Source organism: Methanocalculus alkaliphilus (genome assembly GCF_024170505.1).
Classification (GTDB): domain Archaea; phylum Halobacteriota; class Methanomicrobia; order Methanomicrobiales; family Methanocorpusculaceae; genus Methanocalculus; species Methanocalculus alkaliphilus.
On sequence record NZ_JALJYG010000001.1, the window covers coordinates 1 to 54,792 of the forward strand.

Below are 54,792 nucleotides of genomic sequence, written 5' to 3' on the forward strand. Positions count from 1 at the left end.
GATATCGCAATCGGGCTGACCCGCGACTTAAACGACTACACCAAAGCGGCCATTATGCCGATGCGGGGACACTACAACGTCACCGGATCCGGTGAGGTGCTCGGCTGGCAGTTCGGGTTCCCGTTCTGTGTCGATCTCTCCCGTGGTGTCGCCCGGTACAACCCCGGCGAGACCAGCTCAAACGATCTGCTGGTCCGCGATGAAGTCGATGCAGCATTCATCCTCGGGTCCGACCCCGGTGCACACTTCCCGATCAGCTCGGTGAAGAAGATCGCACAGCTCCCATCGGTCGCCATCGACCCCCATCTCACCCCGACGACCGCGGTCTGCAAACTGCATGTCCCGGTCGCCTTCGTCGGTGTCGAGGTCGGCGGCTGCTGTTACCGGATGGATAACGTCCCAATCGAGTCACGCAAGGTCGTTGACCCGCCGGAAGGGATGCTCACCGACCAGGAGTTCCTCACGATGGTCCTTGGTGAAGTCAGGAAATGCAAGGGAGTGTAGAACCAATGGCAGAATATCTCATCAAAAATGGTTTTGTCTTCGACCCGGTCCTGGGGATCAACGGAGATAAGAAGGACATCGCCATCAAAGACGGAAAGATTGTCGAGAGTGTCGGGGCATCTGCAAAGGTGATCGATGCTGCCGGCAAGACCGTGATGGCCGGGGGTGTGGATATCCACGCCCATGTCGCCGGGCCAAAGGTCAATGTCGGCCGGTGGTACCGCCCTGAAGACAAGAAACAGGCACCCTATGAACCGGGCCGTGGTGTCCGGAGGATGTCGGGCGGGTTCTCTATCCCGACCGTCTTCAAGACCGGCTACGAGTATGCAAACATGGGATACACCACCGTCATGGAGGCGGCGATGCCCCCGTTCTTTGCACGGCATGTCCATGAAGAGATGCGGGACACCCCGATCCTTGACCAGGGTGCCTACCCGGTCTTTGGGAACAACTGGTTCGTCCTTGAGTATCTCAAGAACGGCGAACTCGAGAATACCGCGGCATATATCGCCTGGCTTCTCAGGATGACGAAGGGATACGCGGTAAAATGCGTCAATCCCGGCGGCACGGAAGCATGGGGATGGGGCCTGAACTGTACAACCATTCATGACCCGGTGCCCTACTTCGATATCACCCCGGCGGAGATCGTCAAAGGGCTGATCGAGGCGAACGAGGCGCTGAAGCTGCCGCACAGTATGCATGTGCACAGCAACAACCTCGGCAACCCCGGCAACTACGAGACGACCCTTGATACCCTGAAGCTTGCTGAAGGGATCTCACCGAAGGGCGACTTTGGCCGTGACCAGGTGCTCCACCACACGCATATCCAGTTCCATTCGTATGGCGGAACGACCTGGGGCGACTTTGAGTCCCGTGCCGACAAGATCGCCGAGTATGTCAATGCGAACAAGAACATCACCTGTGACATCGGGTTTGTGACCCTCGACGAGACGACGACGATGACGGCTGACGGGCCGTTTGAGCACCATCTCTGCGAGTTAAACCACCTGAAATGGGCGAATGTGGATGTCGAGCTTGAGACCGGCTCCGGTGTTGTTCCGTATGTGTACAGCCCTGAGATCTTCGTCTGCGGTATCCAGTGGGCGATCGGTCTTGAGATCGCGCTCCTTGCCAATGATCCGATGCGGTTCCACATGACGACCGACCACCCCAACGCAGGTCCGTTCACCCGGTATCCCCGCGTGATGAAGTGGCTGATGAGCGCAAAGGCCCGTGACGAGATGTTTGCCGGGATGAAGAACGAAGGCAAGGTCCGTGACCGGACAGGTCTTGGCGCCATCGACCGCGAACTCTCGCTCTACGAGATCGCGATGATGACCCGTGCAGGAACGGCAAAGGCACTCGGCCTGTCACACCTGTATGGGTCACTGACACCGGGTCTCTGCGGCGATGTGGCTGTCTATGACTACAACCCCGAGACTGCAGATGATCCCGAACTGATCGAGAAGGCATTCGGGTCAGCAGCATACCTCTTCAAGCAGGGTGAGCTGATCATCAACGAAGGCGAGATCATCAGCAACGGCAACAAGCGGACCCTCTGGGTGGATGTGAAGACGAACGAGAACGCACAGGTCCAGCGTGATATCGCCCTGAAGTTCAACAAGTTCTACACGATCAACCAGAACAACTACGAGGTGGCCTCACACCACTATGTGCCAAACCCGTACGTCATTGAGATTGATGCAACTGTCTGAGGTGAGTGAAAAATGGAAACTGTAACACTAACCATCAAAGAGCAGCCACCACTGTTCCTTGAGGCAGAGGTCTTCAATCCCGACTCCCTTGCTTCAAAGACAGCCCAGGAGATCGCAGCCCTTCCCCTTCCAATGGGGAAGACCACCCCCGTCGTCGGTGACTACTTTACCGTCTCCGGAAAAGGAGGAGCCACCGCGGCAGAGACGAAGGTCGTTGTCAATGGGGACCTCAGAAAAGTAAAGTACATCGGCGCCCACATGAGTGCCGGTGAAGTGGTCATCAATGGCGACACCGATATGTATGTCGGTGCATGGATGACCGGTGGGAAGATCACCGCAAAAGGCAATATCGGAGACTTTGCAGCAACCGCCATGAAGGGCGGGGAGCTGATCGTCGAAGGGAATGCCGGCAACTACCTCGGCACCTCGTACCGTGGAGACTGGAGAGGAATGCAGGGCGGCAGAATCCATGTGAAGGGCAATGTCGGTTCAGATGCCGGAACCTTCATGATGGCTGGCGAGATCGTCATCGATGGCAACGTCGATGTCCATGTCATGACCCATGCCGATGGTGGCAGGACCGTCATCAAAGGCAATGCCAAGAGCCGCCTCGGCGGGCAGATGGTTCAGGGAGAGATCTATCTCTTCGGCTCCGTCGATGTCATGATGCCTGGCTTTAACTATGTCGGCGATGTCGAGCTTGAGGTTGAGGGTGTAAAAGCGACGTTTGCGGAGTACATTGGTGACACCGGCGAACGCCACCCCAAGTCCAAGGGTAAGCTCATCTACGGCAAGCTCTACCAGAAGAAGTAATTCACTTCTTCTCAGCTTTTTTTCGATATTCTGTAATTTAAAACCTGTATTTTCGACATTCACCCATCAAATAGGAGGAGTTCTCCCTCAACCAGCCTCTCAGGGTTGTATCAGGAAGAGTGCCAGTACGTCTCCCTGCCTAATCTGATGAATAGTGACTCTGAAGAGTATATGGAATCCAGGAGTACCTACCCACAGCTGCAGTCGTGGGCTTCCTGCCTGTTCGATCGTGAAAGGGATGAAGGATCTGAAAAGACGTTGCACAGGTTTTTTTTTTAAAAAAAAGGAAAATTGGTTGATTTATTCCTTGAATACGTTGTCAAAGATCTGGTCTGAGCCGGTGTCATCGAGACGCTTCCGCTCAACCTTCTCTTCTGCATATGCAAGGATCGGGGGTTCCATGTTGATACCGGGGGTGAAGCCGAACATCTTCTCGAGTTCAACCTGCTGGGCGTGCATGAAGAGCGCATTTGGAATATCCATTGCACAGAGTTCTTCGCACTGACCACAGTTGATACAGGAGTCAGAGATGTGGGCAAACCGGATCATGTGGAACATGAAGCTTGGCGGAACCTGACCTGGTTTGACGAGGTGGGGTTTCTTGGTGCTGCACTCGACACAGTAGCAGATCGGACAGTTCTCGATGCATGCGTAGCATTTGATACACCGGGAGGTCTCCTTCATGATCGTCTCAAGTCGTGCGCGACCCTCACCGAGTGCTTCAAAGTCATGCTTGCGCCACTTGTCACCAAGTTTGAGCATCGCATTTTCGACCTTTGCGCGGATTGCAATACCCTTTGGATCGGCTGCAGAGGTCTCAAGTACACCAGCTTTTGCTGCTTGATTGACGAGGTTTGCACCCTTTTCAGAGCAGACCTCAACGAAGGTTGCCTTGCCGGCCTTATCGCCGATGACACCCCAGTTTCCACAGGCGAGATCTGTCTGGCGGGGAACTTTCATCTTACACCGGCGGCAGTTGTCCCTCCGGCCATAGCCCTCTTCCTCAAGTTCGTCGATGGAGATGCCCTTGTGAGCGCCATCCTTTGTGATGACGATGAACTGACCCTTGTCGATCTCCTCTTTCACAACATCGGCGGGGTCAAGTTCGAACTTCTCCCGGATCATCTTTGTTGCGGCAACCGGGCTGACGGTTCCACCACAGTTGAGACCGATCATGACGATGTTGTCGAGGTTGATCTGATTTCTCTTGGCAAGCTCGTAGAATGCCATCGCATCGCAGCCCTTCACCGGTACGGCGAGCTTCATCTTCGATGCACCGTTGAGGTACTTCTTGATCATCTTTGGGATGAGGAGCGTACCGCAGTGGAGCGAGCCGGCGGATGCTGCGATCTCGGCGGGGTCGGTGATGACCTCAAGGGTTGCATCATAGACATCGGCTCCCTTCCTCACGGCAAGGACACCATCAACCATCTTGCTCTCAAGAGCATATTTCAGGAGTGTTGAGACGGCGCCTCCACACTCACCCTTCTCTGCGAGCTCGGACTCTTTGGACCATGCATATATCATATCGCCTTTTGCAACCATCGTAATCAGGCCTCCTTGATCTTCTCAACGGCAACAGCACAGGCCTTGAACTCCGGAATCTTCGATATTGGATCGAGGGCGTCGTTTGTCAGGACATTGGCTGCACATTCGGCAAAGTGGAACGGCATGAACATCACGCCTTTCATGATATCCTTTGTCACACGGGCAGGCACATTGATCTGGCCACGCCGGGTCTTTGCGATGATCATCTCGTTGTCGGCGATACCAAGTGCTTTGGCATCATCGACATTGATCTCGATCCACCCGGTGGGCTGTTCGCTGTCAAGTGATGCGGAGCGCCGGGTCATACCACCGGTGTGCCAGTGGAATAAGCTCCGGCCGGTCGTCAGGATGAACGGATACTCGGCGTCAGGAACCTCTGCCGGCGGCTTGAACGTGATCGCCGTCATCAGACCCTTACCGTCGGGCATGACCGGGGCAAATGCCGTGGTATGCAGGATCGGGGTGCCCGGGTGGTCGGCTGCAGGGCAGGGCCACTGAAGCGCTTCGGGTTTGTTGAGACGCTCATAGGACATACCGGCATAGGACGGGGTCAGGCTGGTGATCTCGTTGAAGATATCTTCAGCAGACTGCCAGGCGAACTGCTCGGCATAGCCCATCTTTGCGGCAACCTCGGCGATGATCTGCCAGTCGAGTTTTGCCTGGCCGGGGGCTTCCTGGGCCTTTCTGAGACGCTGGACACGACGCTCGGTCGAGACCTGGACACCATCCTTCTCGGCAAAGCAGGTGGCGGGGAGGACGACGTCAGCCATCTCGGCGGTCTCGGTCATGAAGATATCCTGGACGACGAGGAACTCAAGCTTCTCAAGCGCATCCTTCACATGGGAGAGGTTGGCATCAGAGAGCATCGGGTTCTCGCCCATGATGTACATGCCCTTGAGTTCACCAGGCTTCTCATTGAGCGTCTTGAGCATGATGGTGACCTCATAGCCGTTCTCGGGTTTGCAGATACCGTCCGAAAAGCCCCAGGCATCGGAGAACTTCTTGTGGGCAGCTTCATCGATGACCTTCTGGTAGCCGGTGAAGACGACGGGGAGACAGCCCATGTCACAGGCACCCTGGACATTGTTCTGACCACGGAGCGGGTTCACACCGGTGCCGGGACGGCCGATGTTGCCGGTCAGCATGGCAAGGTTGGCAACGGATTTGACGTTGTCAACACCGGTGGTGTGCTGTGTGATACCCATTGAGAAGAGAACCGAGGAGGCGCCGCTTGTGGCATACCATTCGGCAGCCTGCTTCAGCTGGGCGGCGGGGATGCCGGAGATGGTCTCGACGTTCTCAAGCGAGTATTCGGGCTTCATGACTTCGCCTTTCAGGGCGTCATACTCGACACACCGCTTCTCGATGAACTCTTTGTCTTCCCAGCCGTTCTTGATGATCTCCTGCATCATCGCGTTGAAGATGGCGACATCGGTCCCGCTCCTGAACTGCATGTACAGGTCGGCCTGCTTGCCGGTCGGGGTGAGACGGGGATCGGCATAGATCAGTTTGGCGCCGTTCTTCTGGGCACGGGCGACACTCCGGCCGATGAGCGGGTGCTGCTCAAAGGTGTTGCTCCCGATGATGAAGATGCACTTCGATTCGGCGATGTCGGCGATCGAGTTGGTCATTGCACCGGAGCCAAACGTCGTTGCAAGGCCGGCAACGGAGGAGGAGTGGCAGAGACGGGCACAGTGGTCGATGTGCGTCGTCTTCAGGGCACCACGGGCGAACTTCATGATCGCGTAGTTGTCCTCGTTGCTGACACGGGCAGAGGCAAGGACGCCAACCTCGCTCGGCTGGTATGATTTCAGCTTGCTGGCGATGAGCTCGTATGCCTCGTCCCAGCTGGCTTCAACGAACTTCCCGTCCTTCTTGATGAGCGGGGTGGTCAGCCGGTCTTCACTGTTAATGAACTCGTGCGCATAGACGCCCTTTGGACAGAGCTTCCCCTCGTTGACGGGGGAGCGCTGGTACGGGGCGACGCCCACGACCTTGCCGTCGTTGACGACCAGGTTCATGCTGCAGCCTGTCCCGCAGTACGGGCAGGTGGTTTGTACATATTTCATTGCCATGGTTAAACCTCGGACACTGTTAGGTTGATAATCCAGAGTATTTATACATAGCCATTTTTCTCGATTTTATGATGAATAACAGTGGAATCGCCCACCACATACCCGGTGGCAGAGGAAGAAACTATCAGGATATGCCAGAAGAATAAAGAGTACGTGATCTGATGATTCTCATTCACATCTTCGGTACATCCAATACCGGCAAGACCACGCTGACAAGGCAGCTCTGTGAACGCCTCGCCGCCACCGGGCATGTCGAGACGATCAAGCATCTCGGCCACCACCCCTTCACCCTTGAAGAGGGAAGGGATACAACCCTCCACTATCAGGCAGGGGCAACAGGGAGTTCTGGTATTGATAATGAAAAGAGTGTCACCATCCGGAGAGGAGGGGATCTCATCGCCGCAATCAACGCCGCGGCAGAACGGGGAGCTGATTACTGCATCATCGAGGGCTATAAGAACACCCCGATACCGGGAGTCGCACTTGGCGACCATCAGGGTGCGACGGAGATCCTGAGGGATCCGACTGTTGATGAGATACTGGACAGTCTTGATCGTTTTCCATGCTGGACGACACCACAAGCCGTCCTCAACTCATTATATAAGAAAGCCGGAGCCGGAAGGTCTGGGGGTGTACTGATACTGCATGAAGCCACAGAGGAGAGGCTGAAGGAGGCCGCAACTGCGGCAGGGAGCTCTCCAGGTATCCTCGCTGCCTCCGGAGAGGTGCTCGTCCGGGGTTGTGTCTTCGGTGATCTGAACACCACAGGATGTCTTGCCGTCATTGGAACCGCTCCTGTTGCCGTAGCTTCTGCCCTGAGCAGGGGTGCAGAAGCATATAACCGGGAAGAGGTAGAGTGATAGAACATGGAGATTCAGAGAGATACCGGCATGCATACCCGCGGGGGTGTCATCACCCAGCGGGACAGCGACTTCTGCACCGTCAGGATCAGAATTCCGGCAGGCATCGTCACCCCGGAGCAGCTCATCGGGATAGCGAAGATAACCGAGGAGTTTGGAACCGGAACAGCCCATCTGACGGTTCGTCAGACGATGGAGATCCCGCATGTGAAGATCGCTGATCTTGAGGCACTGGGAAGGGCACTTGAGGCGAACAATACCCCCGTCGGATCCGAGCGGGAGGAGATCGTCAATATCACCGCATGCCCGGGAACAGACCGGTGCCGACTCGCCAATGTCGACTCGATAACGCTTGCCCGCAGGATTGACAAGGATTTCTTTGGTAAGAATATGCCAATCCGTGTTCGCATCGGCGTCTCATCCTGTCCAAACAGCTGTGTTTCAGAGAGACTCTGTGAAGTTGGCGTGACCGGCGTCACCCGTCCAATCCGTAATCCCGGCCTCTGTACCGGGTGTGGTACCTGCGTCAACTTCTGTAAGGAGGGGGCTCTCTTCGTCCGTGGAGGTGAGATTGTCCTTGATATGAAGAAGTGCATCGATTGTGGCAACTGCATCCATATCTGCCCGTACTCGACCATCAGAGGAGGACCTGACGCCTATCTTATTACCGTCGGAGGGAAGCGCGGCCGACACCCGACACTTGGACGACCTCTCATCACCGTGGCAGGGGAGGATGAATGTATGATGGTGGTCGAGAAAGTGGTGACATGGATCTACAGGAAGGCATGGGACGGGCGCTTACTCGGAGATCAGCTGGACGAGATAGGTTTTGATGAGCTAAAGAAGGATATTTTCAAGGCAATTCCGCCAGAGAGCATCATATCAGGGCCTGAAATCCCCTAAAAGATCAAAGCGCAGAGGATCGTGATAAGGAAACCGCCATTCGAGAGAGAATACGTAATACTTTTAAGTCTAGAACGTAATACTTTTTTTTTAAGAAAAACCGAACCACGTCTCTATATTTGAATATTACCCAATAAATCGCTTTTATTTAAAAACCCAGAATAAAAGAAAACCAAGGGTTAAAAGACAACACTTATATCCTGCCATAAGGAATTATTTGATTGTCCCAGAGGGGACGTGCCAATCACAATCAGCACCCGTTTCAGTGACTTCTTTCAGTATTCAGTACTCAATGACCGGAATGAATCGAATCAAACGGTATTTGGAGGAAAAATTTATGACAAAATATTCAGACACAATCGACCTGTATGATGATGCAGGCAAACTGCTGAAGAGCAATGTCGCCCTTGACAAGGTCAGCCCCCTGACAAACCCGGCGATCCTCAAGCTCATCAACCTGACCAAGAGAACTGTTGCCGTCAACCTTGGAGGAATTCAGGAAGCCCTGAAGACCGGAAAGATCGGCAAGCACCAGCAGATTCTTGGACGTGAACTCGATCTCGACATTCTTGGAAACTCTGACGCCATTGCAGCCAAGATCCAGGATATGGTCCAGGTCACTGAAGGCGATGACACCCTCATCAACAAGTACGGAGGCGGCAAGCTCCTCCTCGTTCAGGCACCAACTGCACGGCTGAATGCAGCATCCACCTACGATGCCGCAATCACCGGTGTTGCAGCAGCTGCCACCTACGCCATCATGGACCAGTTCGATATCGGCATGTTTGACGCAAACACCGTCAAGGCAGCTGTCTGGGGTACCTACCCGCAGACCATGGACATGGCAGGCGCAGGCGTCGCATCCATCCTTTCGATCCCACAGAACAACGAAGGTCTCGGCTATGCACTCCGGAACATCCCGGCAAACCACGCCGTCATGATGACCGGAAGGAACGCAATGCAGGGAGCAGCCCTCGCATCCACCTTCGAACAGGCAGGAGAGTTCGAGATGGGAGCCGCAATCGGCCCATTCGAGCGGGCACAGATGCTCCTCTACGCCTACCAGGGACTGAACGCAAACAACCTCGTCTATGACCTCGTCAAGCAGAACGGCCAGAGCGGAACCGTCGGTACCGTCGTCCAGTCGCTCGTTGAGCGTGCAATCGAAGACAAGGTCATTGTACCAGGAAAGAAGGGCGGATACTTCCAGTTCTACGACACGAAGGACCCGATGCTCTGGAACGCATATGCAGCAGCAGGTACCCTTGCAGCAACCATGGTCAACTGTGGTGCAGGCCGGTTTGCACAGGCCGTCTCATCGACGCTCCTGTACTTCAACGACCTGCTTGAGCACGAGACCGGTCTCCCAGGCTGTGACTTCGGTCGTGTGATGGGTGTTGCCGTCGGTTTCTCCTTCTTCAGCCACTCGATCTACGGTGGTGGAGGACCAGGTATCTTCAACGGAAACCACGTCGTTACAAGGCACGCCGCAGGTGTCGGTATCCCCTGTATCGTCGCAGCATGCGCTCTGGATGCAGGAACCCAGATGTTCTCCCCAGAGTCGACCTCCAAGATCTACGGAGACACCTTCGGTCAGATCGAAGAGTTCGCAAAGCCGATCAACGCGATCGCAAAGGCTGTATAATCCAGTCCGAGACCAGATTGCAATGGCAGAAACCAGCTATCCACAAATCCGGATCGTCCCCGCACGTTTCCTCACCCCCGATACCGCAGAGGCTCTCCTAAACGAGATCCTCTCAAAAACCGGCATCCGGCGGATCGTTCTAAACGGTCCCCGGGTTCCGGAGATCGTTCCATACGGGCCTGCCCGAGGGACACCAAACGTAGTGCCCCAGCGCAGGGAGATCGTGGTGGAGGGTGAGACGATTAAGCTCCAGGTACAGGTCGGAACGGTCCTCATCGAGCTTGAGGATGCCGCACCGATACCGGAGATCAGGAAGGCATGCGAGACGGTTCTTACCAACTTCCCATTCACTCTCCAGGAGGGCAGATTCATGCGCTCCAGCATGACCATGACCGATTATGCAAAGTACGGCGTCGTTGAGGACGACCGGATACTCGGTATGGTTGATCCGAAGAGCAAGACACGACCGGTCATCCTGCAGGGAAACAGATAACATGCCAATCGGACGTGTAACACAGATCGTCGACTGCCGCCAGTCAATGGGAATGGGCAAGGGGGGATCCCTCGCACAGCGCGGGACAATCTCCGAATGCCGGTATCCCGATGTCATCGTGGTAGCGATGTCTCCCGGACGGAGGCATGTGACAAAGCCGATCTGCGATATCACGTCAGCACTCAGGCAGCAGGGGGTCGAATACAGCGTAAGTACCCTGGTGTTAAACGCGGGCAGCGGCATTCCCGCAGATGCAGGAAACGCTGGCGGAGCAGCCATTGGTGCGAATTTCGGACTGAACCTGCGTGAGATCGAACAGATCGAACGGCACAGGGTCGCCGTTCTCCACCATGGTAATGTCCGGTCGCATGTCGTTGCAAAGGTCAGAAGCATCCTGGAAGCATGCGACATCAAAGCTGTCGTCGTCTCACAGGCGCCGATTGATTATGAGGATCTCGCACGGGAAGGTGTGAAGACCGCCTATGTCATGCCACCTGAAGAAGCGATACGGACCAAAGGCACCGTTGTCGCAATCGTATCAGGGGTCACACGGGGCCAGACACCAACACGGGAGAAGCTGGCGGATGTCATCCGCGAAGTACTACGAACAATGAAGGAACAACCTTCAATGAGGTGAATTATTCATGGCATACAAACCACAGTATGGACCGGGAACCTCAAAGGTCGCCGAGAACAGGCGCAACCAGATGAACCCGGAAGTAAAACTTGAAAAGATTCGCGATGTAACAGACGAGGACGTTGTCCTCATCATGGGACACCGTGCACCAGGTCAGGCATACCCGACCGCACACCCGCCACTCGCAGAGCAGGGAGAGCCGGACTGCCCGATCAGGAAGATCGTCGCCCCAACCGAGGGTGCAAAGGCAGGAGACCGCGTCCGGTATATCCAGTTCGCAGACTCGATGCTCAACGCACCGTCCCAGCCATACCAGAGGACCTACGTCGAGATGTACCGCTACCGTGGTATCGACCCGGGTACACTCTCAGGCCGTCAGATCGTTGAGTGCCGTGAGCGTGACCTTGAGCAGATTGCAAAGGATCTCATCAACACAAACCTCTTCGACCCCGCACGGACAGGTATCCGTGGAGCAACAGTTCACGGACACTCACTCCGTCTTGCAGAAGACGGCATGATGTTTGACATGCTCCAGCGCTGTGTCCTTGAGGCAGATGGTCTTGTAAAGTACGTCAAAGACCAGATCGGTGTCCCGCTCGACAAGAAGGTCGCAGTCGGCAAGCCGATGGACGAGAAGTGGCTCGGTGAGAACACGACAATCTTCCATGTCCTCGGTGGCAACCCCTACCGTAATGATGCAGAGTACATTGAATACATCCAGCGTATCCACAGCCTGAGAACCAAGTACGGATACATGCCAAAGGAGTGATAAAAGATGGCAAAGATTGAGAGAGCACAGAAACTCTTCCTGAAGGCACTGAAGGAGAAGTTCCCGGGACAGGATGTAGAATCACAGAAGACCAAGTTCTATGCATTTGACGGTGTGAACCAGTCTCCCCGTAAGAAGGAGTTTATGGCGGCAAACGAGAAGATCGTCAAAGAGCGTGGAATGGATATGTATGACCCGGAGCGGTGCCACCTTGGTGGTGTCCCGATGGGCCAGCGCCAGCTGATGACCTACGAGGTCTCAGGAACCGGCACCTTCGTCGAGGGTGACGATCTCCACTTCGTCAACAACGCTGCAATGCAGCAGTTCTGGGATGACATCCGGAGAACCGTTATCGTCAACATGGACCTTGCCCACCAGACACTCCAGAAGCGTCTCGGCAAGGAAGTTACCCCTGAGACGATCAACGAGTACCTCCACGTCGTCAACCACGCAATGCCCGGCGCAGCCGTCGTTCAGGAGCACATGGTCGAGACCCACCCTGCACTCACCGATGACTGTTACGTCAAGGTCTTCACCGGAGACTCCGAGCTTGCAGACGACATCGAGCCACAGTTCCTCCTCAATGTTGAGAAGCTCTTCCCCAAGAAGCAGGCTGAGGCACTGATGAACGCAGTCGGCAAATCCATGTGGCAGTGTGTCCACATCCCGACAACCGTCTCCCGCACCTGCGACGGTGGAACGACCTCCCGGTGGTCCGCCATGCAGATCGGTATGTCCTTCATCGGTGCATACCGGATGTGCGCAGGTGAAGCAGCAGTCGCTGACCTCTCCTACGCCGCAAAGCACGCTGGTGTTATCCAGATGTCTTCCCACCTGCCAGCCCGCCGTGCCCGTGGTCCAAACGAGCCAGGTGGTATCCTGTTTGGCAACTTCGCCGACATGATCCAGGCAGACCGGAAGTATCCAAACGACCCCGCCCGAGCAACACTTGAGGTTGTCGGTGCAGGTGCAATGCTCTTTGACCAGATCTGGCTCGGCTCCTACATGTCCGGTGGTGTCGGATTCACCCAGTATGCAACCGCTGCATACACCGACAACATCCTCGATGAGTTCACCTACTACGGTATGGACTACATCAAAGACAAGTACAAGGTCGACTGGCAGAACCCGAACCCCGCAGACAAGGTCAAGCCAACCCAGGAGATCGTCAACGACATCGCAAGCGAGGTCAACCTCAACGGTATGGAGCAGTACGAAACATACCCAACGATGCTCGAAGACCACTTCGGTGGTTCACAGCGTGCAAGTGTCCTCGCAGCAGCATCCGGTATCTCCACCGCAATCGCAACCGGTAACTCCAACGCCGGTCTGAACGGATGGTACCTCTCCATGCTCATGCACAAAGAGGGATGGTCACGTCTCGGATTCTTCGGCTACGACCTGCAGGACCAGTGTGGTTCAGCAAACTCACTCTCCGTCCGGCCTGACGAGGGCTGTATCGGCGAGTTCCGTGGACCAAACTATCCAAACTACGCAATGAACGTCGGCCACCAGGGAGAATACGCAGCAATCGCCGGATCCGCCCACTATGGACGTGGCGATGCCTGGACACTCTCCCCGCTCATCAAGATCTGCTTCGCAGACCCCGCCCTCAAGTTCGACTTCTCCGAACCAAGGAAGGAGTTTGCACGCGGTGCGATCCGCGAGTTCATGCCAGCCGGCGAGCGCTCGCTCATCATCCCCGCAAAGTGATCACAAAACACCAATCTTTTTTTATCTAATGAAAGATCTGCTGAATAACAGGTCGGAATTCAACAGGATTTCTTCAAAGAGAAGAGGTGAACCGCCTGATTCCAGCGTTAATTCGAAACCTTTAATTCAATTACAATCCAGTCTTTTATGTCCACACGTAGTACTCCGATTCTGGAGAGGTAACGCTGATCGAATACTCTTATACTCATTAGATCAAGGGAGAATCTCACATGGAGAACATCGTATTAGGTATTGGAGTGGCTGCCCTCGCGGGAGCACTTGCAACGGTTGCAGGTGCAGCTGAAGATACCGAGTCTGATATCGGATCACAGGGTGATCCCAACTCTCAGGTTCAGCTGGCTCCGCAGATGGGATACAATCACCGTATCTTTAACAAGGCCATCGCAGGTGAGCCCCCGGCATGGGCTCTCTGGATTGCAATTGGTGCTGGTGTCGCATGGGCATTTATGATAATGAACGTTAACCCCGTTTTATCTATCATAATTGGAAGTATCCTCGCATCCTTCGTTCAGGGTGTCTATGCAACCACCGCCTATCTCGGCAGGACAGCAAGTCTTGCAAAGTTCGGCCAGCCAGTCTATGTTGATATACTGAAATCAGTGACACCCGTCACTGTCGCACACGCATTCGTTGCAATCTTTACGACTGTGACGATTGTGTATCTTATGAACGCAGTACTCGGTCATCCGTTCCCACTGCCAATCCTCGGTATCATCTGGGGTATCGCACTCGGAGCAGCCGGTTCTGCCGTCGGAAACCCATTCTATGGGAAAGAACGCCAGTACCAGAACCAGAAGTTCGGAGCAGGTGTCCCGATCTCAGCATCCGGAAACATCGTCCGGTATGCAGAAGCCGGTGAAAGAAGCTCACTCGACAACGGATGGTTCACCTCAAAGTTCGGCGGTCCCGCATCAGGTATCTGTTTTGGGCTGATCGTCTTCTTTGAACTCTGGAGGCACCTTATCTTCGAGCATTACTTCGGAGGGTGGGGATCAGTCATGATGGGAGCGATTATTGTCCTTATCATCACGATCATGGCCCGCTACATCGAGGTCTGGGCTCGGAAGACCTATGGTCCGTACACTGCACCCGAAGAGGAGGCAATATAAATGTCAGCGATCGCAAGTAAGCCGGCAGGCGGAGCAGAGATGCCCGTCATGGGAGCCGCAATCGCAGTCGTATTGCTGCTTGCAGTTCTTGGTATCGGATTTGGTCTGACAATCGCAGGTATCTTCCCGATGGCCGCCTTCTATTCCCTCATCGGAATTATTATCGGCGGAATGCTTGTTACATTCAGTGTGCACCTCGTTCCTGTCGGCGGAGCGCCGGCGGCAATGGGTCAGGCACCAGGTATTGCAACCGGTGTCACGATGCTTGCAGCAGGTGCAGGTCTTGCCGGTCTCTTTAAGGGAGCATGGGCAGCACAGTTCAGCTACCCGGTCGCTCTCGGAACCGGTGCCATCGGCGGCGCACTTCTGATGGCCATCACCTGTATGCTTGTGAACGTCACGTACGTCTTTGCAATGGGAATTCCCGCCGCATCAGGAAAGGTCAGCAAAGACCCACTGACCGGCGACACACAGCCGGAATATAAAAGCCAGGGTACTGAGGGGCACGGTCTTCCGTTCATCTCTTATGTTGGAGGTGTCCTTGGAGGTCTTATCGGAGGTTTCGGCGGAACGCTCATCTACCTCTCACTCTATGACGCCTACCTGACCGGTATTCCAGCACTCATGGGAACAGATGTTGAGAGTGCCATGCCGCTGATCGTATCTATTGCAGGTATCTTTGCAATCGGTATGTTCCTTGTCAACGCCGTCATGACCGCATACAACATCACCGGAACCATCGAAGGGCCACATGACCCCAAGTTCAAGCGGTTCCCACGTGCAATTGTTGCAAGTGCTGTCGCATCAGCTCTCGCCGGTCTGCTCGCCCTGTTGATTATCGTACCGGTGCCATTCTGAGGTGGAGAAGATGACAGTAAAAGTAGAAGCATCCGCTGACGCAATCCCTCACAACACCCTTCTGATGGTCGGAATTGTCGGATCCATACTCTGTATCTATCTGACATATCTCAATACCATCACCGGACTTGAGTTATTCTCATTCTTCGGAGGGCTTGGAGCAGTTATCGCTCTTATCTGGGGAACAAGCACCATCAAAAGACTCTGCAGCTATGGTATCGGAACAGGTGTTCCATCCGCTGGTATGGTCGCATTTGGTGCAGGTATCATCGCCATGCTCCTTGGAACCAAATTCGGCATTGCATCCCCGATCGCTGCCCTTATCATTGCAGCAGTCGCCGGAGCAGTCTTTGGATTCCTTGCAGACAATGTATTGAATATGAAGATCCCGGTTCTGATGCAGTCTCTTGCAGAGCTCTCGGTCATCGGTGCACTCACCATCCTCGGCTTTACCGCGATGGCGACCGGTGACTTTACCTTCAGTGCGATCTCAGCCGGAACCATCTCGATCTTCGGATTTGCAATGAGCTCAGCAAACGCATCCTACCTCGGTGGAGGTGTTATCGCTGTCGCATTCATGCTTGGTGCAATCGCAATCCAGCACCCGTTCAATGCAGCGCTTGGCCCGTCGAACACACAGGATCGGACACTCATGCTCGCCGCAGAGTGTGGATTCCTCTCCATGATCATTATGGCAGTCATCTCCTTTGCATTCATTGCTGTCGGAGCGGCACTCGTCGGCCTGCTGATAGCGATCATCGGATGGGGCTACACCTACACACAGTTCATCGAGCTCTCAAAGCGCGATGCAGCAGCGTGGCTTGACGCTAAACCGATTCTGGAGACTGAGGCCTGAAGGAGAGGTGATAAATATGGGATATGTTCTTGTATTACCCGAATTCGGCCTCGTCGCCGACCCGGTCATTGGATTTGTAACCACCGCCGGAGAGTCCTACCAGCCGATCATCGATAAGGTTGCTGAACTTGAGATGGTATCAGAGGATCTCATCGGCATGCTCTCTGGAGAAGGCCAGCTGCTCAACAGTTTCCCTGGAAGAGAGAAGTCGCTGCTCTATGCCGGAGGTGTCACAGCCTTCTGGTATGGACTGGCAGTAGGTCTGCTCATTGCGGCATTCATGGCGTTCCAGTATATGGGGTGAAGAAAGATGGCAGATAAGAAATCACCGGCAAGCGGATGGCCCATCGCAAAGGGAGACTTCCACTCAGGTGACGCAAACAGCTGTGTCGCCGTTGTAACAGTGGGATCACACCTTGATGAAGCGGGCATCTGTGCAAGCGGAGCTGCATTGTGTGGATCCTGCAAGACCGAGAATCTCGGGCTTGAGAAGATCATCGCAAACATCATCTCAAACCCGAATATCAGGTTTGTCCTCCTCTGTGGAACTGAAGTGAAAGGGCACTTAAGTGGCCAGTCGCTTGAGGCACTCCACAAGGGCGGTGTCTCCGGAGGAAAGATCGTCGGAGCAGAGGGAGCAATCCCCTTCATCGAGAATCTTGATGATGCCGCGATCAAGAGGTTCCAGGAGCAGGTTGAAATCGTTAACATCATGGAGACCGAGGATCTCGGTAAAGTTAACGCCAAGATCTCAGAACTGGCCGGAAAGGATCCCGGAGCATTTGCCGGCGACCCGATAGTTGTCGAGGTCAAAGAGGCAGGCGGTGGCGGTGCAGAAGAAGCAACAGGTGAGGTTAAGCCCCTCTCTGGAGAGCTTGCACTCATCCACGCCCGCATGAAGATCATCGAGAGAATGGTAACCAACATCGGTATGCAGAACCGGTTCGCCGCAGGCGTATACTCGGGGAAGGTTGAAGGACTGATGATCGGTCTGATCGTTATATTTACCATTCTTGGATTCCTTCTGATGGGGTGAGATAGATGGCAGGTTCAAGCATCCGAATGAACGCAATTGACAAAATGGTTGAGAACATCCGATACAAAGCCCAGATCATCGCCCGGACGAATAAACTTGAATCCGGGATTATGTCTGCGGGCATTCCCGGCTTCATCATCGGGCTCATGCTCGCCCTGGTCGTTGTGATGGTACCGGTTCTGGTTCTCTGAGGTGAAAAAAATGGCAGAGAAGAAATCACCGGCAAGCGGATGGCCCATCGCTCAGGGAGACTTCCATTCAGGTGACGCAAACAGCTGTGTCGCCGTTGTAACAGTGGGATCACACCTTGATGAAGCGGGCATCTGCGCTAGCGGAGCTGCATTATGCGGATCCTGCAAGACCGAGAACCTCGGGCTTGAGAAGATCATCGCAAATATCATCTCAAACCCGAATATCAGGTTCGTCCTCCTCTGTGGAACTGAAGTGAAGGGACACTTAAGTGGCCAGTCGCTTGAGGCACTCCATAAAGGTGGTGTCTCCGGAGGAAAGATCGTCGGAGCAGAGGGAGCAATCCCCTTCATCGAGAATCTCGATGATGCCGCGATCAAGAGGTTCCAGGAGCAGGTTGAAATCGTCAACATCATGGAGACTGAAGATCTCGGTAAAGTTAACGCCAAGATCTCAGAACTGGCCGGAAAGGATCCCGGAGCATTTGCCGCTGACCCGATAGTTGTCGAGGTCAAAGAGGCAGGCGGTGGCGGGCATGAGACGGCAATAGCTGGCGCCAACCCGCAGTTCCTCGAGCTTGAGGAACGACTCGACAAGATCGAGAAGAAGATAGAATTTGCAGACTCTGAGATTGCCCAGAGGGTGGGCAGGAAGATCGGGCGTGACATCGGCATCCTCTATGGCCTCGTAGCAGGGGTTATTGTATTTATCATGTTGCTGATGATCCTTCCGAAAATTAGTATGCTCTAACGTGAGGTGTTCCAACTATGTTCAGGTTTGAGAAAGAACAGACCGTTCTCGACTTTAACGGCATAAAAATCGGTGGACAGCCCGGCGAATACCCAAGGGTACTCGGTGCATCCATCTTTTATAATAAGCACGAGACCGTGCTCGATGATCACACTGGTAAGATCGACAAGCCAAAGGCAGAAGCGCTCTGGAACCGGTGTATGGAGCTGTACGATATCACAGGAAACCCGTACTTCATCCAGATCATCGCCGAATTTGGCGAGGCATTCGAAAGCTACTTCAGCTGGTTCGACAGTATCGACAACAAAACCCCGTTCCTGATGGACTCATCAGCACCGGGAGCACTTGCACATGCATGTGAATATGTAACCGAGGTCGGCCTTGCTGACCGTGCCATCTACAACTCGATCAACGGATCGATTCCGCAGGAGAACATCGATGTACTTGCTGCATCCGATGTGAACTCCGCGATCGTCCTTGCCTTCAACCCGGGCGACCCATCAGTCGTCGGCCGTGAGAAGGTTCTTGTCGAGGGTGGCGTTGCAGGACAGGCAAAAGGAATGCTTCAGATCGCAGAAGAGGCAGGTATCACCCGCCCGATCCTCGATACTGCAGCAACCCCGCTCGGTCTTGGATCCGGCGGATCATTCCGTGAGATTCTTGCCTGTAAGGCGATCCATGGTCTCCCAACCGGTGGTGCATACCACAACATGACCGTCTCATGGACCTGGCTGAAACGCTGGAGAAAGAATGTCCTTGCAGACCATTACAAAGGAAAAGATGTCCTCCTTGAACAGATGGCACACCACCACTTTGGCGGGTTTGAGGGTATCAGGCAGACTGCATGGGCAGCCCCTGACATCGGATGTAACATCATGGCAATGACACTTGGTGCCGATCTAATTATGTTTGGCCCAATCGAGAACTGCGAAGGGATGGCAACCACAGCCGCATTCACCGACATCGTCCTCGCAGAGGCATGCCGTGAACTTGGCGGAGATGTTCAGGATCCAAACCACCCCCTGAACAAACTCATCTAAAATCTTTTTTTTATTCCATGCGTTTGTTTCAAGCCATGGAAAAACATATATATAATATTCCTAAGAATACCGAACGAGTAGTTCGGTGCTCCTCAGGATATCCGATCCCTGTTTCCTGACCTCTTCAAGATACAGATTAAAGATCCGATCATCAGCCATGGTGAACCGTGGTTTATGGAGATCGGCATGGAGCATAAGATCAAATGCCCGTGCCTCTGCTTCAGAGAGGCCAAGAGCCTTATATTCTCCCGTATGCGGAATATACACAGGATTCTCTTCCTGAGGTGTGGAGAGGACAAGATCTGCAAGTGGAGTCCCGGGAATCGGCTCTGCGACACTCACAAAGACATCATCAAGGGCAAGTTCCTCGATGAGATCCTTTGTCATCTGGTAGTCATCAGCAGTTTCTCCGGGATAACCGAAAGCAAACTACCCCGCCCTGAAGGGAGGGGCTTCCTGCTGCATACCCCTTTTCATCGAAAATAAACAATCGGGTTGTTCGTACGATCAAAACTTTTATGGCATTATGCGCATATGAGTACTTATTACCAGAAGAACAGGTGATACAGATGCCAGGATTAAATGGAAGAGGTCCCCTTGGAATGGGACCCATGACCGGACGGAGAATGGGACGCTGCGTCCCCCCGTCTTCAGATGCACAGAGTGCAGTACAGAGTGAACAGATCGTCTATGGCCTTGGAAGAGGCGGCCTGCCATGTGGATGTGGCAGAGGATTTGGCGGAGGAAGAATGCGGGGTCGGTTCGTTCAGATCAATACCCAAAATGAGGTGCAAGAGTGAAGATCGCAATAGCAATGGATGGTACACGGGTTTCGGCCCACTTTGGGCATTGTGAAAAGTATGCCATATTCAATGCCAACGATGGTACGATCAGCAGGGGTGAGGATCTTGACAGCCCTGGCCATGAACCAGGGAAACTTCCACGCTTCCTTGCTGAACAGAATGTAGAGCTGATTATTGCCGGAGGAATGGGTCCCCGCGCCATCGATCTCTTCTGCCAGAATGGGATCGAGGTCATACTCGGTGCCTCAGGGGATGTTGATGCCGTAGCAGAGGCATATATCCGTGGCGATCTCACTACGGGTGAGAGTACCTGCCATCACGGACCTGAAGATGAATGCGGCCATGATGAGAAGGAGGGGTCAGTCATCTGCATCACAGCGCAGGCACCGGGTATGGATGCACCCTTCGAAGAGCGGTTCGGACGTGCTCCATACTTCATCTTCCTTGATCTGAAGACAGCAGGTGTTGATTCCGTAGCGAATCCTTTTGCTGATGCATCAGGTGGCGTCGGTCCACGAGCAGTTTCCCTTGTTGTGGAAAAAGGAGCGCAATATCTTCTCACCGGACAGATGGGGGGGAATGCAGCAGAGGCACTGGCGGCAAGCGGTGTGAAGGCATACTCCTACCGGGGTGGCGGTACCGTCACCGATGCAGTTAAGGCGTACCTTGCAGGAAACCTGCCTTCATTATCCTGATTACCGAGCATTATGAAGATAGTGATCGCAAGCGGAAAAGGGGGAACCGGCAAAAGCACAATCATTGCCAACCTCGCGTATGCACTCATGGAGACGAGGGATGTTGTCCTGGTGGATTGCGATGTGGAGGAACCAAACCTTCATCTCTTTTATCCGGCCCCCTCAAACGACCTTCCCGTCACCGTTGCTGTTCCCGAAATTGATCTCACACGATGCACATTCTGTGGAGAATGTGGAGCATTCTGCCGCTATGGTGCATTAACCATCCTGAAGGATCGCCATCTCTTCCTTCCGGAGCTCTGCCATTCATGCGGCGGCTGCAGACTGGTCTGCCCGACTGGAGCCATTCATGATCTGAGACGAAAGATAGGAATAATACAATGCAGGGCACCTGCGCCGATGCTCACCCTGATCACCGGCGTCCTGCAGGAAGGAGAGGTTATGGCCCCGCCTGTTATAAAGATGGCAAAGCGTCTTGCAGAAGGCCACCCTCTCATCCTGTATGATGCCTCACCAGGAATTGCATGTCCCGTCATTGAGACCCTTGACGGAGCCGACTTCTGCCTCTTTGTAACCGAATCAACGCCATTTGGACTGCATGATCTTATGCTGGCAGTGAGTGTTGCTGAGGAACTCGGCATTCCTGCCGGTGTTGTGATCAACCGAAGTGATGGAGAAGACGAAGAGATCACCCGCTTCTGTTCGGATCATTCCATCCCGATACTGATGACAATCCCATTTGACCGTCAGGTTGCGGCTGTCCAGAATGCCGGGGGTCTTATCACACGGGATCTCCCTGAGTGGAAGCAGCGCTTTGCCAAGCTCTTTCAGAAGATTGTTTCATACCTGGAGGAGAAACAATGATTCGGATCGCGGTCATCAGTGGCAAAGGAGGAACCGGCAAGACGATGGTTACCTCTGCCCTTGCAGATACGAATACCAGCCGCCAGATACTTGCGGATTGTGATGTCGATGCGGCAAACCTTGAGCTGATGCTCTCAGCGAAAAAGCTCACAAAAGAGCCGTTTCATGGCCTTGATGTCGCACGAATAGATCCGGAAATCTGTGTTTCATGCGGTATATGCAGCAACAGTTGTGCATTTGATGCAATTATTATTGAGGAGGGACTTTTCTCCGTCTCTCCCATCCATTGTGAGGGATGCGGCCTCTGTGCACATCTCTGCCCAGAGGGTGCTGTTGTGATGCAACGTCGGATCTGCGGGGAGATCTATACCTCAACAACCGGGTGTGGGCCTCTTGTGCATGCCCGTCTCTTTCCCGGTTCGGGTACATCAGGCCTCCTCGTCCATGAAGTGAAGAAACGGGCGCTGACGATAGATCCATCAGCAGAGATGCTCCTCGTCGACGGGCCACCCGGGATAGGCTGCCCACTCATCTCCACGATCAGCGGGATGCATGCGGTACTCATTGTAACAGAACCGAGTGTCTCTGCACTCCATGACCTGAAACGCGTGGTGACCGTCTGTCGCAGATTTGATCCTCGAATCCTTATCCTGATCAACCGGTTTGATCTGCTTGAGGAGATCACAAATGAGATAGAAGTCTATGCTGCAGAAGAGGGGATCCCAATCGTTGGCAGGATTCCATTTGATCCAGCCGTTGTTCAGGCAGTAAGAAAAGGCATTCCCGTCACCCGAATGGATAGTCCTGCATCAAAAGCCTTATCTACGGTATGGGAGAGGATCAGATCAGAACTGTGATGTGATGAACGAAGACGAGAGAGGGTACTGCCGGAAACGGAGGGGAAGGCCACGAGTCTGTCGCACGTTCAGCGATAGCAATGTCTACAGGTGCTATGCACCTGTATGCAATCAGGACAGAGCAGATGGTGATCCGATCACGATTCTTCCTGAAGAAATTGAGGTATTGCGACTTGTTGATCTCCTGGATTATAATCAGGAAGAGGCTGCCGGGATCATTGGAGTATCAAGAAAGACCCTCTGGCGCGACCTGCATGAGGCCAGACGTAAAGTTGCAGAGGCGCTCGTCTATGGCAGAATGATCCGTATATCCGGATGTATGCGAAGAGATGATAAGGACTGCCCCCGGAATAACCCCTGATTATCTGATCGATCCTCCCGCGTTCATATCCACGTTCCTGATGAAGAGAGTATCTAATAACAGAGACAACCTATTCTGATCTATGAGTCCTGCGGGTCAGATACGAGAGATTCAACAGGATCGCCTTGAAATGCTTGAGACGATCCGATCCCTTTCATCTGAGGATGGAAAAGAGTACTTCATCGACACAATCATCCAGGCATTCTTCCTCAGGAGAATCGAGACAGACCCGGCATTCCGTTGGAGTATCTGCCTGACAATCGCTTCTGACGAAGAGGGATCAGCGCTGATCCGGAAGGCGATAGGAGCCCTCGTTTCAATGACCCCTGGAGAAGGCCGTTGGTTGACAGCGCATCCCACGACTGCATCAGATGATATCTGCACCCTCTTCTCTGAAGCCACCGGCAGATCCCCGCAGCACTGGCAGGCGGCAATGAGAGGAATACTCTATACGGAGATGGCGTACCCGACCGCTTTCATGACAGCCCCTCCGGAACGGCCTTCAATGGTGCACCCGATGGATCGGACGATCTTTGGTCTGGTGGCAAGTACTTCAGACCTCCTGAGCCGGCTGGATGAGGGGGATGAAGAGGTGGTGGATCTCCTCAGAGAGACCATCACTGCGATCGCCTGCGACTGGTTCTGCAATCATACACGGGAAGAGGCCTTCACCATCCTCAACCGCCGGTATCCTGAGGGGGGGTGGAATTTGCTTCTCAGCCGCTGGTTTGCATTTGAGGAGTCCGCAGAGACCTGTATCAGGGCAGGCAGATACGCTGTTGCGACCCATACAATCGGAGCCGCACGGGCAATCTATGACCAGGCCCTCATCCGGACAGATGATCCCGCACTACGACAGATCTGTTATCGTGAGCTGGGTCTCATCTCCCGGAATCTCGGAGATGCGGAGAGGGCCGCAGCAGAGTTTCAGACCGCACTTGAAAACGCCCATGCAGCAGAGGAAGCAGGATCTGTTCCTATCCGTGACGAGCTCATCTATCTCTGCGAGGCAACCGACCGGCTCGGTCTCTCGGAGGAGGGGGATACATACTACCAGCGCATGATACGGATTGCAGAGAGCCTTGATGGAGATGTACGAAGTCGGCTCCTCACCCGGATCGCCACCTCATGCCGCCGCTCACGGAGATTTGACCGCGAGTATATGATCCTCGAGGAGCTGATCACAGATCCCGATGTTGATGAGGCGATCATGACCCGGCTTGGTATCATGAATCGGGCGATGCGGGCCGATGGCACACTGGATACCGGGCGCCTCTCATCCCTTGAGGATAGCGCAGAAGGGGACTACACACTCATCCGTGGGATTCTTGCCTTTGGAGCCTTCCAGTTTGCCGACGCTGCCATTTGGTTTGGACGATCCACCACTATCAGACCGACCCCGGATTCACGGCTCTGGTATGCACGCGCTGCATGGTACGGAGATGAAGCCCCTCTGAATGATGATCTCCTGAAAGGGGATCTCCTTGAGACCCGTATCATCCGAACATTATCAGAGACAAAGAATGTCCGGGAGGCGGCACGGCTCCTTCTTGAAGGAGATTATGGGGATGAGGCATACGATGGTCTCCTCATTCTTCTTGAAGCGATGAAGGATGAAGGACTGCCGGCATGGCGTACCGGGATGACGGATCTCATCGCCCATGCCCCGATTCAGCCTGGAAGAAAGACGACCCTGCTCTGGATCATCGGGAAGATCCTTGCCGAGTGCGGATCAAAAGAAGGGCTATCCATCTATCGCAAGGCTCTGAAGCTGACATCGGATAAAGATGCACGATCAAAGATCTTCTCTGATATCGGGTACTGGTATGAGACAGCGGGGGATTTCAGTCATGCCGCCGATGCATACCGCCAGGCAATCACACTACATCCGGCATTCCCCGGAGGCTGGTATGGGTATGCACGCGCCCTTGCAAAAAAGGGGGAGTATGATGCTGCTGAGGACGCAATCAATGAAGCGATCCGGCACGCACCAGGGAGAGGTGACCTCCATCTCTTTTACGATCTGCTCACCAGGCGAAAGGAGGCAGATCATCTCCCACCGGATCTGAGAGAACGGATCGATGAGATCGACCACCAGCTCTTTCTCCAGGGCCAGATGGTTCCACAATCCCTCCTGAGGAGATATGCAGATATAGTGGGGAGATCTGAGATAGCCAGAGATGAACTCCTGCCGGAGATGGTACCTCTCCATGAAGCCCTTGATATCCGGAGCCGCATACTCATGGCATCAGGCAGTGAGGAGGGTGATTGAGCAGTGGAGACCCTTCGAAGTATCGTGGTACGGCGATGAGAGACGGTATCTTCTTCGTCATCGCCGCCCTCGTACTCTTCCTCATCCTGAGTATCACCGGGCTTCCTTTTGATCATGATCCCGATACACCCGGCGATGCCGTACCTGTGACCGGTAGTTATACAGTGCTTGTTCTCCTTCCGCTGACCGGGCCGGATGCGGCTATCGGAGAGGCACAGGTGTTTGGGATCCGGAAGGTTCCGCTTCTGCGGGATGAGCATCTCTCCCTGTTCATCGAGGATACCCATGGAGATGGCGGGAGAGCATTAGAGATTCTGATGGACTATCTTGATACCAGAGAGATTCATGGTATCATCGTCTCAGGAAGGGATGTACGGGATGCCCTTCTGCCCTATTCCGAAGCATCAGAGATTCCGATGGTGGCAATTCATGCCCCGGTCAGGAGAGATGAACAGATACCGGGGAGATACCAGATCAGTTTCACCCCGTCATTTGAGGAGGAGATAGCATACCTGCTTCCGTTTCTAAAGGACTATCGCGATATTGCAGTCATCTATCCTGCAACCGGGGATGGAGAAGAGCATGCCGCGCATATACAGAGCCATATTCCTGATGCACGAATGGTTGTGTATCATCCGGAGGATGAGGAGTTCAGCGGGATTATCCGGCCACTCCTGGCGATGCCGCCTGAGATCTTCATCATCTATGGCGACAGGCAGGTACCGGCAATCGTCTCGGCTATCAGGAGCCGTGGTGCAAACCCCGTCATTCTCCTCTGGGAGGAGGGGGGAATCGCACTTCGGAAGGATAATCCTGATCTGGCAGAAGGGGTTTTTATTCTTGCACCGAAGGGGGGAGATCTGATCATTCTTCCTGAGGAGGAGGGCAGGATACTGCCGGAGAGTCTCGTCCTTGAGGCATATGATGCAGCATGGACACTCACACGGCGAATCTCCGGTTGTGGAGGAGAACCCTCTTGTGTCGCCGGGTGGTTCTGGGAGAGATCCTATACAGGAGCTCTCGGAGACGTAACCTTCAATGAGAGGAGGGAGGCGGGGTATCCATTTGAGATACGCCAGATACGGCTTGGCGAGGCAGAAGCTGCCGGGACGATCCGGCCACCACCCCGAATCCTGACTATATGGATAGAGAGCGGTTCTACTGATGACTGGTTCATGGTGGATCTCCAAAGAGGAGTGGATGCCGCACTATCGATCATCAACCAGAAACACGCATCATCCCTTCCTCTTGCCTCCGGCAGCGGTATTCCAACCCTCTTTGATGCAGAGATCGCTGTCACCTATGATCAGCCCAAAGAAGGAGATCTTCTGATCGGGAGGATGGTGATCTCCCCGGACGGAACGACAGTAATCGGTGATGGGGCATCCGAACCATTTCATCAGATCGGTATCGACAAAGAGGAGTATCTCGGCCGGTGCTTTGATATTCTTGACACAAACAAGGAGGAGAAAGCGATACGACTCCTCTTTCCGGCAGAGCAGGAGGATATGATGAGCCGTATTCAGGAGGCCGCAGAGACGCGCGGATATATGGTCAGCAGCATTGCCACCTATCATGAGGCCGGGGATATCGGGGATGCTGTCGCCACAATACGTACTCTGCCAGTGGACGAACCGCTCTTTCTCTCCGCACGAACCCCTGGCGAGGGGCTCCTGATCATGAGGGAGTTCTATGAGAGCGGATCTCTTCCTGAGACGATCATAACCATTGGGGATGCATGGAAGTCGGATACCTTCATCCGTCCGTCGCTCGCCTTCTCTGACGGAATCCTTGCCGGTGCAGTCTATACACGGGAATATGTTGGATCCTCGATTGCGATCCGGGATATCAACACTCTCATGGTCAGGCAGAGCGGTAGAGAGCTTAATGATCTCTCTGCCCGGGCATTCACCGGGGTGATGCTCATCGCAGATGCCGCAAATCGATCCGGAAGCACCGATACCGCCGCAATCAGATCCGCCATAACGGCCGGGCAGATGACGGTGGAGTACGGTGCCCTCTATGAAGACAGAACAGAGATTATTGTAATGAGGAACGGAGTATATCGGCGCTATACCTGAGATTCAGAGGCGCATGGTGACAGAACCCCTGATAAGGGAGAAGAGGTAATAGATCTTCATGGCACGTGAGCTGACACCTTTTGATATCCAAATCCTCCGAAAACTCGCCCCCGAGTGTGAGGATCTCATCTGCGGAGGGGCACGGACCGAATACCGGTCGATCCTGCCACCGGTTGCAAACCATTACTCCCGTGATGAGATCGATTTTGCCGGGAGAATTTCGCGTCTCACCGATGACGAGCTCGAGTACCTCATCGGGTTAATGGAGGATGAGAGCGAGGGGGTCGGCTGCCTCTCACCGCTCTTCTTCTCTGTCTTTCTGGACCTCGTCACAGCCAGGCTCTCAAAAAGGGTCAGCCAGAGAGTTCTTTCCATCTATGAGAACTCGGAAGGCTGTGGATAAGGTTTTCAGTATATCTTATCACGCATCTCAAGGACGGAGAGGATCCTCTGCTGCTGCTCTGTCCCCCGGGTGCAGAAGAATGACTTTTGGAACCCGACATCAATGTAGACGGGGCACCTGGTGCATATACACCCCCTCTCCTCATCGCTGATACAGTCATCGCGGCTCTTTCCGATGGTGCAGAAGGCACGATCACCGGCACGCTCAGCACAATCCCTATATGTCGGGCATGACGGGCAATGACAGTGTTCTTTTCGTGTCAGAATAACACCCGCCCGCTCAGTTGTGCTGAGGATGAGCGGATGATCGGTTACAAGAGCGGCAAAGCGTTCAAACCTGTCGATATCCATAGGAGTGACCTCAGCGTTATAGAGGGTGATGTATAATAAAAAAGTATCGTGAGGGATTACCGGTGGAGAAGTTCCCTGATCGCGGTTGTAACAATAGTGACCAGGGGTCCACGCCCAAATGTCTCCGAGCTGACGACGATATCATACCAGGAGAGATCAGAGATATCGATCCCATAATAGGTTATATAGCGGTGGGCTTCTGACCGCTCCCGTTCGATGGTGACGGCTTTTGCGGTCTCACCATCCTGGATATCCCGATCCGCAATCCTCCTCGCACGGCATTCCGGGCTTGCGATCAGCCAGATCCTGAGATCGGCGTTATCGACCATCCTCCCGGCGAGCCGCCCCTCAATGATAATATCATCAGACTGCTGACCAATCTCCTTCTGCCGTTCATCTATCAGGCGGTCAATAGAGCTGTCATTTTCAGCGAGCCTGCCAAAGGAAGCGAGATCAAGACCCCGTTCACGGGCAAGGTCGCGAAATACCTCCCCTGCCGAGACATATCGGTACCCGAACTCTTCGGCAAGGGCCTTTCCAAGAGAGGTGGTACCACTCCCGGGAAGTCCGCTGATCGTGATCCGCATCAGATGCCCCCGATATTGAGGGCTTTTCTGATTACCTGGCTGACGGTGAGTGAACAGATCATATACCAGAGAATCCATGCAGGGATGATCCAGACGGCGAGCTCATTTAATGCAATGATCCCTTTAAATGGGAAGACGATGGCCGTATCCATGGTCAGGGCCGTTGACATCTCCATCTCATGAAGGCGGTAGAGGAGCCAGAAGAAGATAGGGACCGTCAGAAGGATGATGTATGCCATCGGTTTAAACTGCTGCTGGCTCATTGCAAGTTGCTCCTGTAACATTGCATCGCGCTTTGCCTCAAGCTTCTTGATGGCTTTTTCATCATCAGAGAGCTGCGCCTCCCGGAATTTCACCTGGAAATCCTTCATCCTCGCCTGTACTTCCTGCATCTTCTCATAGTCGATGGTGTACTTCTGGATGAGCGAGGCGTACAGTCCGGTCAGAGCCGATAAAAAGAGGATGACAGCGAAGAATGGAACCCCGAGCGTATCGGAGAGGGGTCCGATGAAGAGATCAATCGTCCCGGCAATACCATTACGAACTCCCTCGACCGCATATGAAAGCATCAGGCCAAATGCAAGGATGAATGCGATATATGTTCCATACTTCTTCAGGGCCTTCATACAACAACTCCGAATTACCGCAGAACCTCAACAAGGGCCTTGACACCCTCTTCAAGGAGATGATCGGCATTTGTGACAAGGGAGACGGTACACCCGGTCAGCATCGCATATGATGCGGCAAAGGCACGGTTCATCTGCTGATGCTCACGGATTGAACCTGCCCCCTCCATATCCCTGACACGGGTTGCGTCAGAGAGACGGCGGAGGAGGATCTGATCATCATCGGTCTCAACGAGTACAATTGTATCTGGCATCAGGGCGGTGAGCACCCATTCGGGGAGGCCGGCGAGGTATCCCGCCGGGGTCTTCACCGATGCATGGGTGTCGATGATGATGTTTCCATCAATCTCGGCCATCTTCTCTGCGGCACGTTTCTGAAGACGCTTCTGTTCTCTTCTATCAAGCCGCCGCATCTGGTCGCGATCCTCTACCAGGCCTTCGGCCTGTGCAACCTCGAACATGAATGATCCGAAGTTGATACTCTGGTACTCCATCCCCTCTGCCTTGAGGGTCTCGAGAGCCTGGGTGATCACCGTTGTCTTACCGACACCCGGGACACCTGTGATGATGATCTTCTTTCCTGCCATTACTTCATTCACTCCTTTCCAAAGAATGTACGCATGAACGGATACATCTCCATGATCTGTTCGCTTGCGATCTGCTCATAGAGACGGTAGACGATACTGACCGCCAGGAGGAGACCTGTACCACCAACTGCCCCGATGACACCAAAGAGGTTTGCAACAACCGAGAGGACACCGACGAAGACACCACCTATGACAGTGACCCGTGGGATGTACCGGTCAAGATACCGCTCAAGAACTGCGGGGCTCCTCCTGTATCCCGGGATATGCATTCCACTGTTCTGGATCTGTCGTGCGACATGGCTTGAGTCAAGGCCAGCGGTCTTTACCCAGAAGAGAGCGAAGATCGCGCCACCGACGACCATGAAGATGGTATCGATCCCAAGACGCAATAAGATCTCCCATGGCGCATGGGCGATATCATACATAAACCAGTTCCAGTCTTCCGGAGAGTTGATGGGAGCAAGATAGTACATGATGCCATCAATCGGCTGAAGACCATCGAACCGCCCGAAGATGGTTATGCCCATACTCGAGAGGAACATGCCAAACATCTGGATATTCGCCTGCAGGACACGGACAAGGATCATTGGCAGAACACTTGCATAGATGAGTTTCACCGGGAAACGTGCCCGTGAACCCCTGACATTTGCATGTGCAAGAGGGATCTCAATCCTGGTCGACTCAACATACACGATCACAAAGAAGATGACAACCGTGGTGATGAGGGCGATAATATTGGGGGTGAAGTACTGAAGGAAATTCCCGCCATCAAAGAGTATGGCAAAGAGACGGGGGAAGAAACCAACAGGATACTGATCAGTAACCGGACTCCAGTTCAAAAACCCGTTGACGATACCCTGTGACACACTCGCAACGATGAAGAGACCGACACCTGATCCGATACCCCATTTCGTCACGACCTCATCCATCAGGAAGATCAGGACACCGCCAATACAGATCTGAATAAAGATCAGGAATGAGACGGCAAAGAGAGAGCCTCCAAAGAGCGTCGCTGCGACGATAGGATCCGGCTGCAGAAATCCGCCGACAAGGTTTGGAGCTGCATTGAGGATGATCATAAGGAAGATGAGCATCTTCTGCAGACCCATGTACATGACCTGTCCGCGTGCATCAGATGTGTCAAGCGGGATGAGATCAGCGCCTTTGAGGAGCTGGAGGATAATGGAAGCGGTCACAATCGGGCCTATCCCAAGATGGACGATAGATCCGCTCTCCCCTGCAAGGAGTGCACGATAGAACTGGAAGATATCCATCGAGTCCGGTGCAAGTCCAAAGACAGGTATGTTTGTCAGAACAAAATACAATAACAGAATAGCAACGGTCCACAATAACTTGTTTTTAAAGTGGACATGCCCCTCCGGGGCCTTTACTGACGGCATCTTTGCCAGCAGAGGCTCCATTCGATCCAGCAGCTCACCCATAGGTCACCAAAAAATTATCAGAGGGCCAGAGCCTGGCCACCGAGCTCTTCGATCTTTCCTTTTGCACGTTCAGAGAAGGCCACTGCGGTAAGGTTCATCTTATGATGAACCCGTCCGCCGCCAAGTACCTTCTCGATGCCGATATCACGGGCATCAAGGACGATGACACCGTCCTCGTCACGTGCGATCCCCTGCAGGACAAGCATGGGGAGCATCTGATCAATCTCGCCGATATCCAGCACCTGGAGATCGGATGAGGTCTGATTGAAGAAGCCATGTTTCCCTTCACGCTTGCCAAGAAGGTGGAAGCGGGTGAAGTTGTGGTCACGCCATCCGGCGGCTCCACGACCACCACGGTTTCCTGCACCACGACGGTTCTTATGTGTACCGCCGCCACAGGTGCGTGAACCACGGTATTTTGATCGCTTATTGACTGGCATTACATCTCACCTCATCTTATACAGAAGGGAATTGATCTCCCTACCATAATAACCGAGCGCTCCGCCCTGGTTAAAGGTCCGTTTGATGGTCTTATATCCCTTCCTTGGAGGGTGCATCCGCAGGACAGGCTTCAGCTCAGGGATATCCTTAAGTTTGACCTCACCGTTTGCAAGTGCCTCTGCAAGTTCTGTAACAGATCCATAGGTCGAGGCGCTCTTCAGGTACTCATCGGTGAGAGGCTTGTTTCCTGTCAGCCGTCCCCGGGTCCTGAGAATCGTCTCAAGTGTCTCTGCATCGACCTCGCCATAGGCGATAAAGTCCTTCACCTTGCGGATCATCCCAAGGTATTCCGGGGTCTCCGGAACGAAGACACAATGGTTGATATGATGGAGACGGAGCATTTTGAGTGTCTCCTTGATCTCGTGGCGGGTATTTACTGTGCCACGTACCTGCACAACTGCATACATCAGTGGTGCCCTCCTCCGATACGAACCATGTTTGTCTCTTTCAGGGCATCATAGGTTGCCTTTGCATAATTTAAGGTTGTCCGGGTATTTCCTTTGGTCATGACCCAGACATCCCTGATACCGGCAAGATCAAGAACCTTCTTCCCGATCTCACCAGTGACAAGGCCGATACCTTTTGGTGCAGGCCTGAGGGTTACCCGCACACTGCCTGCCTTTCCTTCAACGAGCATCGGTGTTGAGTGTGGGTTTCCACAGCCACATTCCCAGCTTCCGCATCCTCTTCGTACCTTAATGATGTTCAGTTTGGCATTTGTGATCGCTTTAAGGATCGCAGCGCCGACCTGAACATCCTTGCCCTGACCATACCCGATGTATCCGTCGCGGTTTCCAACGACAACGACTGCCCGGAACTTGATCCTTCTCCCGGAGTCGGTCATCCTCTGCATCATATCGATGGAGAGTACCTCATCACTGAGGTCGGGGAGGAAGGCATCGATGATACCTGCCTCTTTGATCGGGCGGCCGCTTGAGAGCACCTCTTCAAGGGATGAGAACTCCCCTGCTGCGACTGCTCGTCCAAGGCCGGTGGCAGGGACCCATTCTACACGTTCATATGCCATGTTACTCAAGCTCCTTCATAATGGCGTCTGCCACCTCTTCCACATTACCAGCAAGGCCGCCTGCCCTCTCCGGGGCATATGCAGCGATATGCATGCCTTTCACCCGATCATCGTCAGGGAGAATATCCTCACCGTGCGGGATGTCAAAGCCGGCTTCAACAGCCCCTTTCAGCACTGCAAAGACACGGGCTCCCTTCGTCGCCCGGTTCAGACCAATATCAAGGATTCCACCTTCATACCCTGCATTCTGGGCACGGACTGCACAGAGCATCCCTGTCAGGTAAGCCGCAGGGGTGTTGCCAGGATATCCGGTGTATCCGAATTTTTTCAGTTCATTGCTGGTTGCCTGAACAAGTGTCCTGTCCCCGGTCATCTCAGCAATGACAAGCTGAACGATGATCTGGCGGGACGTCTTTCTGACAACAAGCCTTGGCCTTCTGGAGATGATAAGGCGAAGACGCTGGTAGTAGTCTGTCCTGCCCTCCTTCCTTCGCCGGAAGGGGACGAAATATCGTGCACCTGTCGCCATATCAGTTCACCTTTCCAATCTGCTGTTCAATATTCTGCTTTAAATGCGAGACACTCCGGAACTGACCACCTGCAGCCCGGCGATAGAATCTCCGGTAGACTGAGGCGTCGATGACACCGGTATCGCGCATCTCGCGAAGGGTTGCACGAAGTGCCCGGATCCTCTGAATCCATACCCTCTTGGACGGGGTTCGGGCACCCTGTGCACCTCTCCTCCGACCATGGCCTTTACAGTGGCCATAGGAACGCTTTGCGATTCTGAGCCGGGCACGTCCACGGCTGACACCCTTCTTCTGGTGCGCCCTGATTGCCCCCTCGTCGATGAGCCCACGGATATCCTCGCGTGAGACTGCAGACTCGATATCACCGAGCTGTTCAGGATCAAACCAGACCCTGTTCTCTCCGCATTTGAGGACTGCCGCTGCTATCCGCTTCTGTGTGCTGAGATCACTCATCGTCAGCCACCTCGTCATCTGCCGCGGCCTCTTCAACGACAACTGCCCTCAGGTTAAGAACCTTGAATCCTGCCTCAAGGGCCTGTGCCTGAATAACCATCCGCTTCTTCGTTCCGACTGTGCCACCGATCCGAATCGCTGTGGCCTTTGGGTCAAGGGCTGCGAGTGCCGATGGAGTCTGTACCAGAGTCTCCGGGAGCCCGCACGGGTGATACCCTCTGACAGCAACCGGTCCTGCAAATCCAGGTGCCGGAATCCGGCCCTTTGCTTTGTATTGCTTGCGCTGTTTGCTCTGACCACCACGGGGTCTCCGCCAGACATCCTTCAGCTTTGCCTTTGCGTGAAGGCACTGGCGTTTGAATGATCCCCTCTTTGCGGTGCGATCAGAAATCAGCTTCTTGATACCAACCATCTGGATCACGCCTTCATTATCCTGTATATGCCGTCCTGGAAGACACGGGGATCACGCTTTCTGATCTTTGTCGCCTTCTCGATGTTGGCAGCGGTATTACCCACCTTTTCCTTGTCGATTCCACTCACAAAGACCTCATCGGATCCGACCTTCACCGTGACACCATCAAGTATCTTTGCGGTACGGGTCATCTTCTCACCAAGGAAGTTGCCGATCTCGAGAACTTCTGGTGTAAGCTTCAGCTGAATAGGGAAGTGGCTGTACACGACCTTCATCCGGAGCTCATACCCCTCGGTGACGCCTCTGCACATATTGCGGATATGGGAGGCATAGGTACCGACCATCGCAAGGACGGCCTTCCTTCCCGATTGTGTTGAGACCAAAACGATCTCATCCTCAACAGCAATGGTGATCCCGGGATAGAACATCGTCCGCTGAAGTTCGCCTTTGGGCCCCTTCACAACGATACGATCCTCTTCCTTTGAGACGGTGACATCCGACGGGATCTCAATCTTCATACTACTGTGTACCATTGTCAGTGCACCTCAGTAGACGTATCCGACGAGCTGGCCGCCGATCCCTGCCTTTCTGGCCTGTTCATGTGCCATGACACCCTGTGAGGTGGTAAGCATCAGAATGCCAAATCCTTTGGCAGGAAGGTACCGTGTCTCCCATGATTCCATGTCTTCCATCTTTACTGAGAACCGGGGCGATATTGCTCCACATTTGTTGATACGGCCGGAGAGCTGGATTTTAAACTGTCCACCCCTGCCATCATCAATATACTCAAACCCTGCGATGTACCCGTTCTCCTGCATGATGCCAAGCATTGCACCAAAGAGCCTGGATGCTGGTTCAACCGTCACCTCAAGCCTTCCTGCATCACCGGCATTTTTAATGGCGCTCATCGCATCGGCAATTACATTCTGTTGTGTCATAATCCGGCCACCTAGTTCATCTTCTTAAAGCCCATCGTAGGTGCCCACTCGCGGAAGCACTGCCGGCAGAACATGATATGGTATCGACGGACAAGTCCCTGCTTGCGGCCGCACATTCTGCATTCGTTGCTCCCGTAGGAAGCTTTCTTCTGAGGGGTCTTTCCCTGTGCTGCCATTATTCAACCACCTCGACGTTGAACCGCTCTTTCATGAACGAAACAGCTTCATCCCTGCGGACATGCTGTTTTGTCGGGAGCTTCTTCTTCTGTGCAGACCGGCGTGCAATCCGGACGCCTTTCTTCTCGATGACCACGTTGATATCCATACCATAGATACCGATCTGCGGATCATACGACTGGCCTGGATAATCGGTGTGTTCTTCGATTCCAAAGCCGAAGTTCCCGTTCTGATCAAACTGGTGGAGTGAGATCTTCTTCTCAATGATGGCAAGTGATGTCTCAAGGAAGGACTCGGCTGCTTCTCCCCTGAGGGTGAGCTTACAGCCCATGACCTGGCCTTTCCGGAGACCAAATGCCGGAACAGTGCGCCTGGCGATGGTCCGGACAGATTTTGCTCCGCCACAGATCTCCGTCATCAGGGTCTCTCCCTTGATGAGCTTATCTCCGCTCTCACCAACACTCATATGGACGACGATCTTATCGACATAGAGCTGCTGCATCCCTGTCATACCGTGATCCCCCAGATATCAAGGGCTGGCTCGTCCTTTCCTACCATGAAGATGTACGGCTCGATCGTCTCAAAGACCTCACCATTCTGGAGATCCTCAAGGCTGACACGGTTTGGCACACTGCCTGGAACCGGTATGACCGAACGAATCCGTGCAACCCGTCCCGAGTGCTGTCCACCGACGACCATCGCAACGTTGCCGACGGCGTAGGGGAAGTGGTCGCGGATCTCAAATCGTGGCTGGCCATCGACACCAAGTGTCAGGATGATCGAGTCCTTTGGGCGGTATGTATTTTCCGCAATGAGATTTGCTCCATAGAGGAGGTTGAGCTGGATCCGGCCGCCAGGCAGGACGGTCTTGTTGTTGACCTTACAGAGCCGTACCTGTGCTGCATCCGCAGTAACCTCTGAGGAGGCAAATCTGCCGCTCTTGTCAAGGAGCATGATATAGTGCTTTCCAAGACGCGGGAAGGAGATGATATCAAAGACACCCAGACCGATATGTGGATCGGTGCAGACGGCGCCGTTCACAATGACCTGACGGTCATGGAGGATCTGCTTGATCTCCTTCATGTTCCTGGCAAAGCCCATCTTATCGCGCATCCAGACCCCAATCGGGAGCGCACCGGCATTGTGCGGACCGGGTGCAGGGGCAGTCACATATTTGCTGACTTTCCGTCCGATGCCCCAGGACTCCGGCGCAACTATTCTCTTTACATGTGCCATTATTCCTTCACCCCGATTCGCTCTGCGCGCTTCTCATCCTTCAGGTTCAGCCTGGTGATCATGACGTTGGAGGGATCCACAGGCCGCGCAACCTCTGTTCCATCTGCCTTCCTGACAGTGACACCATGGACCTGAATCGTCATACGCTTCAGATCGACGCCATCGACAACACCTGTCGACCCGGCGTGCTCGCCCCTGAGTACTTTCACGGTATCCCCGGTAACCACTCTGACGCGCCTGTGGCTGTGCTTCTCACGAAGTTCGGGTGAGAGCATCGCGTGGAGGAATGAGCCCCGGACATGATTTGGTGCATTGTACCGGATCTTCCTCTGTTTTCTTGGCTGACTGCTTGCAATTCGCACCATAGGACACCTCAGATGATGATCGTCGCCATGGACGCGATCTTTGGGTAGCGAGCCGCTACTTCACGGGCTACCGGACCTTTGATCTCTGTCCCACGGGGGTCGCCACTCTCGTTGACGAGTACCATTGCATTCTCCTCAAATGATACACGGAGACCGTTTGGCCTTCTGAACTCTTTCTTCTGCCGTACTACAACTGCCTTGACGAGCTTCTTGCGCATGTCCGGGGTCCCTTTCTTGACCGAGACGGTAGCGAGATCACCAAGACCGAGTTTCGGCTGGCGCCTTCGCACACCATGATACCGGTCAACCGAGACGATCTCGACGACACGCGCACCGGTGTTGTCCGCACAGATCATACGCGATCCTGTCTGAAGCGCGCGGGGTATCTTTGAACCCAGTGCTTTCATGCGGATTTCACCTCAACAACGACGAAATTCGTCGTTTTATTCAGGGGTCTGCACTCGGCAACCCTGACCTCGTCGCCAACCTTCACATGAAGGCAGGCGGGGAGGTGGGCATGGAGTTTGGAGGAGCGCTTCTCGTACCGGTCATACTTCTTGATGAAGTGCAGATACTCACGCTGAACCACAACAGTCCCTTTCATCTTCTCGCTCACGACTTTGCCGGTAATCACCTGGCCGCGCACCGGCAAAGTGCCATGAAACGGGCAATCATCTTCGTTGCACTCATGTTCTGGAGGTGCAACATTTAACCCAATGTTTCGTGCCATTAACAACCCTCTATTGTCTGATGCGCATGGTGATCCGCTTCTCAGGCCGACCGATGACGGTCGACCCGATGAGCTCCACCTGCACCCTGTCCGGGAGGGTAACCCGGAATATACTATGTTTCTTCGGAACATGCTTTAATCCAGCGGGTGTCTGGATGATGATCATGTTCTTCGTCTCATCGACGATGAGACCGGAGATACCCTTCTGGGCAGGGTTACTGGCATGGACGACCAGAACGTTCAGGCCGACAAATTCATGACGGAGAACGTTTCCGGGCGTGATCATACACGTTTTCTCTTGTTCTGCTCGGTTAATATCCGGGCGATGGTCCTTCGGAGTTCGCGGATCTGTCCCGGATTGTCCGGGGCACCGCCAGCACTGACCTTGCCATACTGCTGGATCAGTTCTGTCCGAAGCTTGCTCTTCTGTTCAACCAGTTCAACGTCAGAGAACTGGGCAACTTCACGCGCACGAAATATTGCCATCAGAGTTCCTCCCGCTCATATTTGTCTTCAGGTGAGGAGATGGTCGAAAGTTCGCGGTCAATATCCTCACCGATATCACTGACTTCCTCCACAACAACATCCTGCTGCGGGGGTTCTTCCTTCGGTGGGACTATCTCAAACTGATCAGGGAGCTGTGCGCCCGGTGGAATGATTCTGACCTGAACACCAATGGTGCCAAGTTTCTTGATCGCAACCGCATATCCGGTCTCAACCAGACTGACAGCGGGCTCTCCTGCGTGTTTGATGTATCCTTCAACGAACTTCTGTACACGGGATCGTGAGCCGGTCAGTTTTCCTGACATAACAACTTCACACCCGAGGGCACCAGAGTCCATGACACGGCGGATGACGCTCGTTCCAGCCTTTCTGAAGTACCAGCCGCGCTCAAGGGCATTTGCAAGCCTCTCTGCAAGGATCTGTGCATTGAGGTTTGGATTTGCAACCTGCTGGACCTCAACCTGTGGAGATTCAATCCCGTATTCGGTTGCAAGATCGGTGGTGATCTGCCGGACGAGCTTACCGCCCTTCCCGATGACGATACCGGGCTTCTCAGCAAAGATCGTTACCTGGGTGCCGATCGGGGTTCTGAAGATATCCATCCCCCCGTATCCGGCTCTCTTCAGCTCTTTTGTCAGGAACGCCTCAACACGAACCTTCCGGACGCCTTCCTCGACAAACTTCTTCTCTGCTGACATTATTCCTCGACCTCCCTTGCGATGACTTCAATGGTGACGCTCTCACGCGCCTTGGGGGTTGCACGCCCCATTGCACGGGGGAAGATGGCTTTCATTGCCCTTCCCCGCTTTGCGGCGGAGTGGACAATCTCGAGGCTGTCGGCTGCAAGGCCTGCATACTCGGCGTTCTTCTTCAGTGAGTTGAGAAGCCGGATATACTCCTGTGATGCCTTCACCGGGAAACGACCCTGGCAGACAACACCAGTGAGGCTCTTCTGGTGCGCGACATTCCGCTTAAAGCGCCGGAATGGGATGGCTTTCTTCTTTGCCACAACCTCCTGGAGATAGGCAATTGCGATATCGACGTTTTTGTTCCTGATGAAACTGGCGATCTCGATGGCGTGTTTGGGGGAGCAGTGAAGCTCATTTGCCTTGGCACGCACGACGTTGTCGCCTTCTACCTTCATACTATATCCTGTTCGTGCCATGGAGATCACTTCAGTGGAACGTATTTACTCGACCGGGTTGCACCGATACCGGCACTTCCGTGGGAGATTCTCCTCCTCGTCAGGGCAAACTCACCGAGGTAGTGGAAGACTCCTTCAACCGGGATCTCAACACTCTGGAACTCTTTTCCATTGTAGATATCGATGGTTCGTCCAACCATCTCCGGGAGGATAATCATCGAACGGCTGTGGGTTCTGATCTTCTCTTCACCGGAGCGGACCTTCTCAAGGAGATTCTGCTCATCGCGTGTCAGTCCCCGCTGCATCTTTCTTCGTGCACGGGACGGCATGATCGGGAGAAGGTCTTCCACCGACATCTCCTGAAGAGCGCCAATGGTATACCCATGATAGGTAAACTCCTCACGCCGCCTCGGCATTCTCTTAATCTGTTTCTTTGCCATAACTCAGATCACCTCTTACATCCTGTTCTTCGGGCAGCTATATGGCCAACCTTTCTGCCAGGCGGAGTTCCACGAGAGACCGTCTTTGGCCTTCCGGGGTGCTGGTGTCCACCGCCACCGAACGGGTGATCGATGACGTTCATTGCAACACCACGGACACGAGGCCAGCGCGTCGCCTGTGAACTGACTTTGTGGAAGACCTTTCCTGCCTTGACAAGTGGCTTCTCACCACGTCCGCCGCCGGCGACGATGCCGATGGTGGCGCGGCAGTGGTCATTGAACCATTTTGCTGAGCCGCTTGGCATTCTGACACCAACCCTGCCCTCGGATTTACCGATGACCAGTGCCTGCACACCGCTTGCCCTGACAAATTTTCCACCGTCATTTGGACGTGCCTCGATGTTGCAGACCGCTGTTCCTGTCGGGATATCCCGCAGAAGGAGTGTGTTTCCGTTTCGCACAACAGCCTCAGGGCCCCACTCGACGACATCGTCAAGACCCATGCCTTCGGTGACGAGAAGGTAGATCTTCTCACCACTCTCAAGCCTGACAAGGGCGATCGGTGTGTGGCGTGCAGGGTCGTGTTCAATACCGATGATCGTTCCCCGAACGGTCTGATCGCTCCTGCCCGCATGGCGGAGTGCTGCTTTATACTTGTGTGACGGTGCCCGGTAGGTCGGACCGCCTTTACCGCGCGCCTGACTGCTGATTCTATGTCCCATCTCAACTCACCTACACGATGCCAAGGCGGCTTAATATCTCTTCAGCGGCTTTGTCATCTTCAAAGCTCACGATAGCCTTCTTGGTTCCTTTGCTTGTCATCAGGGTTCGGACATCGGAGACAGTCTTTCCGAAGGTCTTCTCGATCTCACGCCGGATGGTCTCCTTGTTCGCTTCTTTCCGGACGATGAACATGAGCTTGTTCTCACGTTCCAGTGTCGCCATGGCTTTCTCAGTTACTGATGGATGATGTAGAACCATTCTCATTTCACCTCCGGGAGTCTCTGCAGTGCCGCCTCGGTCCAGAGGGTAAGCCTTCCTGCATGCGTCCCTGGAGCAAGGTGCTCTGCATTCAGTTCACCAACGGTGACAGAATCGACACCTGGAAGGTTAGACGCTGCACGGAGGGGGGTCGACGAGGTGACGATAAGGACACTCTTCTTCTGCTTGTATCCCCTTCCACGGAGCTTTCCGCGACCGGGCTTTCGGTTTTTGCTCAGTTTCGACCTGTTGACATCATCCATGATGCCGAAGGCCTCAAGGACCGAGATGACCTCGGATGTCCGGGTAAGGTTCTCAAATGCATCCTCAACAACACAGATGACATCGTCATTAAAGACATGTCCACGTCCCCTGACGAGATCAGCGGATGTCGTTGCTGCAATGGCTGAGCGGATAGCAAGAATCTTCTCTTTCTTGTTGATCTTCTCAACAAGGATCTTTGCTGTCACCGGCGGGTGGCATGCACGTCCTCCACGGGCCTGTGGAACACGGGCAGCACGTGACCCGTTCCTGACCCGTGGGATCTGGGCTGCGCCCCTTCCTGATCCCCAGCTTGCTGCGGATGTCCGCATTCCTGCACGGGGATCTGTACCATGTGCCTGATAGCGGGTGCTCTGCAGTGCCAGGACCGCCCGCTTGATAACATCCGGCCGGTATGGCGTCTCAAAGGCTGCCGGAAGATCGATCTCCTTTACAGGCGAGCCGTCAAGTGTTTTTACTGCTGCTTTCATCTCTGGTTCACCCCTGTTTGCTCTCAAGGCTGACGTATTCAACGGCTGGAACACGTACCTCATGATCTCCCTGACGGATTGCCGGGCGGATACGGATGATACGCTTTACAGGACCGGGGATTGATCCCTTAATCAGGACATAATTGTTCCTGACAAGGCCGTAGTGGAGGAAACCACCTTCCGGGTTGATCTCTTCCCCGTTCTCTCCGATCCTGATGATCCGCTTGTTATACTCGGTCCTCTGCTGGTACCCCATCTGACCGACGTTTGGCACCTGCCAGCGGACATGGTGGGGAGTCCATGGACCAAGTGTACCGATATGGCGCTTCTTCTTTCCACGGGAGTGTTTCCGCTTCCTGATGCTGATACCCCACCGCTTCACTGCACCCTGGGTTCCTTTCCCGGTGGTGACGGCGGTGATATCGGCGTATGCACCTTCCTTCATGATGGAGGCAAAGTCCACCTCTTTCCCAAGCAGTTCCTGAGCATAGGCGAACCGCTCAGCAGCAGAGCCGCCGGCAATGCGTATCTCCATCAGATCAGGGACCTTCTTTGGGATGCCGGAGACGACCTCGGGGGTTGTGTGCATCAGAAGCATGAACTCGACGACGGAATCTGCTGCAACTGCGTCGTTGATCGCCTGCAGTGCCGCCTGGCGATCATGGTTCTTCGGCATCGTGATCCTGTGGGAGAGGTTCTCATTGAGAGATTCGGCCCAGACTTCTGTCATCGGGTGTTTCCCATAGGTATCCTTCCGGTACGCACGAATGGCGGCGACCTTCATCGCCGGGATCTCAACGACCGTCACCGGGATCATAATGTCCTTCCCTTCACTGGGGCTGGATTTGTGATCATCGACCATGATGACATGGGTCATGCCAACTTTATATCCTGCAAACCCCTGCAAAACCGGTTTTCCAGTGTACTTCGGCCAGGATTTGTATTTCGGAACTTCGCTTCGTGCACGTTTCCGTGGGCTGAATGCGAGTGAACCATAACGTGGCCTGTTAATCTTCGGCATGTATTCTTCAATCCTTCAATCTTTCTATCAAGGGCGTATGCCCGCTCTGCACCGTCTAATCAACTTTTGGAAGATTATACGGGATACTGTGGTCGGAACACCAATGTATGAGGTAGTATGCGGTTGATACCGGTATCTGCTGAAGATGCACATCTCCGATTCGGAGATGAAATAACTCCACTTCTTCCGATCTCTCCTGCACCCGAATCGGGCGTACCAGTCTCGTGTAAGAGTTCCTGACCCGGACGCGCTTTCCGGCTATGCAGAAAGTGGGCTCGTTTTCACGTTCGCCCGGCGCGTTCAATCAGACCTGCAATGGTCATCTCGTCTGCGATATCGCAGAACTCATCAGCCTGCGCCACACGTGGCAGCAGAATGATACTCTCTTCACCCGGTTTTTGAGGCGACAGCCCCTCACCTGTGAAAGCCTGATTCGGCTTCCTATACTATAGAAGGGAAGAGATTATAAACGTACTGTTGAAAAGAGAAGGACACAAATTCATACAATTGCGCCGGGTTCATTCAAAGAAGAGATCCCCTTTTGTATTTATATAGACCCGGATACTGTCGTGAATGTGCCGGGCATGTATCTTCTCGGGGTTCTGGGTCCTGACCCTGTTCATGAGCGTGACCGAATCATACCTGACCTTTATCCCGATCTTCTCAGCCTCCCGATAGATTGTATGGACCGCTTTGAAGAGATCATCGTCGGCATCAAGTGTGCAGAGCTCCTCTGCATCAAGAGTATTGACAAAGTCAAGGGTCTCCCGGGCCTTTCGAATGTTCTCCACCGCAGATTTTTCGATGGTGCAGACATTTGCTTTTGAGGTTTTGATCGCATCTGCAATCTGCTGCTGGGTCAGGCCCTGTTTCCTGTACCTGAGAACCTCTTTCTGCCGCTCGGTAAGAAGACCTTCTTTCATTAATGTACTATATTCACCCCATTCGTTTAAACAACTTACGTTAACAGCACCGGAGCGGAAGGCAGGAGAGAAATATTTCAAAATGTTTATATGCCTTTTTATCAAAAGAGATGTGTTCTCAAATTTTTGAGAGGTGCAATATCAATGGTAGTAAAAGTAGGCATAGCAAAACTCGGCAACATCGCCTGCGGTGTCATGGCTGAGCTTCTCCTCGACGAGCGTGCAGACCGTGAAGACATGGAAAGCTTCATGGCAACATCCGGAACAAAGATGCAGACCGAGGACATCGACCGTGTCGTCTCCAACATGAAGGCATGGGGACCTGACTTCTGTGTCGTCGTCTCACCAAATGGTATCCTTCCAGGACCAACCGGTGCCCGTGAGGAGCTTGCAAAGGCAGGTATCCCCGTTGTTGTCATCACCGATGACATCACATCAAAGAAAGAGAAGTTCGAAGAACTGAAGGCAAGCAACTTCGGCTACATCATCATGAAGGCAGACTCCATGATCGGTGCCCGCCGTGAGTTCCTCGACCCCGTCGAGATGGCAGACTTCAATGGCAACCTTATCAAGGTCCTCGCACTGACCGGTGCATTCACCAAACTCCAGGTGGCACTTGACGAGGTCATTGACCAGGTGAAGGCAGGCAAGAAGGGAGCGGACCTCGTCCTTCCAAAGATCGTCATGACCGCCGACAAGGCAGTCGATGGCGAATTTGTCAACCCCTACGCACATGCAAAGGCACGTGCAGCATACGAGATTGCACAGGGAGTTGCAGCAGTTACCGTGAAGGGCTGTTTCATGACGAAGGAATGGGAGAAGTACATCCCAATCATCACCTCGGCACACGAGATGATGCGCCATGCCTCACTCCTCTGTGAAGAGGCACGTGAGCTTGAGAAGGCTGGCGACAGCGTCCTCCGTAAGCCCCACAAGAAGGACGGCGTCCTCGTCTCCAAGACGAAGCTCATCAGCAAGCCCGAATAAACCAACCATCACTTTTTTTTCCGGCGATTTATCATCAGTATTATCAGGAAGAGGGCTGTAATCTGTACCTGTGATCCAGATGACCACTGTCCTTATCATCGACGATTCGTCCTTTCAGCGTACAATCATCAGAAAGACCCTCAAAAACGAGGGGTTCGTGTGCATCGAAGCGAATAACGGGCGTGTTGGCCTGCATCTGATCGAAGAAGAGCGACCGGATATCATCATCGTCGATCTCCTGATGCCCGATATGGACGGAACAGAGTTTCTCACTGCCATCAGGGAGAAGGAGATAGCCATCCCTGTTATCGTTTTGACATCAGATATCCAGGACGCAACACGGGAGAATTGTATCCGGCTTGGTGCTTCATCATTCCTGAACAAGCCGGCACGGGCCGACGAGCTGATCCCGGCTATCAGGCTGCTGCTCCACCCCGGAGAGTGACCATGGATCTCAATACAGATGAGCTGGACGCGCTTCGGGAACTGGTGAACATCGGTGTCGGCAAGGCGGCAGGGATCCTCTCCGAGATGACCGGGTCGAGAATAGAACTCTCCATACCGGTTATCCACCTCATCAGAGGAGACCAGTATACGGAGATAGAAGCCGTGCTTGGTGAGGAGCAGTATGCAGCAGTACGGCTTGGTTTCGAGGGTGCCTTCACAGGAACTGCTTTTTCCATATTCCCGGCGAATAGCGCGGATATCCTGATTGCCGCGATCACCGGTGATGAGCCGGACCACAGCGGATCACTTGCACATTTCCACTCGATTCATGCCGAGACCCTCATGGAGGTGGGAAATATCCTCATCAACGGAGTGATGGGATCGATTACAAACATCCTTGGCACACGGCTGATCTATACCCTCCCATCATATAGCGAGGAGCCGGTGGCTCGGCTCATCCAAGAGGCCGGAAGTGACCAGCGTGAGAATATCATCGTTGCCCAGACCCGGATGTTCATTCATAATCTCAATATCGAGGGGAAGATCCTCCTGATCATGGGCGGCAGATCTCTTGACATCCTGGTCCGCAAGATACAGGAGGCACAGGATTGAGAGGGGCCGCTGTATGAGTATTGCAGAGTTTATTCGACCGCTCAACCAGTTTGTGGATCTCCTTCCGGTCGGAGTCTGTATCATCGATGATGAGAAGAAGGTCCGCCTCTGGAACAGAACGATCGCCGGATGGAGCGGACGGAGCACTGAGGAGATGGTCGGCGAGCACCTTGATCGCATCTACCCGCATCTGGATGCACCGAGGTATCGGTATCGTATTGAGCAGGTCCTTGATGGGGGACCGCCTGCAGTCTTCTCCTCGCAGCTCAATGCCCCCTTCATTCCATGTCCTCTTCCGGACGGCGGGATGCGGTTACAGCATACCTCGGTGATCCGGCAGGACCGGACTGATGGCGTCCTTGCCATCATCATCATCGAGGATATCACCGAGCTGGGCCACGAGATTGTGAGGGCCCGGTCAATGCGTGATCAGGCACTCGGGGAGGTGGAGGAGCGCAAGAAAGTCGAGAAGGCACTCCTCTTCACAAATCGCAAGTTAAACCTCCTCTCAGGGATCACCCGGCATGATATCCTCAATGAGGTGACGGTACTTCTTGGGAATGCCACCTTCCTTGATGAGCTGCTCCCGGATGGCACCGATGAGAAGAAATATCTCAATACGATACTCCGTTCAACAAAACGGATCCAGGATCAGATTACTTTTACCAGCGATTATGAAGGGCTCGGAGGGGAGGAGCCGGGCTGGTTTGATATCAGGGATGTTGCCCTGAAGGCCTTTTCACTGATCGGGTCAGATACCATCACCCTGGATGTTCAGGAAGGCTGTTTCCAGGTCTTCGCCGATCCGATGCTCGAGAAGGTATTCTTCAGCCTCTTTGAAAACGCTCTGCGCCACGGTGGAGGGGTGACAACAATAACCATACGGTACCATATCTGCGAGGATGAGTCGGTGATATCGGTCACCGATGATGGCGCCGGCATTGCGGAAAACTTCAGAGAGAGGCTCTTTGAGAGGGGGTTTGGCAGAAATACCGGCCTTGGGCTCTTCCTCTCAAAAGAGATCCTCGAGATCACCTCTATCTCAATAGAGGAAGCGGGACGGGAAGGAGAAGGCGCCCGCTTTCTGATTCATGTTCCCAATGATAAAGTCAGAAGAGAGAAGCAGTCCTGATCTCCTCGGGTAGCGTCATCACGACCGGTTCGCGGTGTATCCGTTCCATGAATGCAGAGTCGCTGATCGAATCAGGATTTGGGTTTATACGGGCGATGAGAGTGCAGAAGGCATGCATTCCATCATGAACGCCTCCATTTTTTCCAAAGAGAATCCCCATATTGAAGGCGACTGATCCAAACGAGTGGAAGAGCCGGATGATTCTCAGGATGCCATCTGCAATCTCGTCTGCATAATGAGGGAGATCAGATACTTCCCGGAACGGGAGAAGTCCGCGGATCTCGCACTCGCCGATCGGAACAGGGTTTGCGTACCAGAGGATCTCATCGCCGAAGAGGTGCCGGGGTCCCCCCTCCTCGGTCTCCCGGATCGTCCTCCAGTAATTGCCGGACGGGGAGTTTTTTGAGGCAGTAAGGTAGAGCCTGCAGAGAGAGGTTGGAAAAGCGTCAGCCACCCCCTGAAGATGGGGATGCAGGAGACTTGCACCGGCAGAAGGCAGGAAGTTCCAGTTGATTGACGGGTAGCCCAAATAGCTCTCAAGTGAGGATGCAGATGCGATGAGGGCATCAGAGATCTGCTCCCTGGTAAAGCTCTCAACCATATGAGCCCGTGTAATCACCGTCACGGTATGGCGATCTGCAAAGGGATAGAGATTTGGGAAGGTGACACTCTCGCCACGGGTGATCCAGTCGCCATCATCAAACGGCTCTGTTCTGGAAAAGATCCGTGATCGGCAGAACGGGCAGTCCAAAACCTCATCCCGGTATTGAAGGAGTGATGAAGCCGGATTGATATCCCGGACACCACGAACCGGGCTTATCCTGCAGGATATCCCCGTCGCATCCTCTCTCCGATAGAGTATCGTTGCGCCATTGGATCGGATGACGTCCTCTGAGAAGTAGGGCACAATCTATAATATCAACGATTTTATAGAAAAGTCTGCCGAAAAAAAAGATGTTGGTCTGTTCCGCACTTATACGACGTACTTGCCGAGGAGGCGGATGGAGTTGACCATGTCGGGTCCGAGTGGGGATCCGAAGATGATCTGGGTGACACCGGATTTGGTCAGGTCCTCGCACTTCTGTTTGACGATATCAGGGGTGCCTGCAATGGTGAATGCATCGATCTCACCATCGCCGACGAGACCGCCGACGGTCTTGAAGTCGAAGCGGGAGAGGGCTTCCTTGATCTTTGCAACATTGTTCAGGTCAAGTCCATGCCGCTCAAGGAGTGGTGTTGGTGAACCTGCTGCGATGAATGCTGCAACAATCTTTGCTGCATTGCGCGCCTTCTTCTCGTTCATGTCGATGGACATTGCGGTGTAGGCACCGATATCGAATCCCTTCTTGCCAACCTTCTCAGTTGCGGCCTTCAGGATCGGGATGGCGACATCGAAGTCCTTGGGGTTTGATGCGTTGATGAGTGCACCGTCTCCGACGCTTCCTGCAAGCTCAAGGACCTTTGGACCCTGTGCACCGATGTACATCGGGATGCCCTTCTTGCCGGGGAGCTGGACACCGGTGAGTTTTGCACCATCATAGTCGAAGAACTCAAGACCCTGCTTCTTGACTTCTTCACCTGCGCAGAGGGCTTTGATCTGGGTTACAGCCTCTGCAAGGCGGGTAACAGGCTTTGAGGGGTCGATTGCAAGCTTTGGGAGGGTAGACAGGTCACCAGGTCCGATGCCCATAATTGCCCGTCCGTCTGAGATCTCGTTTAAGGTGCAGATGAACGATGCCATTGCCGCGGGGGTGTCGGTAAAGGCGTTCATGATACCGGGACCAACCTTCAGCTCGGTTGTTGCTGCCGCGATGGCTCCAAGAATTGGGTAGCAGTGGCGGTTGTTGTAGTGGTTGGTGATCCAGGCATAGTCGATATCTTTCGTCTCTGCAAGTTTGCAGTAGTTAACTACCTGCTTGACAGAGAGGTTTCCAGGCACAAATTCAATTCCATAGCTCAAGGTAATTCACCTTAATGAGTAAGTTACTCACACATGCTTATAAAAATTATCATTTGACCTTGCTCTACATTCCAACAATACAGAAAGAGAAGGAAAAAGGTTGGAATTACTGCCTGGGAAGGGAACGAGCGGAATCTGACTCGGACTGAAAAGATTTAAGCCTTCGCGTTAATATCAAGGTACTACTGCTTTGGAAAGAAGGCAATCAACCACTGCGCATTGATCGGATACAAACCATGAAGGCACTTATCATCGGACTTGGGGGAGCAGGATCACGAATCGCAGATGTACTTGCCGATCATGATCGGAGGAGTGGTACTCACAGTATCGAAGCGATAGCTATCGATACCGATTATGAGAGTATCAATAATCTCCGCACCATCCCGCATACGCAGCGGATTGTCCTGCCATCACTTCATGTGAGCAGTTCTGGTAAAGAGAGTGAGATCCTTGACATCGCCGAAGTTATTGGCCACATCCAGCGATGCAATACAATCGAGATTGACGCCATCGTCATCTGCACAGGTCTTGGCGGAAAGCTTGCACATTCCGTCCCGTTGATCGTCGAAAAGATACGGGGATCTTTTTTTGAGCCGGTCTTTGTGATCCTCACCCTCCCGTTCAGGAGTGAGGGGAAGATGGTCGCGGCCCGGGCTGCCGATCAGATCGAGATGATCGAGGGTGTCGTTGACGGGTGCATCCTCTTCGATAATGAGACATGGTATAAGAAGATCGCAACCGAGATGCTCCGCCTCGAGAGGACAACGGATGACCAGCATTCAGGCGATGCCGAAGAAGAGATACCAGAGGAGAGGATCGATGGTTTCACCCTGAACCCCCGTGACCGGAACAACATCCTTAATGAACGACTGGCACGCCGGTTTGGACTGCTTCTCCGCGCCGGAGAGTTCGTTGAAAACGGGAAGCCTGTTGCTGAAGTTGTCCTTGATGCAGGTGAGGTGCTTAATACACTCAAAGGGATGGGGATGGCCGCGATCGGATATGCCACCGAGCTGGTTCCCCGTGATAACTTCGGTTTTCTCAGGCGGTTTACAAAAGGATACAATGTGTACGAAGACGGGCATAAACGGGCCGCCCGTATCGTTGAGCTCTCCAAGCGGGCAATTTATCAGGAGATATCTGTTCCTTGTGATCTCACCAGTGCGAACAAGGCCCTCGTCCTGATCGCCGGACCAAGTGACGAGATATCAATGAAGGGGTTTCAGAATGTCCGCAAGTGGGTGGACCGCAGCATCGCCGGCCTTGAGATGCGTGCCGGAGACTACCCCGTCCTCTCCACAAAATATGTCGGTGTCATCATCGTGCTCGCAGGTATCAAAAATATCCCACGAATCAATGAGATCAAAGAGATGCGGGACATCTATATCGAGGAGGAGCGTGAAGAGAGGGAGCGGCAGGAGGGGTTATCAAAGGAGAAGGCAGAGCTTGAAAGAAAAGCCCGGGAGAGGGCTGAGAGGGCGGCACTCCTTCATCATGCTGAGGAGGACGAGGAAGAGCTGCCTGTCCAGGAGTGGATCCCCGAGCCGGCCAGGGAGACTCCTTTACCCTCTCAGCCTCTGGCAGATGTACAGCAGTATCCGATGCCGGATGATGATGCCAACTGGATTTCTGCACCAGAACGGAATGATCAGGAGATCCCTGACGAAATCCAGGTGCCTCAACGGGGGGGTGGAGATGACCGGAGAAAACTCACCCTCCCCCGGCGGCAGGCGGGCGAGGTCGCCGACATCTCACGGCAGGAGCGGATCGAAGGCCCGATATCCCCAAATGATCGGACGATGGATGCCGGTTCTTTCCGGATGAAGGGTCACCCGGTCGAGAAAGGAAGGACTGATACCGCATCCATCTCATTAAGCCCGATGGTACAGGCCAGGGACGGATCCTTTGAGGCGAAGGCAGTCGCGTTGAAGACACACTTCTCCCGGCCCCGTGATGCTGCAATCGATGAAAAAGATATGTTCTCAATTAAAAGCCAGACCTCGCAGCCTCGCGATGATGTACTGATGGGGAAGGGATCTTCGGCTTCCCGGGTCAGAAGACCGGATGATTCTGCATATTTTGGTAAATCGGGGTCAATTCAGGTGAAGGGAGAGTCGGAGTCCCGCCATGAGGAGAGGGAAGTGAAGAAGAAGCAGGCATCTCCTGTCAGGGATGAGGAGGAGGGAGATGGCGGGATCACATGGATCTGAACTCAGAGAACCCGTGATATCGGGATGGTCCCGGCACCAATCTCGGTCTTCATTCTGATGCCGCATTCAGCAACACGCGCAATCAGGTTCATACCACTATAACTGACGATCGAAGACTGATAGGGATCTCCCGGAATGCCAAGGATGCCCGATCCTATGGCGGCAGGTATTTCAAATCCATTTGACTGAAGGGCTCTCATCAGTACCGTCGCCTCAGGAACTGCAACTGTTGGGATATTTCTGACATTTGCAAGGACGATACCTTTTTTTGTCCTGCAATATTCTCCGATCGAGGTCATCTGCGCTGATATGAAGAGCTGGAGAGGATCAACGGTCGAGCCCTTATAGCCGATGAGATGGGTGAAACCTTCAGCCACGGTCTTATTGACGCTGAGGCACCCGCCATACGCCATTCTGACAGGTATTCCATGATGCTGCAGGACACCGTCCATCGTGATACTGCAAATTGTCAGAAGGCCGGTATGTCCTTTGGGTATTCTGGGATCGGTGTCGATGAAGGTATAGGTTCCAAAGAACCCAAGCATCTCTCTGATCACCTCATCACAGGCTTTCGATACGAGATCCAGATCCTCATCCTTCACATACGAGAGATTGTATGCGACATCACCGGTACAGGTCTCAGGGTTGAGGCTGCTCCGGAAGGCAAGCCTTTCGAGTTTTGAGATGACAAAACCTATCCGGTCCCCGACGAGTGCGCTCTCGGTCTCTGCGATCCCAAGGCTCGTCAGGACACGCCCACGGTTCCCGACCTTCCGGGTAAACCCCATCTCATCGAGGTTCTGGAGATAATACTGGACTGCGCGATCAGAGAGGACGAAGCCCTGCTCGGCCATCAGCTCGGAGAGGTGCTTGGCACCCATGGGATCCGGTGATTCCCGAAGGATCCTGAGTATCTCAAGGCATTTTCGCTCAGTTCCCGGATCAGTCTCTCGCATGAACAACTCCTCTGCTGTCCTGATACCTGCCATTGTAGAGCTCTCCGCCACCAGCCACCTCATGGAGGACCATCTGGACGAGGCGCGTATGTGGCGCAAGAAGAATATCTTCAATACCCATATTTGTGCAGCAGAGCGTCAGCTGCCCCCGGAAACCGGGATCGACATACCCTGCACCCAGAAGAAGACCCCGCCTCCCATAGGATGAGCGTCCCCTGAGGGTAGCAGCGATGTCTGATGGCAGCTCAACCCATTCGAGTGTTGGAACGAGCGTACACTGCCCCCTGATGAGAACGGTCTCCTCGGAGATCCTGAGATCATACGAGGCAGGCTGAAGGCAGGCTTCATCAAACGGCCTGATGACAAGATCTCCTGCGCCACTGTCATCTCCAAGCCGGCTGCGGATCACTCCCGCTGATAGCACCATCACCTAGTATATCAGCAGAGAGGAGATTAAGAATGTCGGATGATCCGGGATCGGCATCCAAATAGTTTCATAGCATATCGTATGATTGGATTCTTCATCCACAGGATAGAGGATATCCTCCTGGGCTTCGAACCCAGGGACCCGGGTTCGATTCCCATGGAGTCTATCTCACTCAATTTTTATATACGCCTGTCCTGAGGCGGTACCGATCGGGACGGCTATCTCAGCCCTGTCATCCGGCGATCCGGGGGCCGAGGCATCAATCCTGATGAGACAGAGACCGTTCTTTCCAGCCACACCAAGAGTAGTTTTGCGTGCGGATCCATCCTCTATCCCGGAAAGTTCCCATTGGTATGGCCCGTTGAATCCCAAAGTTGCATGAATCATCGGATCAACGACGGCATACCAGATCTGCTGGGTGACCTCGCCGGATCCGGAGTATTCAAGATCCCATGTGACAGGGAGGGTTGTACTGATATGGCCTGGTGACGTGGGCCTGAGATTAATAATTTTTAGAGGATGGTTTTGCAGCCCTGCGACCTCCATTGACGGAATGACAGTGAGGTATGTTGTTGGAATACCAAGTCCTTCATCTGGAGCATTTTCAAATGTTACCATAGAATTGGAATTGAAGATATTGATATTCCCGCCTTTACGGGCCATGAGGCTGTAACGAACCTCCCAGACCTGATTTAAATGGATAGTACCAACATCAAATACAAGACTGTATAGAGGAGCAGGTGATCCATGCCATTCCTGACTCTGATCCACGAAGTATTCGGGGATGATAACCTCATCATTACGCCAGCTCCTGACCATCGTTTTTGGAATATATGTAAATGCACCATCTGGCCCACCTCCGGCAATCATCTCATTATTAATCAAAACGGATTCATGCGAGAGCCGGAGTGCCGTATTCACCCCCGCCTCGGTGGAAAGTTCGCCAGCGATATCGGCATAAATTGAGGCAAGATCACCGCCAGTGGGGGCATAATAGTACTTACCACCGGTTGATTCTGCAAGGATCTGTAAGGTTGTTTGACCTGCTTCGGTTATGTCATCAGAAAAAGCAATTGAGTAGATGGTAATGTTATGATCGGAAGCATATACGGAGAGATTCTGATGAGCATCGGATAGCCCGGGTATATGATAATGATAGGGGGTCAGGTCATAAAAGCGCGATGAGCTCGTCGGGTATGAGGACGATGGACCGCGTGCAAGGGGATCACCATACCAGTTGTAATCACCATCACCAAGAAGAACCACCGCCCTGACCGCATCAGGCCTTCCATTTGTAACAAGTTCATGGATTGCCTGGTAGAGGCCTGCGCGCATTGGCGTACCGCCATTTGGAACCAGAGAGCGAATTGCTGTATCAACGGTCGCCCTCTCATCCGTCAATGGTACATCAAGGGTTGCATGATCATTGTAACTCCATGGGCTCCCAGGATAGTATTGTGCTGCATACTCTTCCCAGTCAGTCGTTGCGGCACCATCAACCCCAGCCCAGGCCGAGTAGTAATAATGGCCAGGATCAACAATTGCAAGACCTTTTGTTCCAAAAGATACGAGACCTACTCTGTCGTCTCCGTCAGCCAGCGCCTGGTTAAACGCAACTGCCGCATCCATCGTCCAGACCATCCGATCAGGATAGTCAAAGAACATACTTCCCGATCGATCAATACAGAGAACTGCATCAATAGGATCCGGACGGAGCGCCCACCCATCTCCGGTGATTTTGATCGTCACGTTCACTATTTCGTTGACAGAGACCTTCTCAGGTTCAACCACTGAACTAATACTAAGGTATGGATAATTCTTCCAGGTGATGGCAACCGTATCCACCTGATCACGCCATATTGCATGTATGGTAGCTTTTCCGGTTGCAGCAGTAGTATATCCTTCAGCAGTTTGATCTGTTATGAAGGCACCGGGCGTAAAACGTGCAATGGCGATACCATTCTGATCGGTTATACCGGTTATAGTTTCAAGGTGTGGCTGGACGGTCATAACGTATTCATCAGAATCAATGGAGAGGAGCTCAAAACTAACGATCTCACCGCTGACCGGATTTCCCTTATCATCGATGACTTTTGCCCGTATCTCGCTTTTTATTTCCGAATCAACATCATGACTGGCGATCATCTGGGGATTTGCGGTGAGAAGCATCGCTGTCGGCTCATTACTTACAAACTCAAGATCGAGTGTATGGATCAGATACGGTTTTTTTACCGGACTGCAGGTTATCCTAACGGTGCCGATTGTAACAGACGGACCATAATTGATATGGATTTCACCAAGAGAACTCGTTTTTATTGTATGCTCTTCAATTCCTGCATCAGTTGTAGCAATAAACCGGATCTCCTGGTTTCCTGCACGATTCCCATAGGCATCATAAAAAGCATATCTAATCTCGAAAGATGAGAGCCCATCTGCCGGAAGTGTCGAAGGGTTTCCATCAGGAA

At 53.5% G+C, this 54,792-nt stretch carries 67 protein-coding genes and 1 pseudogene (1 of these 68 only partly in view); 31 read left to right on the forward strand and 37 right to left on the reverse strand.

Annotation, left to right across the window (positions count from 1 at the left end):
• From J2T58_RS00005 to J2T58_RS00015, 3 genes and pseudogenes are all read left to right on the forward strand, one after another.
• Positions 1-504: pseudogene (locus tag J2T58_RS00005) on the forward strand (formylmethanofuran dehydrogenase subunit B); the annotation flags it as partial.
• Positions 505-509: 5 nt separating this feature from the next.
• On the forward strand, positions 510-2,219 hold the full coding sequence (locus tag J2T58_RS00010; RefSeq protein ID WP_253486442.1) for a formylmethanofuran dehydrogenase subunit A: 1,710 nt from the start codon (positions 510-512) through the stop codon (positions 2,217-2,219).
• 12 nt (positions 2,220-2,231) lie between these two features.
• Complete coding sequence (locus tag J2T58_RS00015; RefSeq protein WP_253486444.1) at positions 2,232-3,032, forward strand: formylmethanofuran dehydrogenase subunit C; 801 nt, start codon at positions 2,232-2,234, stop codon at positions 3,030-3,032.
• A 300-nt stretch (positions 3,033-3,332) separates the two neighbouring features.
• Here J2T58_RS00015 and J2T58_RS00020 read toward each other — a convergent pair whose 3' ends face one another.
• Positions 3,333-4,577, reverse strand: coding sequence for a Coenzyme F420 hydrogenase/dehydrogenase, beta subunit C-terminal domain (locus J2T58_RS00020; RefSeq protein WP_253486447.1), 1,245 nt, complete (start codon positions 4,575-4,577; stop codon positions 3,333-3,335).
• 5 nt (positions 4,578-4,582) lie between these two features.
• On the reverse strand, positions 4,583-6,655 hold the full coding sequence (gene fdhF, locus J2T58_RS00025; protein WP_253486449.1) for a formate dehydrogenase subunit alpha: 2,073 nt from the start codon (positions 6,653-6,655) through the stop codon (positions 4,583-4,585).
• Between the two features lie 161 nt (positions 6,656-6,816).
• Here fdhF and mobB point away from each other — a divergent pair, with 161 nt between their 5' ends.
• From mobB to mtrH, 15 genes are all read left to right on the forward strand, one after another.
• Positions 6,817-7,515, forward strand: a complete 699-nt coding sequence (gene mobB, locus J2T58_RS00030) for a molybdopterin-guanine dinucleotide biosynthesis protein B (protein WP_253486451.1) — start codon at positions 6,817-6,819, stop codon at positions 7,513-7,515.
• 6 nt (positions 7,516-7,521) lie between these two features.
• Positions 7,522-8,418 carry a ferredoxin-like domain-containing protein gene (locus tag J2T58_RS00035; RefSeq protein WP_253486453.1) on the forward strand — a complete coding sequence of 299 codons (897 nt, stop codon included), beginning with the start codon at positions 7,522-7,524 and terminating at the stop codon, positions 8,416-8,418.
• Between the two features lie 337 nt (positions 8,419-8,755).
• A complete protein-coding gene (gene mcrB / locus J2T58_RS00040) occupies positions 8,756-10,063 on the forward strand; it encodes a coenzyme-B sulfoethylthiotransferase subunit beta (RefSeq protein WP_253486455.1) in 1,308 nt (435 codons plus the stop codon).
• 22 nt (positions 10,064-10,085) lie between these two features.
• Complete coding sequence (mcrD, locus tag J2T58_RS00045) at positions 10,086-10,556, forward strand: methyl-coenzyme M reductase operon protein D (RefSeq protein ID WP_253486457.1); 471 nt, start codon at positions 10,086-10,088, stop codon at positions 10,554-10,556.
• 1 nt (position 10,557) lies between these two features.
• Positions 10,558-11,193: a methyl-coenzyme M reductase I operon protein C gene (mcrC, locus tag J2T58_RS00050; protein ID WP_253486459.1), complete on the forward strand. Its 636-nt coding sequence runs from the start codon at positions 10,558-10,560 to the stop codon at positions 11,191-11,193.
• Between the two features lie 7 nt (positions 11,194-11,200).
• Positions 11,201-11,962 carry a coenzyme-B sulfoethylthiotransferase subunit gamma gene (mcrG, locus tag J2T58_RS00055; RefSeq protein ID WP_253486461.1) on the forward strand — a complete coding sequence of 254 codons (762 nt, stop codon included), beginning with the start codon at positions 11,201-11,203 and terminating at the stop codon, positions 11,960-11,962.
• A gap of 6 nt (positions 11,963-11,968) precedes the next feature.
• The gene (mcrA, locus tag J2T58_RS00060; RefSeq protein ID WP_253486463.1) at positions 11,969-13,675 is read left to right on the forward strand and encodes a coenzyme-B sulfoethylthiotransferase subunit alpha; all 1,707 of its coding nucleotides are present in this window, start codon (positions 11,969-11,971) and stop codon (positions 13,673-13,675) included.
• Positions 13,676-13,905: 230 nt separating this feature from the next.
• Positions 13,906-14,805 carry a tetrahydromethanopterin S-methyltransferase subunit E gene (mtrE, locus tag J2T58_RS00065; RefSeq protein WP_253486466.1) on the forward strand — a complete coding sequence of 300 codons (900 nt, stop codon included), beginning with the start codon at positions 13,906-13,908 and terminating at the stop codon, positions 14,803-14,805.
• Positions 14,806-15,663 carry a tetrahydromethanopterin S-methyltransferase subunit D gene (gene mtrD / locus J2T58_RS00070; RefSeq protein ID WP_253486468.1) on the forward strand — a complete coding sequence of 286 codons (858 nt, stop codon included), beginning with the start codon at positions 14,806-14,808 and terminating at the stop codon, positions 15,661-15,663.
• Positions 15,664-15,673: 10 nt separating this feature from the next.
• Positions 15,674-16,519, forward strand: a complete 846-nt coding sequence (gene mtrC, locus J2T58_RS00075; protein WP_253486471.1) for a tetrahydromethanopterin S-methyltransferase subunit MtrC — start codon at positions 15,674-15,676, stop codon at positions 16,517-16,519.
• Positions 16,520-16,535: 16 nt separating this feature from the next.
• A complete protein-coding gene (gene mtrB, locus J2T58_RS00080) occupies positions 16,536-16,823 on the forward strand; it encodes a tetrahydromethanopterin S-methyltransferase subunit MtrB (RefSeq protein ID WP_253486473.1) in 288 nt (95 codons plus the stop codon).
• 6 nt (positions 16,824-16,829) lie between these two features.
• A complete protein-coding gene (gene mtrA / locus J2T58_RS00085; RefSeq protein ID WP_253486475.1) occupies positions 16,830-17,555 on the forward strand; it encodes a tetrahydromethanopterin S-methyltransferase subunit A in 726 nt (241 codons plus the stop codon).
• 5 nt (positions 17,556-17,560) lie between these two features.
• The gene (locus J2T58_RS00090) at positions 17,561-17,746 is read left to right on the forward strand and encodes a tetrahydromethanopterin S-methyltransferase subunit F (RefSeq protein ID WP_211531046.1); all 186 of its coding nucleotides are present in this window, start codon (positions 17,561-17,563) and stop codon (positions 17,744-17,746) included.
• 10 nt (positions 17,747-17,756) lie between these two features.
• Complete coding sequence (gene mtrA / locus J2T58_RS00095; protein ID WP_253486477.1) at positions 17,757-18,494, forward strand: tetrahydromethanopterin S-methyltransferase subunit A; 738 nt, start codon at positions 17,757-17,759, stop codon at positions 18,492-18,494.
• A gap of 17 nt (positions 18,495-18,511) precedes the next feature.
• Positions 18,512-19,534, forward strand: a complete 1,023-nt coding sequence (gene mtrH, locus J2T58_RS00100) for a tetrahydromethanopterin S-methyltransferase subunit H (protein WP_253486479.1) — start codon at positions 18,512-18,514, stop codon at positions 19,532-19,534.
• Positions 19,535-19,594: 60 nt separating this feature from the next.
• Here mtrH and J2T58_RS00105 read toward each other — a convergent pair whose 3' ends face one another.
• Positions 19,595-19,921, reverse strand: coding sequence for a hypothetical protein (locus J2T58_RS00105; RefSeq protein WP_253486481.1), 327 nt, complete (start codon positions 19,919-19,921; stop codon positions 19,595-19,597).
• 182 nt (positions 19,922-20,103) lie between these two features.
• Here J2T58_RS00105 and J2T58_RS00110 point away from each other — a divergent pair, with 182 nt between their 5' ends.
• The 8 genes from J2T58_RS00110 (at position 20,104) to J2T58_RS00145 (ending at position 27,870) form a co-directional block, all read left to right on the forward strand.
• Positions 20,104-20,334, forward strand: coding sequence for a DUF5320 domain-containing protein (locus J2T58_RS00110; protein WP_253486483.1), 231 nt, complete (start codon positions 20,104-20,106; stop codon positions 20,332-20,334).
• Positions 20,331-21,032 (forward strand): NifB/NifX family molybdenum-iron cluster-binding protein, encoded by a 702-nt coding sequence (locus tag J2T58_RS00115; RefSeq protein ID WP_253486485.1) that lies wholly within the window; start codon positions 20,331-20,333, stop codon positions 21,030-21,032. The genes J2T58_RS00110 and J2T58_RS00115 overlap by 4 nt, the downstream gene beginning before the upstream one ends.
• A gap of 12 nt (positions 21,033-21,044) precedes the next feature.
• Positions 21,045-21,896: a nucleotide-binding protein gene (locus tag J2T58_RS00120; RefSeq protein WP_253486487.1), complete on the forward strand. Its 852-nt coding sequence runs from the start codon at positions 21,045-21,047 to the stop codon at positions 21,894-21,896.
• Positions 21,893-22,753, forward strand: coding sequence for an ATP-binding protein (locus J2T58_RS00125; RefSeq protein ID WP_253486489.1), 861 nt, complete (start codon positions 21,893-21,895; stop codon positions 22,751-22,753). The genes J2T58_RS00120 and J2T58_RS00125 overlap by 4 nt, the downstream gene beginning before the upstream one ends.
• 4 nt (positions 22,754-22,757) lie before the next feature.
• The gene (locus J2T58_RS00130) at positions 22,758-23,114 is read left to right on the forward strand and encodes a DUF134 domain-containing protein (protein ID WP_253486491.1); all 357 of its coding nucleotides are present in this window, start codon (positions 22,758-22,760) and stop codon (positions 23,112-23,114) included.
• Between the two features lie 82 nt (positions 23,115-23,196).
• The gene (locus J2T58_RS00135; RefSeq protein WP_253486493.1) at positions 23,197-25,386 is read left to right on the forward strand and encodes a tetratricopeptide repeat protein; all 2,190 of its coding nucleotides are present in this window, start codon (positions 23,197-23,199) and stop codon (positions 25,384-25,386) included.
• Between the two features lie 35 nt (positions 25,387-25,421).
• Complete coding sequence (locus J2T58_RS00140; protein ID WP_253486495.1) at positions 25,422-27,467, forward strand: ABC transporter substrate-binding protein; 2,046 nt, start codon at positions 25,422-25,424, stop codon at positions 27,465-27,467.
• A 58-nt stretch (positions 27,468-27,525) separates the two neighbouring features.
• Positions 27,526-27,870: a hypothetical protein gene (locus tag J2T58_RS00145; protein WP_253486497.1), complete on the forward strand. Its 345-nt coding sequence runs from the start codon at positions 27,526-27,528 to the stop codon at positions 27,868-27,870.
• Positions 27,871-27,875: 5 nt separating this feature from the next.
• Here J2T58_RS00145 and J2T58_RS00150 read toward each other — a convergent pair whose 3' ends face one another.
• From J2T58_RS00150 to J2T58_RS00290, 29 genes are all read right to left on the reverse strand, one after another.
• Positions 27,876-28,220 carry a DUF2769 domain-containing protein gene (locus tag J2T58_RS00150; RefSeq protein WP_253486499.1) on the reverse strand — a complete coding sequence of 115 codons (345 nt, stop codon included), beginning with the start codon at positions 28,218-28,220 and terminating at the stop codon, positions 27,876-27,878.
• 56 nt (positions 28,221-28,276) lie between these two features.
• Positions 28,277-28,807, reverse strand: coding sequence for a (d)CMP kinase (gene cmk, locus J2T58_RS00155; protein WP_253486501.1), 531 nt, complete (start codon positions 28,805-28,807; stop codon positions 28,277-28,279).
• Positions 28,807-29,433 (reverse strand): DUF106 domain-containing protein, encoded by a 627-nt coding sequence (locus tag J2T58_RS00160; protein ID WP_253486504.1) that lies wholly within the window; start codon positions 29,431-29,433, stop codon positions 28,807-28,809. Before J2T58_RS00160 ends, cmk begins: the two co-directional genes overlap by 1 nt.
• 14 nt (positions 29,434-29,447) lie before the next feature.
• Positions 29,448-30,020, reverse strand: a complete 573-nt coding sequence (locus tag J2T58_RS00165; RefSeq protein WP_253486506.1) for an adenylate kinase — start codon at positions 30,018-30,020, stop codon at positions 29,448-29,450.
• 8 nt (positions 30,021-30,028) lie between these two features.
• Positions 30,029-31,462, reverse strand: a complete 1,434-nt coding sequence (gene secY / locus J2T58_RS00170) for a preprotein translocase subunit SecY (RefSeq protein WP_253486508.1) — start codon at positions 31,460-31,462, stop codon at positions 30,029-30,031.
• A 17-nt stretch (positions 31,463-31,479) separates the two neighbouring features.
• On the reverse strand, positions 31,480-31,902 hold the full coding sequence (locus J2T58_RS00175; protein WP_253486510.1) for an uL15m family ribosomal protein: 423 nt from the start codon (positions 31,900-31,902) through the stop codon (positions 31,480-31,482).
• A gap of 6 nt (positions 31,903-31,908) precedes the next feature.
• Positions 31,909-32,370 carry a 50S ribosomal protein L30 gene (locus J2T58_RS00180; protein WP_253486512.1) on the reverse strand — a complete coding sequence of 154 codons (462 nt, stop codon included), beginning with the start codon at positions 32,368-32,370 and terminating at the stop codon, positions 31,909-31,911.
• Positions 32,370-32,990, reverse strand: a complete 621-nt coding sequence (locus J2T58_RS00185; protein WP_253486514.1) for a 30S ribosomal protein S5 — start codon at positions 32,988-32,990, stop codon at positions 32,370-32,372. The genes J2T58_RS00180 and J2T58_RS00185 overlap by 1 nt, the downstream gene beginning before the upstream one ends.
• 1 nt (position 32,991) lies before the next feature.
• Positions 32,992-33,519 carry a 50S ribosomal protein L18 gene (locus J2T58_RS00190; RefSeq protein ID WP_253486516.1) on the reverse strand — a complete coding sequence of 176 codons (528 nt, stop codon included), beginning with the start codon at positions 33,517-33,519 and terminating at the stop codon, positions 32,992-32,994.
• Between the two features lies 1 nt (position 33,520).
• The gene (locus J2T58_RS00195) at positions 33,521-33,973 is read right to left on the reverse strand and encodes a 50S ribosomal protein L19e (RefSeq protein WP_253486910.1); all 453 of its coding nucleotides are present in this window, start codon (positions 33,971-33,973) and stop codon (positions 33,521-33,523) included.
• The gene (locus tag J2T58_RS00200; protein ID WP_253486518.1) at positions 33,966-34,385 is read right to left on the reverse strand and encodes a 50S ribosomal protein L32e; all 420 of its coding nucleotides are present in this window, start codon (positions 34,383-34,385) and stop codon (positions 33,966-33,968) included. Before J2T58_RS00200 ends, J2T58_RS00195 begins: the two co-directional genes overlap by 8 nt.
• A 5-nt stretch (positions 34,386-34,390) precedes the next feature.
• A complete protein-coding gene (locus J2T58_RS00205; protein ID WP_253486520.1) occupies positions 34,391-34,918 on the reverse strand; it encodes a 50S ribosomal protein L6 in 528 nt (175 codons plus the stop codon).
• A gap of 12 nt (positions 34,919-34,930) precedes the next feature.
• Positions 34,931-35,323 (reverse strand): 30S ribosomal protein S8, encoded by a 393-nt coding sequence (locus J2T58_RS00210; protein ID WP_253486522.1) that lies wholly within the window; start codon positions 35,321-35,323, stop codon positions 34,931-34,933.
• A gap of 11 nt (positions 35,324-35,334) precedes the next feature.
• Positions 35,335-35,499, reverse strand: a complete 165-nt coding sequence (locus J2T58_RS00215) for a 30S ribosomal protein S14 (RefSeq protein ID WP_211531021.1) — start codon at positions 35,497-35,499, stop codon at positions 35,335-35,337.
• Positions 35,499-36,011 carry a 50S ribosomal protein L5 gene (locus J2T58_RS00220; protein WP_253486524.1) on the reverse strand — a complete coding sequence of 171 codons (513 nt, stop codon included), beginning with the start codon at positions 36,009-36,011 and terminating at the stop codon, positions 35,499-35,501. Before J2T58_RS00220 ends, J2T58_RS00215 begins: the two co-directional genes overlap by 1 nt.
• Entirely contained in the window at positions 36,008-36,736 is a 729-nt protein-coding gene (locus J2T58_RS00225) for a 30S ribosomal protein S4e (RefSeq protein ID WP_301287421.1), read from the reverse strand. The genes J2T58_RS00220 and J2T58_RS00225 overlap by 4 nt, the downstream gene beginning before the upstream one ends.
• A complete protein-coding gene (rplX, locus tag J2T58_RS00230; RefSeq protein WP_253486526.1) occupies positions 36,736-37,101 on the reverse strand; it encodes a 50S ribosomal protein L24 in 366 nt (121 codons plus the stop codon). Before rplX ends, J2T58_RS00225 begins: the two co-directional genes overlap by 1 nt.
• A gap of 8 nt (positions 37,102-37,109) precedes the next feature.
• Complete coding sequence (locus J2T58_RS00235; RefSeq protein ID WP_253486528.1) at positions 37,110-37,508, reverse strand: 50S ribosomal protein L14; 399 nt, start codon at positions 37,506-37,508, stop codon at positions 37,110-37,112.
• Positions 37,505-37,831 (reverse strand): 30S ribosomal protein S17, encoded by a 327-nt coding sequence (locus tag J2T58_RS00240; RefSeq protein WP_253486530.1) that lies wholly within the window; start codon positions 37,829-37,831, stop codon positions 37,505-37,507. Before J2T58_RS00240 ends, J2T58_RS00235 begins: the two co-directional genes overlap by 4 nt.
• Positions 37,832-37,841: 10 nt before the next feature.
• The gene (locus J2T58_RS00245) at positions 37,842-38,117 is read right to left on the reverse strand and encodes a ribonuclease P protein component 1 (RefSeq protein WP_253486533.1); all 276 of its coding nucleotides are present in this window, start codon (positions 38,115-38,117) and stop codon (positions 37,842-37,844) included.
• On the reverse strand, positions 38,114-38,317 hold the full coding sequence (gene rpmC, locus J2T58_RS00250) for a 50S ribosomal protein L29 (RefSeq protein WP_253486535.1): 204 nt from the start codon (positions 38,315-38,317) through the stop codon (positions 38,114-38,116). Before rpmC ends, J2T58_RS00245 begins: the two co-directional genes overlap by 4 nt.
• Positions 38,317-39,033 (reverse strand): 30S ribosomal protein S3, encoded by a 717-nt coding sequence (locus J2T58_RS00255; RefSeq protein ID WP_253486537.1) that lies wholly within the window; start codon positions 39,031-39,033, stop codon positions 38,317-38,319. The genes rpmC and J2T58_RS00255 overlap by 1 nt, the downstream gene beginning before the upstream one ends.
• Positions 39,033-39,500: a 50S ribosomal protein L22 gene (locus J2T58_RS00260; protein ID WP_253486539.1), complete on the reverse strand. Its 468-nt coding sequence runs from the start codon at positions 39,498-39,500 to the stop codon at positions 39,033-39,035. Before J2T58_RS00260 ends, J2T58_RS00255 begins: the two co-directional genes overlap by 1 nt.
• Before the next feature lie 5 nt (positions 39,501-39,505).
• Positions 39,506-39,919, reverse strand: coding sequence for a 30S ribosomal protein S19 (locus J2T58_RS00265; protein WP_253486542.1), 414 nt, complete (start codon positions 39,917-39,919; stop codon positions 39,506-39,508).
• 8 nt (positions 39,920-39,927) lie between these two features.
• The gene (locus J2T58_RS00270) at positions 39,928-40,641 is read right to left on the reverse strand and encodes a 50S ribosomal protein L2 (RefSeq protein WP_253486544.1); all 714 of its coding nucleotides are present in this window, start codon (positions 40,639-40,641) and stop codon (positions 39,928-39,930) included.
• A 10-nt stretch (positions 40,642-40,651) separates the two neighbouring features.
• Positions 40,652-40,900: a 50S ribosomal protein L23 gene (locus J2T58_RS00275; protein WP_253486546.1), complete on the reverse strand. Its 249-nt coding sequence runs from the start codon at positions 40,898-40,900 to the stop codon at positions 40,652-40,654.
• 2 nt (positions 40,901-40,902) lie between these two features.
• Positions 40,903-41,652: a 50S ribosomal protein L4 gene (gene rpl4p, locus J2T58_RS00280; protein ID WP_253486548.1), complete on the reverse strand. Its 750-nt coding sequence runs from the start codon at positions 41,650-41,652 to the stop codon at positions 40,903-40,905.
• A gap of 7 nt (positions 41,653-41,659) precedes the next feature.
• Positions 41,660-42,673, reverse strand: a complete 1,014-nt coding sequence (locus J2T58_RS00285) for a 50S ribosomal protein L3 (protein WP_253486549.1) — start codon at positions 42,671-42,673, stop codon at positions 41,660-41,662.
• Positions 42,674-43,191: 518 nt separating this feature from the next.
• Positions 43,192-43,596: a Tfx family DNA-binding protein gene (locus tag J2T58_RS00290; RefSeq protein ID WP_253486550.1), complete on the reverse strand. Its 405-nt coding sequence runs from the start codon at positions 43,594-43,596 to the stop codon at positions 43,192-43,194.
• A gap of 144 nt (positions 43,597-43,740) precedes the next feature.
• Between J2T58_RS00290 and J2T58_RS00295 the strand changes: the two genes are divergently transcribed.
• The 4 genes from J2T58_RS00295 to J2T58_RS00310 all read left to right on the forward strand — a co-directional run bounded on the left by J2T58_RS00295 (position 43,741) and on the right by J2T58_RS00310 (position 46,774).
• On the forward strand, positions 43,741-44,583 hold the full coding sequence (locus J2T58_RS00295; protein ID WP_253486551.1) for a F420-dependent methylenetetrahydromethanopterin dehydrogenase: 843 nt from the start codon (positions 43,741-43,743) through the stop codon (positions 44,581-44,583).
• A 79-nt stretch (positions 44,584-44,662) separates the two neighbouring features.
• Entirely contained in the window at positions 44,663-45,028 is a 366-nt protein-coding gene (locus J2T58_RS00300; protein ID WP_253486552.1) for a response regulator, read from the forward strand.
• Positions 45,029-45,030: 2 nt separating this feature from the next.
• Positions 45,031-45,642 (forward strand): chemotaxis protein CheC, encoded by a 612-nt coding sequence (locus tag J2T58_RS00305; protein WP_253486553.1) that lies wholly within the window; start codon positions 45,031-45,033, stop codon positions 45,640-45,642.
• Between the two features lie 13 nt (positions 45,643-45,655).
• Positions 45,656-46,774: an ATP-binding protein gene (locus tag J2T58_RS00310; RefSeq protein WP_253486554.1), complete on the forward strand. Its 1,119-nt coding sequence runs from the start codon at positions 45,656-45,658 to the stop codon at positions 46,772-46,774.
• Here the strand turns inward: J2T58_RS00310 and J2T58_RS00315 are convergent.
• Both J2T58_RS00315 and J2T58_RS00320 read right to left on the reverse strand, forming a co-directional pair.
• Positions 46,752-47,681: a galactose-1-phosphate uridylyltransferase gene (locus tag J2T58_RS00315; protein WP_253486555.1), complete on the reverse strand. Its 930-nt coding sequence runs from the start codon at positions 47,679-47,681 to the stop codon at positions 46,752-46,754. The two genes, J2T58_RS00310 and J2T58_RS00315, sit on opposite strands and share 23 nt — an antisense overlap.
• Before the next feature lie 66 nt (positions 47,682-47,747).
• Positions 47,748-48,734 carry a 5,10-methylenetetrahydromethanopterin reductase gene (locus J2T58_RS00320; RefSeq protein ID WP_253486556.1) on the reverse strand — a complete coding sequence of 329 codons (987 nt, stop codon included), beginning with the start codon at positions 48,732-48,734 and terminating at the stop codon, positions 47,748-47,750.
• Between the two features lie 236 nt (positions 48,735-48,970).
• On the opposite strand from J2T58_RS00320, the gene J2T58_RS00325 reads away from it, so the two are divergent.
• Positions 48,971-50,944 carry a tubulin/FtsZ family protein gene (locus tag J2T58_RS00325; RefSeq protein WP_253486558.1) on the forward strand — a complete coding sequence of 658 codons (1,974 nt, stop codon included), beginning with the start codon at positions 48,971-48,973 and terminating at the stop codon, positions 50,942-50,944.
• Positions 50,945-50,946: 2 nt separating this feature from the next.
• Here the strand turns inward: J2T58_RS00325 and J2T58_RS00330 are convergent, their stop codons facing one another.
• The 3 genes from J2T58_RS00330 to J2T58_RS00340 all read right to left on the reverse strand — a co-directional run.
• Positions 50,947-51,900, reverse strand: a complete 954-nt coding sequence (locus tag J2T58_RS00330; RefSeq protein ID WP_253486559.1) for a DUF128 domain-containing protein — start codon at positions 51,898-51,900, stop codon at positions 50,947-50,949.
• Positions 51,887-52,327 (reverse strand): dCTP deaminase, encoded by a 441-nt coding sequence (locus tag J2T58_RS00335; protein ID WP_253486560.1) that lies wholly within the window; start codon positions 52,325-52,327, stop codon positions 51,887-51,889. Before J2T58_RS00335 ends, J2T58_RS00330 begins: the two co-directional genes overlap by 14 nt.
• Positions 52,328-52,495: 168 nt before the next feature.
• Positions 52,496-54,792, reverse strand: the 3' portion of a protein-coding gene (locus J2T58_RS00340; protein WP_253486561.1) for an Ig-like domain-containing protein. Its footprint extends 721 nt past the window's final position; the window shows 2,297 of its 3,018 coding nt (coding positions 722-3,018); the start codon falls outside the window, past its right edge — the gene reads right to left on this strand; the stop codon is at positions 52,496-52,498.

Bases quoted from the DNA above. Each gene is read 5' to 3' on its own strand.
- J2T58_RS00090 (WP_211531046.1), top strand. From the start codon at position 17,561: ATGGCAGGTTCAAGCATCCGAATGAACGCAATTGACAAAATGGTTGAG.
- J2T58_RS00130 (WP_253486491.1), top strand. From the start codon at position 22,758: ATGAACGAAGACGAGAGAGGGTACTGCCGGAAACGGAGGGGAAGGCCA.
- rplX (WP_253486526.1), bottom strand. From the start codon at position 37,101: ATGGTGCGAATTGCAAGCAGTCAGCCAAGAAAACAGAGGAAGATCCGG.
- mtrE (WP_253486466.1), top strand. From the start codon at position 13,906: ATGGAGAACATCGTATTAGGTATTGGAGTGGCTGCCCTCGCGGGAGCA.
- J2T58_RS00275 (WP_253486546.1), bottom strand. From the start codon at position 40,900: ATGGTTCTACATCATCCATCAGTAACTGAGAAAGCCATGGCGACACTG.
- J2T58_RS00290 (WP_253486550.1), bottom strand. From the start codon at position 43,596: ATGAAAGAAGGTCTTCTTACCGAGCGGCAGAAAGAGGTTCTCAGGTAC.
- J2T58_RS00150 (WP_253486499.1), bottom strand. From the start codon at position 28,220: ATGGATATCGACAGGTTTGAACGCTTTGCCGCTCTTGTAACCGATCAT.
- J2T58_RS00265 (WP_253486542.1), bottom strand. From the start codon at position 39,919: ATGGCAAAGAAACAGATTAAGAGAATGCCGAGGCGGCGTGAGGAGTTT.
- J2T58_RS00205 (WP_253486520.1), bottom strand. From the start codon at position 34,918: ATGGTACACAGTAGTATGAAGATTGAGATCCCGTCGGATGTCACCGTC.
- mtrC (WP_253486471.1), top strand. From the start codon at position 15,674: ATGACAGTAAAAGTAGAAGCATCCGCTGACGCAATCCCTCACAACACC.
- mtrH (WP_253486479.1), top strand. From the start codon at position 18,512: ATGTTCAGGTTTGAGAAAGAACAGACCGTTCTCGACTTTAACGGCATA.
- J2T58_RS00270 (WP_253486544.1), bottom strand. From the start codon at position 40,641: ATGGGACATAGAATCAGCAGTCAGGCGCGCGGTAAAGGCGGTCCGACC.
- mcrG (WP_253486461.1), top strand. From the start codon at position 11,201: ATGGCATACAAACCACAGTATGGACCGGGAACCTCAAAGGTCGCCGAG.
- J2T58_RS00200 (WP_253486518.1), bottom strand. From the start codon at position 34,385: ATGGTTGGTATCAAGAAGCTGATTTCTGATCGCACCGCAAAGAGGGGA.
- J2T58_RS00105 (WP_253486481.1), bottom strand. From the start codon at position 19,921: ATGACAAAGGATCTCATCGAGGAACTTGCCCTTGATGATGTCTTTGTG.
- mtrD (WP_253486468.1), top strand. From the start codon at position 14,806: ATGTCAGCGATCGCAAGTAAGCCGGCAGGCGGAGCAGAGATGCCCGTC.
- mcrB (WP_253486455.1), top strand. From the start codon at position 8,756: ATGACAAAATATTCAGACACAATCGACCTGTATGATGATGCAGGCAAA.
- J2T58_RS00190 (WP_253486516.1), bottom strand. From the start codon at position 33,519: ATGGCGACAGGTGCACGATATTTCGTCCCCTTCCGGCGAAGGAAGGAG.
- J2T58_RS00220 (WP_253486524.1), bottom strand. From the start codon at position 36,011: ATGACAGGGATGCAGCAGCTCTATGTCGATAAGATCGTCGTCCATATG.
- J2T58_RS00165 (WP_253486506.1), bottom strand. From the start codon at position 30,020: ATGGCAGGAAAGAAGATCATCATCACAGGTGTCCCGGGTGTCGGTAAG.
- J2T58_RS00255 (WP_253486537.1), bottom strand. From the start codon at position 39,033: ATGTCAGCAGAGAAGAAGTTTGTCGAGGAAGGCGTCCGGAAGGTTCGT.
- mcrA (WP_253486463.1), top strand. From the start codon at position 11,969: ATGGCAAAGATTGAGAGAGCACAGAAACTCTTCCTGAAGGCACTGAAG.
- J2T58_RS00215 (WP_211531021.1), bottom strand. From the start codon at position 35,499: ATGGCAGCACAGGGAAAGACCCCTCAGAAGAAAGCTTCCTACGGGAGC.
- J2T58_RS00245 (WP_253486533.1), bottom strand. From the start codon at position 38,117: ATGATCACGCCCGGAAACGTTCTCCGTCATGAATTTGTCGGCCTGAAC.
- rpmC (WP_253486535.1), bottom strand. From the start codon at position 38,317: ATGGCAATATTTCGTGCGCGTGAAGTTGCCCAGTTCTCTGACGTTGAA.
- secY (WP_253486508.1), bottom strand. From the start codon at position 31,462: ATGGGTGAGCTGCTGGATCGAATGGAGCCTCTGCTGGCAAAGATGCCG.
- J2T58_RS00210 (WP_253486522.1), bottom strand. From the start codon at position 35,323: ATGACACAACAGAATGTAATTGCCGATGCGATGAGCGCCATTAAAAAT.
- mcrC (WP_253486459.1), top strand. From the start codon at position 10,558: ATGCCAATCGGACGTGTAACACAGATCGTCGACTGCCGCCAGTCAATG.
- mtrA (WP_253486477.1), top strand. From the start codon at position 17,757: ATGGCAGAGAAGAAATCACCGGCAAGCGGATGGCCCATCGCTCAGGGA.
- mobB (WP_253486451.1), top strand. From the start codon at position 6,817: ATGATTCTCATTCACATCTTCGGTACATCCAATACCGGCAAGACCACG.
- J2T58_RS00110 (WP_253486483.1), top strand. From the start codon at position 20,104: ATGCCAGGATTAAATGGAAGAGGTCCCCTTGGAATGGGACCCATGACC.
- J2T58_RS00185 (WP_253486514.1), bottom strand. From the start codon at position 32,990: ATGGCATATGAACGTGTAGAATGGGTCCCTGCCACCGGCCTTGGACGA.
- J2T58_RS00160 (WP_253486504.1), bottom strand. From the start codon at position 29,433: ATGAAGGCCCTGAAGAAGTATGGAACATATATCGCATTCATCCTTGCA.
- J2T58_RS00020 (WP_253486447.1), bottom strand. From the start codon at position 4,577: ATGGTTGCAAAAGGCGATATGATATATGCATGGTCCAAAGAGTCCGAG.
- J2T58_RS00235 (WP_253486528.1), bottom strand. From the start codon at position 37,508: ATGAAAGCACTGGGTTCAAAGATACCCCGCGCGCTTCAGACAGGATCG.
- J2T58_RS00310 (WP_253486554.1), top strand. From the start codon at position 45,656: ATGAGTATTGCAGAGTTTATTCGACCGCTCAACCAGTTTGTGGATCTC.
- mcrD (WP_253486457.1), top strand. From the start codon at position 10,086: ATGGCAGAAACCAGCTATCCACAAATCCGGATCGTCCCCGCACGTTTC.
- J2T58_RS00305 (WP_253486553.1), top strand. From the start codon at position 45,031: ATGGATCTCAATACAGATGAGCTGGACGCGCTTCGGGAACTGGTGAAC.
- J2T58_RS00295 (WP_253486551.1), top strand. From the start codon at position 43,741: ATGGTAGTAAAAGTAGGCATAGCAAAACTCGGCAACATCGCCTGCGGT.
- J2T58_RS00195 (WP_253486910.1), bottom strand. From the start codon at position 33,973: ATGAGTGATCTCAGCACACAGAAGCGGATAGCAGCGGCAGTCCTCAAA.
- rpl4p (WP_253486548.1), bottom strand. From the start codon at position 41,652: ATGAAAGCAGCAGTAAAAACACTTGACGGCTCGCCTGTAAAGGAGATC.
- cmk (WP_253486501.1), bottom strand. From the start codon at position 28,807: ATGCGGATCACGATCAGCGGACTTCCCGGGAGTGGTACCACCTCTCTT.
- J2T58_RS00225 (WP_301287421.1), bottom strand. From the start codon at position 36,736: ATGGCACATGTAAAGAGAATAGTTGCGCCGGAGTCCTGGGGCATCGGA.
- J2T58_RS00140 (WP_253486495.1), top strand. From the start codon at position 25,422: ATGAGAGACGGTATCTTCTTCGTCATCGCCGCCCTCGTACTCTTCCTC.
- J2T58_RS00325 (WP_253486558.1), top strand. From the start codon at position 48,971: ATGAAGGCACTTATCATCGGACTTGGGGGAGCAGGATCACGAATCGCA.
- J2T58_RS00135 (WP_253486493.1), top strand. From the start codon at position 23,197: ATGAGTCCTGCGGGTCAGATACGAGAGATTCAACAGGATCGCCTTGAA.
- J2T58_RS00120 (WP_253486487.1), top strand. From the start codon at position 21,045: ATGAAGATAGTGATCGCAAGCGGAAAAGGGGGAACCGGCAAAAGCACA.
- J2T58_RS00015 (WP_253486444.1), top strand. From the start codon at position 2,232: ATGGAAACTGTAACACTAACCATCAAAGAGCAGCCACCACTGTTCCTT.
- J2T58_RS00010 (WP_253486442.1), top strand. From the start codon at position 510: ATGGCAGAATATCTCATCAAAAATGGTTTTGTCTTCGACCCGGTCCTG.
- J2T58_RS00330 (WP_253486559.1), bottom strand. From the start codon at position 51,900: ATGCGAGAGACTGATCCGGGAACTGAGCGAAAATGCCTTGAGATACTC.
- fdhF (WP_253486449.1), bottom strand. From the start codon at position 6,655: ATGGCAATGAAATATGTACAAACCACCTGCCCGTACTGCGGGACAGGC.
- mtrA (WP_253486475.1), top strand. From the start codon at position 16,830: ATGGCAGATAAGAAATCACCGGCAAGCGGATGGCCCATCGCAAAGGGA.
- J2T58_RS00260 (WP_253486539.1), bottom strand. From the start codon at position 39,500: ATGGCACGAACAGGATATAGTATGAAGGTAGAAGGCGACAACGTCGTG.
- J2T58_RS00175 (WP_253486510.1), bottom strand. From the start codon at position 31,902: ATGCCAGTCAATAAGCGATCAAAATACCGTGGTTCACGCACCTGTGGC.
- J2T58_RS00035 (WP_253486453.1), top strand. From the start codon at position 7,522: ATGGAGATTCAGAGAGATACCGGCATGCATACCCGCGGGGGTGTCATC.
- mtrB (WP_253486473.1), top strand. From the start codon at position 16,536: ATGGGATATGTTCTTGTATTACCCGAATTCGGCCTCGTCGCCGACCCG.
- J2T58_RS00285 (WP_253486549.1), bottom strand. From the start codon at position 42,673: ATGCCGAAGATTAACAGGCCACGTTATGGTTCACTCGCATTCAGCCCA.
- J2T58_RS00145 (WP_253486497.1), top strand. From the start codon at position 27,526: ATGGCACGTGAGCTGACACCTTTTGATATCCAAATCCTCCGAAAACTC.
- J2T58_RS00300 (WP_253486552.1), top strand. From the start codon at position 44,663: ATGACCACTGTCCTTATCATCGACGATTCGTCCTTTCAGCGTACAATC.
- J2T58_RS00240 (WP_253486530.1), bottom strand. From the start codon at position 37,831: ATGGCACGAAACATTGGGTTAAATGTTGCACCTCCAGAACATGAGTGC.
- J2T58_RS00180 (WP_253486512.1), bottom strand. From the start codon at position 32,370: ATGTATGCAGTTGTGCAGGTACGTGGCACAGTAAATACCCGCCACGAG.
- J2T58_RS00335 (WP_253486560.1), bottom strand. From the start codon at position 52,327: ATGGTGCTATCAGCGGGAGTGATCCGCAGCCGGCTTGGAGATGACAGT.
- J2T58_RS00125 (WP_253486489.1), top strand. From the start codon at position 21,893: ATGATTCGGATCGCGGTCATCAGTGGCAAAGGAGGAACCGGCAAGACG.